Below are 56914 nucleotides of genomic sequence, written 5' to 3' on the forward strand. Positions count from 1 at the left end.
TGTTCAACCGCCTCAAGCAGTTCCGTCGCGTTGCGACACGATACGACAAGACCCGAAAATCCTTCTCAGCATTCCTCGCCCTGGCTGCCGCAAAAATATGGCTACCACACTTTGTCAACAGAACCTAGGAAAAGACGAGGCCCGCAGTGCAGCCTCGCAATCTCGTGCTGCCTCAAGCGAAACACCTCACGGTTCACCAGGAAACAAGATGGTGTACCTGCCCAGATCGATACGCCGGGCAGACTTCCCGATATCGCATAAGGCAGCGTTGTTCCGGCCTTGCCCGTATCGCATCAGATCTGCCCACCCGGAAGGCGCAAAGTCCTGCTGAGGCGCACAAGACAAGGTCTTGACAAGGATTGCCTTGACCTTGCTTTGCTCGAGATAGAGACGGAGACCTTCTGCGTAGCTCCCATGCGATGACATGCTCATGCTCTTTCGCCACGGCGACACCATTCCCGGCTGGTCCATCAACAAGATACGGACGTGCAACGTTTCAACGAGGAAACGCGCTTCGGCAATGTCTACAAGCATGACCGCATCTTCGGATCCGATCGCCGATGCGATAAGATTGCTTACGGCACGCAGCGCAAGCGCATCCTCCGTCGCAAGGTTGTACTGGAGCAGACGCCGCTCTGCGACATTATTGCCGGCTATGCGCGCGGTCACCAACAGCACGACGAGGCAGCAGAAAAGGGCCAGCGGTGCCACATGTGCAACCCGGCTCCCTCGTAGAAATGGCCAGCTTTCGACCGCTTCTCCGATAACGATGAGACTTGCGACGATCATCGAAAAGGAAACGGGTGTGATATAGCGTCCGGACGCAAGACCGGAGGTCGCGATCACCACAGCTGCAGCAAAGATTACAAAGGCAATAGCAACAGCAAGAAAAGCCAGGAAAACCCGGTGGTTACCACGTACAGCCACCAGGCCTGCCATCGTGCAGACCAATGCGATGACGGTGGGGACATCGCGGAATGCCACCCTAACGACATTGGCCAGGTGCTGTGAGAGCGGCATGGAACCGGCAATGGAGATGCCTTCGGCGGTGATGTGCGTGCCACGTCCAAGGAGTGGGTATAGCCAAGTCCCTCCGATCTGGTGATAGAGAAAGAGAGATCCGCCAAACAGAGCCGCCACGGGAAGCGCCACAATCGACAGTCTTGCTGCATCGGCCGGATTGCGTGTCACGACCCATGCACACATACCCGCAGCAAGCAATCCGTTGAACGGGGCTGTCGTTGGACGAAACACGAGGGCGGCCAGAGGCAATATCAAAATCGCGACGAGATCAAGCCACGTTGGTCGAGCCCTCTGCGCCAGTCCTAGCGCTAGCAGGATCAGCAGCAGTGACAGCGAGCCGATGACAAACGTGCTCGCCGTGTTCGCAAGAGCGGCACTACCGAGCAAGGGCATCAGTGAAATGATTATCACCGTGAGCATTGCGACCGAGACCGGGAGAGCACGACGGGTCACAACCGCCAGAATGAAAAGCAGGATGCCGAAAGCCGGTTCGACAACAGACAGGTAACGAACGCCAAGCCAGTGGATTACCGGCGCCTGAAATGCGTAAATGCCTCCGACGGAAAACAGGCGTCGCTCGCTGAGCGGCTGCACGGTTGCCTGAATGTCCTGATAAAAACCCGTGGCAAAGAGCAGATAGGCACCATTGTCATCGCCACCGTTGATAGCGGCGGGAAAAGCGAAAATCCAGAAAATACACGCGAAAACAACGGCCAGACAAAGCCAGACGCTGCGTCTCGCTGCGTAAAACAGGCACAGGAAAACGGCTCCAAGGCCCAACAACATTCCACACGACGTCAACAGAGCCCCGCGTAAAAACCCAGGAATGGGCATGAGGGAAACGAAGGTAAAAGACGACAAGGCGATGAAATATGCCAGAACGAGAAGAGATGGCCCTACCGACGAGATATGTCCGTCAAGCCGGGCGGAATTGTAATCAATTCCGGTGGTCCTACCCAAAAGCATCGGAAACCTCTCTTTCAGAACCGAGTCTTAATCATAAAATAGGCTGGCAGCAAAATGGATTAGACGTCTGTTATCCTTCCTATGGCACATGAAGGAATTTAGGAAAACCGAAACATCCGAATGCAAAACTGTAACAGCGCCAAAATAGGAAGGCGGCACTCCGCGCAACGGAGGCAGGGTAGGAAAACCGAAAGATGCTGTGAAATTCTGCGATCGCGGGTTGACCGATCACGGACTCGCGAATATGTTCCGCGCACTTTCGACGGGCGCCGTAAGCTCCGTTTCTGAGAGCGTAGCTCAGCCGGTAGAGCAACTGACTTTTAATCAGTAGGTCCTGGGTTCGAATCCCAGCGTTCTCACCATTTTATTCGCCGTGGCGTTCTTTCAATTCCCGATAATCATCGGCATGGCCCTGTGGCATATATGGCGTATAGCGCGCCTTCCGAGGTGGACGGGCTTCATTGCAACCACCGCGCCTATACCTTACCGTTATTTCATTTGGATCAACACGTTGAACATGTCATTTCCCATGCGGTAACCGCAGCGCGAATCCGGCAGGCAGGTCGCGTTTCGCAAAGGTTGCCGCGATATGGCGGGGGATGGGACAGCTTGAACGACAAGACCGGCATGCAAACGACACAGGCGGGCAAGGCATCGCCGGATCTGGTGGAGATTCTTTCGGCCTCGCGGGGCAGGAAGCGCCGATCGCGCTGGCTTGTCTGGCCTCTCCTTCTTCTCCTGCTGGGTGGCGCCGGTGCCGGCGGCTATCTCTACCTGAACGATGACGGCCCGGCCTTTGCCTATACCACGCAGCCTCTGAAGCGCGGCGACCTGTCGGTGATCGTCACCGCCACGGGCTCGCTGCAGCCGACCGATCAGGTCGACATTTCCAGCGAGCTTTCCGGCACGGTGCGCAAGGTCAATGTCACCTATAACAGCCCGGTCCGTGCCGGCGACGTGCTGGCGGAACTCGATACCAACAAGCTGCAGGCGGATGCCCAGAGTGCCCGGGCCAAGCTCTCTTCCGCCAGGGCCAATGTGGTGAAGGCCGATGCGGAGCTGAACTCCGCCCGCACCCAGCTCGATCGGCTGCGCGCGCTCGTCAACAAGAGCATTTCCAGCCAGCAGGAGCTCGACACGGCGCAATATGCCCATGATTCGGCGCTTGCCACCAAGGAGATCAATGAAAGCGCCGTTCTCTCCGCCGAAGCGGACCTCAGGCTTGCGGAGGTGAACCTGGCCAAGGCCCGCATCCTGTCCCCGATCGACGGGGTGGTGCTGACGCGCGATGTCGATCCCGGCCAGACGGTCGCCTCCTCGCTGTCGGCGCCGGTTCTCTTCACCATTGCCGGCGATCTCAAGCGGATGGAGCTGCAGGTCTCGGTGGATGAAGCGGATGTCGGGCAGGTGCGCGAAGGGCAGCCGGCGGTGTTCACCGTCGATGCCTATCCGGAGCGCTCCTTTCCGGCGCGCATCGAAACCGTGCGCTTTGCATCGGAAACCGTCTCCAATGTTGTCACATACAAGGCTGTGCTGTCGGTCGACAATGCCGATCTCCTGTTGCGGCCGGGCATGACCGCGACGGCGGATATCACCGTTCAATCGGTCAAGGACGCGCTGCTGGTGCCGAATGCGGCGCTGCGCTTTTCCCCACCCATGGCCGGCCCGCCGCCTGGCGGAAATATCCTCAGCCGCCTGTTCCGCGCGCCAAGGCCGCCGGGCGCGCCCCGTTCGCGCAACGCTGCGCCGGACACCCAGGCCGGCATGCCGACGCGGCCCCTCTGGGTTCTGAGGGACGGACGCCCGCAGCGGGTGATGGTCGAGACCGGCCCGACGGACGGCCAGTTCACGCTGGTCCGCTCTGCCGCACTGGCCGAGGGCGATCTGCTGGTCACCGCCGCCAGCCCCCGATCCAACTGAGAGGGCGGCTTATGACCGTTCGCCCCCTCATCGAGTTTCGCGGGGTCTGCCGCCATTATGGCCGAGGCGAAGCAACCATCCGCGCTCTGGACCGGGTGGACCTGTCCATCGCCGCCGGCCAGTTCGTTTCGATCATGGGCCCCTCCGGCTCGGGAAAATCGACTGCGATGAACATTCTCGGCTGTCTCGATGTGCCGTCGGCCGGCGAGTATCTGTTCCAGGGCGTATCCACGGCCGGGTTCGACCGCCAGCAGCTGACCCTCCTTCGCAGGCACATGCTGGGCTTCGTCTTCCAGGGCTTCAACCTTCTGGCGCGCACCTCGGCGGTGGAAAATGTTGAACTGCCACTCGTCTATCGCGGCATGGAGGGACGGGAACGTCGCCGGCTGGCACTGGCAGCGCTCGAACAGGTCGGGCTGAAGGGACGCGAGAGCCATACCACGCAGGAACTGTCCGGCGGGCAGCAGCAGCGCGTGGCCATTGCGCGTGCCATTGTCACCAGTCCCGCCGTGCTGCTGGCCGACGAGCCGACCGGAAACCTGGATACCCGCACCAGCGGTGAGATCATGGACCTGATCAGCAGCCTCAACCGCGACAAGGGCATTACCGTGATCATGGTCACGCATGAGGAGGATATCGCGGCCTATGCCGAGCGCCAGCTGCGCTTCGTCGACGGGCGCCTTGCCTGGGACAGCGCGACCGCCGGCGCCGCAGCCCCGGAGGCCGGCCATGCTGTTTGAGACGACACGGCTTGCCTGGCGCGCCATCAGCCGCAACCTGCTGCGTTCCTTTCTCACCGTGCTCGGCATTGTCATCGGCGTGGCTGCGGTCATCGCCATGGTTACCGTCGGCAACGGCACGACGGCCCAGGTGCGCCAGGAGCTGTCGCGGCTTGGCACCAACACGCTGTTCGTGCGCCCCGGCCAGTGGGGGCCGGGCCGGGCCGGTAGCGAGGCGAAGCGTTTTGTGGATGCCGATGTCATTGCCATCAAGGAACAGATTGCCGGCCTGCGCGCGGTGGCGCCGATCAATCGCAGCACGGCCACCGTCATTTCCGGCGGACAGAACCGCTCGACCAGCATTCTCGGCACCACCAATGACTATCTGGTGGCGCAGGACTGGGACCTGACGCTCGGCCGCGAATTCCTGCCTTCGGAAGAGCGCGGCACCGCCGCCTGCATCATCGGCCAGACGGTGCGTCGTGAACTTTTCGGCGACGCCGATCCGGTGGGGCTTTCGATCCGCGTCGGGAATGTTGCCTGTTCGGTGATCGGCGTGCTGGCATCGAAGGGGCAATCGGGCATGGGCGATGATCAGGACGACGCGGTGCTGATGCCGCTCAAGCTGCACCAGCGGCGCCTTGGCGGCACCACCACCATCGCCGCGCTCATGCTTTCAGCCGAGGATGGCGTTTCCACCGCCAGGGTTCAGGCGGATGTCGAAAGCCTTTTGCGCGAAAGGCGGCGCATCGCCATCGGCAAGGAGGACGATTTCACCGTCAACGACATGACGCAGATCGCCTCGGCCATGACCGGCACGACGACGCTGCTCACCGGCCTGCTCGGCGCCGTGGCGGCCGTCAGCCTGCTGGTCGGCGGCATCGGCATCATGAACATCATGCTGGTCTCCGTGACGGAGCGCACCCGCGAGATCGGCATCCGCCTGGCGATTGGCGCGCTGGAGCGGCAGGTCCTCACGCAGTTTCTCGTGGAAGCGGTGATGCTCTCGGTGTTCGGCGGCGTTACCGGCATTCTCTCCGGTCTCGGCCTTGCCTATGGCGTTGTCGGGCTGCTGAAGGTGCCCTTCGTCGTCAGCCCGACGATCATTGCCATCGCCTTTGCCTTCTCCGCCCTGATCGGGGTCGTCTTTGGCTATTTCCCGGCGCGGCGCGCGGCACAGCTGAACCCGATAGAAGCCCTGCGTCACGAATAGCAAGGCTGAAACCACCGCACCTCCACCACGACCGGCTGGCGCGATGCGCCAGTGGCGCCACACTCCATCAAGCTGATATATCAGATTACTCGCCAGAGTTGCCTTTGGATCCCAGTCTGATATATCAGCTTCATGGACTCGAATGACGACCCACAGGATCCGGATTCCCTCGCCCGCCAGGCCTACAGGGTTCTCGAACAGAGGATCGTGACGCTTGCGCTGGCGCCGGGCGCGGTCGTCACCGAAAAGCAGTTGATCGACATGGCCGGTCACGGCCGCACGCCGGTGCGTGAGGCCATCCAGAAGCTGGAATGGCAGGGATTGCTGGTCGTCAAGCCGCGCAGTGGCCTGCAGATCAGCCCGATCAGGGCATCGGACCGACGGGAGATCATGGAGGTGCGACGCCGGCTGGAGCCGGCGGTCGCCGCGCTTGCAGCACGCCATGCCGACATCGACCAGCGCAAGGCCTTCATCGACTGCGCCCGGGACATGAGCGCTGCCGCCGCCCTGGCGGATGTTCAGGGTTTTCTTGCCGCTGACCGGCGGTTCGATGACATCATGGAACGTGTCTGTCCCAACCGCTTTCTCACAGCACCGCTTGCGACGCTGCAAACGCATGCGCGCCGGCTATGGTTTGCCACCGCAACGGCCGAATCGATGGATCGTGCCGTCGGCCTGCATGTGGCGATCATTCGTGCCGTTCAGAAGCAGGACGCGGCGGAGGCTGCTGCCGCAACGGAGCGCTTGCTCGACCACATGGCGGAACTGGGCTGAACGGCCTCAGACGGGGCTGGCTTCGCCTGCCCGCTCGCGCGCCAGCGCCGCGAGGTCCGCCGGCTTCAGTTCGACCGATTCGCCGCAGCCGCAGGCGGACGTCTGGTTCGGATTGATGAAGGTGAAGCCCGAGCGCATCTTCGACACCTCGAAATCCATCTGCGTGCCGAGGAGATAGAGCACGGCGGAGGGCTCGATCCAGACCTTGGCACCCGCATGTTCGATCAGGTCGTCCTTGGCATTCGGTTCGCTCACCAGATCGACCGTATATTCCATGCCGGCGCATCCGCCCTTCTTGATGCCGACGCGAATGCCCTTCGCATCGGGGCCGGATTTTTCAACGATCGCCTTCACGCGGTTCGCGGCGGCATCGGTCATGGTCATCACTGCAAAGCCCATGGGCTCATTCTCCTTCACGCCATCCGGGTTCAAGGCCCGGCGGTTTCTCTTGTCAATGTAGGCGCAAGGCGGCTCTCGATCAATAACCCCGCGTCAGCGCCCCCTGGAGGCAATGTGACGCTCAAACTCCACCTCGATGCGACGACACGTTTTCGATCAGTTCGAGACGAAAGGGATGCGCGCGCCATGATGCGGATTCCGCGTGCATGCGGAAAACACGAACGCATCGGCCGGTTCAATACCAGCCGACGGCCACCTGCGCCTCTTCCGACATGCGCTCCGGCGTCCACGGCGGATCGAAGGTCATCTCGACCTCGACGCCGGACACGCCTTCGACGGCACCGACAGCATTTTCCACCCAGCCCGGCATTTCGCCGGCGACCGGGCAGCCGGGGGCCGTCAGCGTCATGACGATCTTCACCATGCGGTCGTCCTCGATGTCGATCTTGTAGACGAGACCGAGTTCGAAAATATCCGCCGGGATTTCCGGATCATAGACGGTCTTCAACGCCGCGACGATGTCATCGGACAGGCGGGCGAGTTCGTCCGCCGGGATCGGCGAGTTGATGATGCCTTCGCGGGCATCCCACTTCGGAATGGTTTCTTCGGTCGACATGATTTCGTCCTCAGGCAAAGAAGTTTCGCGCATAGTCCAGCGCATCGGCCAGCGCGTCTACCTCGGAGCGGGTGTTGTACATCGCAAAGGATGCCCGGCAAGTGGAGGTCACACCGAACCGTTTCAAGAGCGGCATGGCACAATGGGTCCCGGCGCGCACGGCCACGCCCTTGCGGTCGATCACCATCGACACGTCATGGGCATGGATACCGGCGAGTTCGAAGGAGAAGATTGCCCCCTTGCCCGGCGCATTGCCGATGATGCGCAGCGAGTTGATCGCCGTCAGCCGTTCGGTCGCATAGGCCGTCAGATCCGCCTCGTGCGCGGCGATCGCGTCGCGTCCGATCTTCTCCATGTAGTCCAGTGCATAACCCAGGCCGATCGCCTGCACGATCGGTGGCGTGCCGGCCTCGAACCGGTGCGGCGGATCATTATAGGTGACGAACTCCTGGTCGACGTCGATGATCATCTCGCCGCCGCCCTGGAATGGCCGCATCTCGTAGAGCCGCTCCTTCTTGCCGTAAAGCACGCCGATGCCGGAGGGGCCGTAAAGCTTGTGGCCGGTCATCACGTACCAGTCGCAGCCGAGATCCTGCACGTCGACCGGCATGTGCACGGCGCCCTGGCTGCCGTCGACCAGCACCGGGATGCCGCGGTCATGGGCGATGCGGCAGACGTCCTTGATCGGCACGACCGTTCCGAGCGCATTCGACATATGCGTCATGGCGATCAGCCGTGTCTTTTCCGTCAGGCATTTTTCAAAATCTTCGAGATGGAAGGCGCCCTCGTCATCCACCGGCACCCAGACCAGCTTGACGCCTTGTCGTTCGCGCAAAAAGTGCCAGGGCACGATGTTGGAATGGTGCTCCATGATCGTCAGAACGATCTCGTCACCGTCCTTCAGATGCGGCATGGCCCAGCCATAAGCGACCGTGTTGATCGCCTCGGTCGAATTTTTGGTGAAGACGATATCGTCGATAGACGGCGCATTCAGAAAGCGACGCACCTTTTCGCGCGCGCCCTCATAGGCCTCCGTCGCGGCATTCGACAGGTAATGCAGACCCCGATGCACATTGGCATATTCATGCGAATAGGCATGCGAAATCGCGTCGATCACGCTCTGCGGCTTCTGCGCGGAGGCGCCATTGTCCAGGTAGACGAGCGGCTTGCCGTGCACCATCGTGGTGAGGATCGGAAAGTCGCGACGGATCGCTTCGACATCATAGGTCATGGATGGCCATCCCGTAAATTCGGCGGCACGCTCTGCCTGCCGGGAGAATGCCGGCGGCGACGACACGTCCCGCCGGCATCGTATCAGGCATGTCTTTCCAGCCAGCGGCTGACGATCGCTTCGAGTGCCTCGACGAGCGCCTCGTCCTCCAGCTCCTCGACGATCTCCGCCACGAAGGCGTTGACCAGCATGGCACGCGCCTTGTTGCGCGGAATGCCGCGGGCCATCAGGTAATAAAGATGGTTGTCGTCGATATCGGCGACCGTCGCACCGTGACCGCACTGCACGTCGTCGGCAAAGATCTCGAGCTCCGGCTTGGCGGAGAACTCGGCATCGTCCGACATCAGAAGCGTGTTGCAGGCCATACGCGCATCGGTCTTCTGGGCGTCGAGGGCAACCTTGATCATGCCCTGGAACACGCCGCGGGCGCGATCGAACACCACGTTGCGGAAGATTTCCGTCGAAGTGGTGTTCGGCACATTGTGGCCCAGCACCAGCGTCACGTCGGTATGCGTATCGCCGCCGAGCAGATTGACGCCTCGCAACTGCAGGTCGGAGCCCTCGCCCGCCACGTCGATGCGCAGTTCCTGACGCACCAGCTTGCCGCCGGCATTGATGACGAAGAGGCGCAGCTTGGCATCTGCACCGACCCGAATGCGCACCTGGCCGAGATGGGTATCGGAGGCACCCTGCTCCTGCAGCACGATCCAGGTCACCTCGGCGCCGTCCTCCAGCGAGATGTCGCTGACGGAGGAGACGAAAGCCTGGTCCCCGGTCGTTGCCGCATGCCGCTCGATTACGGTTGCCCTGGCACCCTTGCCGAAGCTGACCGGAAAGCGGGTGTGAATCTGGCCGCCACCGTGCAGCGCCTGGATCTCGATCGGCTGCTCGATCTCGACACCTTCCGGAAATTCCAGCACATAGCCGTCCCGCACGAAGCTGCCATTGATCTTGCCGATCGTGTCGTCGCGGTCGATAACGGAAAGGCCCGGCGCGGCGGTCCCTTCGCGCAACATCGTGTCGAAGCTGCCGAGAAGCACTCCGCCGACGGAGGCCTTGGCTTCGGAAAGCCCGTCCTGCGTCACGATCACCGTTGCACTGTCCACCAGCGGCGCGGGGGCCGCCGCCACGCCGGCGGGCCCGGCCGCGGGAAGCCCCCGCAGCAGCGTCTTCAGGTCCGTATAATGCCAGGCTTCCACCCGGCGGGTCGGAAGACCATTGGTCTTCAGATCTTCCAGCAACCGGTCGCGTGCACTGATGACGGCACCATTGCCCGGCAGGTCGCCGACCTGCTGGTTATAGGCCTCGATCAGCGCAGATTCCGCGGCAGTCAGCCGGCTTGTCGTCTGCATGTTCATGCCAATAATCCTTTCGCCACTGCCCTCAGGCCGCTTCGCCGATGATGTCGGCGTAGCCATTGGCTTCCAGTTCGAGCGCAAGAGTCTTGTCGCCCGTGCGGATGATCTGGCCCTTGTAGAGAACGTGAACCGTATCCGGCACGATATAGTCGAGCAGGCGCTGGTAGTGGGTGATGACGATCACGGCGCGATCCGGCGATTTCAGCGCATTCACCCCATCGGCGACGATCTTGAGCGCGTCGATGTCGAGGCCGGAATCGGTTTCATCGAGAACGCACAGCTTGGGCTCGAGCAGTGCCATCTGCAGGATCTCGGCGCGCTTCTTCTCGCCACCGGAGAAGCCGACGTTCAACGGCCGCTTCAGCATGTCCGGGTTGATCTTCAACTCGCCAGCAGCTTCCTTGACGCGGCGCATGAAGTCCGGCGTCGTCAGTTCCGCCTCGCCGCGCGCCTTGCGCTGCTCGTTCATGGCCACCTTCAGGAACTGCATGGTGGCAACGCCCGGAATTTCGACCGGATACTGGAAGGCGAGGAAAATGCCCTTGGCGGCACGCTCGGCCGGATCGAGTTCCAGGATGTTCTCGCCATTGTAAAGGATCTCGCCCTCGGTGACCTCGTAGTCCTCGCGGCCGGAGAGAATGTAGGAGAGCGTCGACTTGCCGGAGCCGTTCGGACCCATGATGGCCGCCACTTCGCCAGCCTTCACGGTCAGGTTCAGACCGCGGATGATCTCGGTGCCGTCTTCGGCGATGCGGGCGTGCAGGTTCTTGATTTCAAGCATCTTGATGTTCCTGTTCATAGGGCGGTTCAAAGCCGCCTGTCTTCGTCTGCGCCATCCCGGCGCCCTATTCGTCATCCTCGGGCTGGTCCCGAGGATCCATAAATTCGCGTTCTCTGCGCAAGCCTCAAGCCGTGGATCCTCGGGCCAAGCCCGAGGATGACAGCACCTGACGGTCAGCCAACCGATCCTTCCAGCGAAATGCCGATCAGTTTCTGCGCTTCGACGGCAAATTCCATCGGCAGTTCCTGAATGACTTCCTTGACGAAGCCGTTGACGATCAGTGCGATCGCCGCCTCTTCCGGAATACCGCGCTGCAGGCAATAGAACAGCTGGTCTTCGGAGATCTTCGAGGTGGTCGCCTCATGCTCGAACTGTGCGGAGGAATTCTTCGCCTCGATATAGGGCACCGTGTGCGCGCCGCAGCGGTCGCCGATGAGGAGCGAATCGCACTGCGTGAAGTTGCGGGCATTGGTGGCCTTGCGATGCGCAGACACCTGGCCGCGATAGGTGTTCTGCGACACACCGGCGGCAATGCCCTTGGAGATGATGCGGCTCGACGTGTTCTTGCCGAGATGGATCATCTTGGTGCCCGAGTCGATCTGCTGGTGACCGTTCGATACGGCGATCGAGTAGAACTCGCCGCGGCTGTCATCGCCGCGCAGGATGCAGCTCGGATATTTCCAGGTGATCGCCGAGCCGGTTTCCACCTGCGTCCAGGAAATCTTCGAACGGGCGCCGCGGCAATCGCCACGCTTGGTGACGAAGTTGTAGATGCCGCCCTTGCCCTGCTTGTCGCCGGGATACCAGTTCTGCACGGTCGAATACTTGATCTCGGCATCGTCCAAGGCGACGAGTTCGACGACGGCCGCATGCAGCTGGTTTTCGTCGCGCTGCGGTGCCGTGCAGCCTTCGAGATAGGACACATAGGCGCCTTCGTCTGCGATGATCAGCGTGCGCTCGAACTGGCCGGTGTTCTTCTCGTTGATGCGGAAATAGGTCGACAGTTCCATCGGGCAACGAACGCCCTTCGGCACATAGACGAAGGAACCGTCGGTGAAGACGGCAGAGTTCAGCGTGGCATAGTAGTTGTCGGTGGTCGGAACGACGGAACCGAGATACTTCCTGACCAGTTCGGGATGCTCGCGCACGGCTTCCGAGATCGACATGAAGATCACGCCGGCCTTGGCCAGTTCCTTCTTGAAGGTCGTGACGACCGAGACACTGTCGAACACGGCATCGACGGCAACGCGCGGCTTGTCGACGCCGGCCAGGATTTCCTGTTCCTTCAGCGGAATACCGAGCTTCTCATAGACCTTCAGCAGCTCCGGATCGACTTCCTCCAGCGACTTCGGGCCGGACGTCGTCTTCGGCGCCGCATAGTAGTAGATGTCGTTGAAGTCGATCTTCGGGTAATCGACGCGGGCCCAGGTCGGCTCTTCCATGGTCAGCCAGCGGCGATAGGCGTCGAGCCGCCATTCCAGCATCCACTCCGGCTCCTGCTTCTTGGCCGAAATGAAGCGGATGATCTCTTCGGACAGGCCCTTCGGGGCCTTTTCGACTTCGATTTCGGTCTCGAAGCCGTATTTGTACTGGTCCACATCGATGAGGCGGACCTGATCGATGGTTTCCTGCACGGCAGCCATGGTCATACTCCAATCTTGCCGGAATCAAGGGTCCGGCAGCTTGTCATTTCTTGGCGGAAGTCCGCCCTCATGTAGGCGCCAGAAGGCGATTTTCCCACCTTTTGGCAAGCAGATTTTTGCGTTTCCGCAAATTAGAACGCACTCATGCGGCGCGTCCGGCATTGGCCCGCCGTCCGGCAATCCTGGCAAAGGCCGCCAGCGCCCGGTCGATCTCCGCCTCGGTCGTGGACGGCCCCAGCGACAGGCGCAGTGCCCCCATCTGCGGATCGCAGCCCATGGCGGCCAGCACGTGGCTCTGTCCCACCTTGCCGGAGGAACAGGCAGACCCCGCCGACAGCGCCACCCCTTCCAGATCGAAGGCGATCTGGCCCGTCTCGGATTTCAGGCCCGGCAGGGTGAAGAAGGTGGTATTGGCGACACGCGGCTGGCCGGCACCGTGAATGACCACGTCGGCGGCTGCAGCGCGCATGCCCTCCTCCAGACGCTCCCGCAGGGCGGCAATCGCCGCATTGCGCGCTTCCAGATCCGCAAGCGCCGCTTCGCAGGCTGCGCCGAATCCGACGATGCCCGGAAAATTCTCCGTGCCGGAACGGTGGCCTTTCTCCTGCCCGCCGCCGCGGACGAGCGGCTGCGGCATCATGACCTCGCCACGCGAAACAAGCGCCCCGACACCCTTCGGGCCGGCAAGCTTGTGCGAGGAGAGAATGAGAAAATCCGCATCGAGCGCGGCGATATCGACCGGAATGCGGCCGACCGCCTGCACGGCATCCACCACCATCAGGCCGCCCTTCGCATGCACCAGCGATGCCGCTTCGTAGACCGGCTGGATGATGCCCGTCTCGTTGTTGACCAGCATGACGGCCACCATCGGCAGGCCGCCTGCGGCATCATGGGCATCGAGCGCGGCTGCGAGCGCGGCAAGATCAAGCACGCCGTCTTTGGTGACGGCCACTTCGCTCAACCGCCCGGCGCCAAAACGGCCACCTTCGCGCAGCGCCGGATGCTCGATGGCCGACACATAGAGATGGCCGAGCGAGAGCGGTGCGCGCCCCATGCGAAAGTCCGGCGTCAGCACGAAATTTGCCGCTTCCGTTGCGCCACTGGTAAAGGTCACGTGCTGCGGATCGGCACCGACAAGCGCCGCCACCTGGCGGCGGGCGCGATCAATGCTGGCGCGGGCCGCACGCCCCTCGCCATGCACGGAAGAGGCGTTGCCCGGCAGATCATAGGCTTCCAGCATGGCACGCCTTGCCGCTTCGCCAAGCGGCGCCGTCGCGTTCCAATCCAGATATGCGCGTGTCTTGGACATTGCAGCCTGCGGTTCCCGGTCCAGATCCGGCACGACGACGCATTTCCCTTGAAATTTTCGCCACGCATGCCGTAAGAGACGACCACCTGGGCGGCACAGCCGACCCAAATTTCGAATGGTTCTAAACTGTTTCTAGAAAAGATGACCGCGCTCGTCAAGTCAAAGCGGTTGTGAAACGGTTGGAAACATCAAAAAAGCTGACCGGAGTAACGATGCCCGAAGTGATTTTCAACGGCCCTGCCGGCCGCCTCGAAGGACGCTACCAGCCCTCGAAGGAGAAAAACGCCCCGATCGCGATCATCCTGCACCCGCACCCGCAGTTCGGCGGCACGATGAACAACCAGATCGTCTACCAGTTGTTCTACATGTTCCAGAAGCGGGGCTTCACGACGCTGCGCTTCAACTTCCGGGGCATCGGCCGCAGCCAGGGCGAATTCGACCATGGCGCGGGCGAACTTTCCGATGCCGCCGCCGCCCTCGACTGGGTGCAGGCCCTGCATCCCGATTCGAAAAGCTGCTGGGTGGCCGGCTATTCGTTCGGCGCCTGGATCGGCATGCAGCTTCTGATGCGCCGGCCGGAGATCGAAGGTTTTCTCTCCATCGCGCCGCAGCCGAACATCTACGACTTCTCGTTCCTGGCACCCTGCCCCTCCTCCGGCCTGATCATCAACGGCGATTCCGACAAGGTCGCACCGGAAAAGGACGTGAATGCGCTGGTGGAGAAGCTGAAGACGCAGAAGGGCATCCTGATCACCCACCGCACCGTCGAAGGCGCCAACCACTTCTTCAACGGACGGGTGGAAGCACTGATGGCCGATTGCGAGGATTACCTTGATCGCCGCCTCAACGGCGAACTGGTGCCGGAACCGGCTGCCAAGCGCATCCGCTGAGCCCCACCCCTTGCCGATCCTTCGAAAAACGGTCCTGCAGGGCCGTTTTTTTATTCGGGATCGCGGCCCCCTTCCTCAGGTGCAGCTGGAACTCGAATTCGGCACCACGGAAAAGGCCGGCGCGGCGCGGTACTGGCGCACGCAGTTGCGGCCGGCGGCCTTGGCATCGTAGAGCGCCTTGTCGGCATGGCGCATCACCATGCTGAGTTCATGGGCATGCTGGAAGGCTGCCAGACCGAAGCTTGCCGTGATGTGAAAACCGGTCGGCAGCCCCTGCACCGTCTGCATTGCCACCGAACCGCGCAGCGCCTGGGCAAACATCACCGCCGCATCGAGCGGTACGCCCGGCAGCAGGATGCAGAACTCCTCGCCGCCGATCCGGCCGACCACCGCATCATCGGGAACGCTCGCCCGCAGCAGGCCGCCGAAATGGCGGATGACCGAATCGCCGCTGAAATGCCCGTAGGTGTCGTTGACCTTCTTGAAGTGATCGAGATCGCAGAGGATCAGCGAATGCGGCCCGCTTGACCGCCGGCGCAGCGCCAGATCGCAATGGGTGTCGAAACCGCGCCGGTTGTAGACGCCGGAAAGCGAATCGACCTCCGAATTGGTCCGCTCGTCCGCCATGATCTCCAGCACGAAGACCGACAGCAGCATCAGCCCGATGATCACCACGAACACGCCCGTCGTGCTCTGCGATACGAGTGCGTAGTAGGAATGCACGTAATCCTTGGCGGTCTGCCCGGCACCCACCAGAACCGCCAGCACGCCCTTGGCCATGAACTGCAGGCCGGCGAGGATCAGGAGGACCAGCATCACCCGGTCGATCAGCATGCGCCGCGAGGAACGCACGATGGCGACGGCGCTGTGCACCATGATCAGCGCGAAGGGCACCTGATAGCTGACCGAATGCATGAAGGTGCCGCGCGGCAGGTCGTAGATCACCAGATCAAGAAAGACCGAGGCCAGGAAGAAGATGCCGAGAAACCAGGGATTGGCCGGCACGCCATAAAGTTTTCCAATGCCGATGCGGATCAGCACCATGCCGCCCAGCACCGTGGAAAAGGCCATCAGCGCAAAGAACATCGGCCAGTCGGTATAGGCGACCAGCAGCTCGGCAACGGTCGACAGCGAGGCTATGGCATAGGCGGAGGCAATCCAGCGTGCCGCGGACGCTGAACGGCTGCGGGTGGACACGATGAGGAACACCACGCAGAACGACAGGCCGATCAGCAGGTTCATCACCAGGAAAAAATTTGCTCCATTCATAGAGCGTCACGAAGCCCCAGGCCCCGCCCTCCGTTCTGCGCTTCGCAGCCATCACGGACAAGAAAAGAGTTAAACATTAATTTCATCTTAAACGACAATACGAAATACGAAATACGACATAAACTAGGGTTGCGGTGGCAGCAAGGACGCCGGGCCGCACTTTTGGAGTGATTCCGTCGGAAAACAGTGTTAGAGGCGCGCTACACATCAAAAGCAACCTCTTGCCAGAGATCGATCATGTCCAGGTTCAAGTCCGATTTCCTCCGCACGCTCGACGAACGCGGCTTCATCCACCAGGTTTCCGATGAAAAGGGGCTGGATGACCTGCTGACCAAGGAAACCGTGACGGCCTATATCGGCTATGACCCGACCGCCTCCAGCCTGCATGTCGGGCATCTGACGCAGATCATGATGCTTCACTGGTTCCAGGCCACCGGTCACCGGCCGATTTCGCTGATGGGCGGCGGCACCGGCATGGTGGGCGATCCCTCCTTCAAGGAAGAGGCCCGCAAGCTGATGACCGTCGAGATGATCGAGGAGAACATCGCCTCGATCAAACGGGTCTTCGCCAACTATCTCGATTACGACCGCGCCGGCAACACCGCGCTGATGATCAACAATGCCGAATGGCTGCGCCCGCTGAACTATCTCGAGTTCCTGCGCGATGTCGGCCGGCATTTCTCGGTCAACCGCATGCTGTCCTTCGACAGCGTCAAGACCCGACTCGACCGTGAGCAGTCGCTCTCCTTCCTGGAATTCAACTACATGATCCTCCAGGCCTACGACTTCGTCGAACTGTCGCGCCGCTATGGCTGCCGGCTGCAGATGGGCGGTTCCGACCAGTGGGGCAACATCGTCAACGGCATCGATCTCGGCCACCGAATGGGCACCGAGCAGCTCTATGCGCTGACCTCGCCGCTACTGACCACCGCGTCGGGCGCCAAGATGGGCAAGTCGGCCTCGGGCGCCGTCTGGCTGAACGCCGAACTGATGCCGGTCTATGATTTCTGGCAGTACTGGCGCAACACCGAGGATGCCGATGTCGAGCGCTTCCTGAAGCTGTTCACCACGCTGCCGATGGACGAGATCGCGCGTCTGGCAGCGCTGGGCGGCTCCGAGATCAACGAGGCGAAGAAGATCCTCGCAACGGAAGTGACGGCGATCCTGCACGGCCGCATGGCTGCGGAGGAGGCCGCCGAGACCGCCCGCAAGACCTTCGAGGAAGGCGCGCTGTCGGAAAACCTGCCCTCCGTCGAGGTTCCGGCGTCGGAACTGTCTGCCGGCATCGGCCTTCTGGCGCTGATGGTGCGGGCAGGCCTTGCCGCCTCCAACGGCGAAGCCCGTCGCCATGTGCAGGGTGGCGCAGTGCGCATCAATGACGAGGCGGTCTCCGACGAGCGCCTGGCGATCGGCAGCGCCAACATCACGGCGGATGGCATTGTCAAGCTGTCGCTCGGCAAGAAGAAGCACATTCTGGTGCGCCCGGTCTGACCGGCATTGCCCCCGGACAACGGATGATGAAACCCGGCCACCGCGCCGGGTTTTTCATTGGAATTCGAAGATCTGCCGGAAGACGCCGGGCGCGATGATCGACAGCGGGTTGACCACCAGTTTCGGCTGGGCGAACGGGCCCGTCAGCTTGAAGGTGATGCCGAGAAGGCCGCGGTCACGGCCATTGCCGAGAATGGCGCCGACGATCGGCAGTTCGGCGAACAGACGGTTGAGGCCATAGGCCGGCATGAAGGTGCCGGTCATGTCCATGCGTCCGCGCGCATCGCGCAGCATGCCCTGGAAGGTGGCGCCGATCTGCTCGCCGCGCACCACGCCGTTTTCCACGGCAAGCGCACCATCCCGATAGATCACCCGGGCAAAGCCGCGCTGGAATTTCTGCGAACTGACATCGATATCGCGCCGGACGGCGGAATTCAGGCTGCGGCCGTCCTCCCCCACCGGCGTCGAGACCATCGACTGAAGGCGGCTTTCGTTGACGAGCGAGAAGCTGCGGATGTCGACGGAGCCGCTCCAGTTGCCATCCGGGCCGTTGTCGACGCGGATGTTCAGAAGTCCGCCCCGCATGTGGTCATAGAGATTGGTGAAACGCGCAATGGCGCCCGCATCGCCGCTGGTCAGCGTGATCGTTTCGCCGCGGTCCCCCTTGGTCGTCTTGCCGACCACGGCCTGGCCGCTGCCGGTCACCGCGGCCAGATCCAGTTCCCGCAGATGGCTGTTGTTGACGAACAGCGACAGATTGGCGTTGCCAAGTTTTTCGTCATTGAAGCCGACCAGCCGGTCGACCTTGCCGCGCACCCGCGCCCCGCCTTCGCTGCTGCTGGTATCCTCGTCGCTTGCATTGCCGTCGGTCCGCAGCTTTGCCAGCACCGGCCGCAGATCGGCGGAAGTACCCGAGATCGACACGTCGTAGATGTGCCCCTTGCCACGCTTCAGCGACAGCACGAAGTCGTCGTCCGGCGACAGCTGCATCTGGCTGAAGTCCGCCGTGGCCAGCCCGGCCTCGTCCATGCGCAGGTCACCGCGAATGCCGAAGCCATCGCCGGCAAGCTGCAGCTTGTGGACATCCGCACCCTTGTCTTTCTCGATCAGTTCGAAACTGGCCGTTGCGGCAATGCCGGCCCCCTTGGTCCAGCCGATCACCGGCAGGGAAAGGTTTGCCCTGGTCAGGTCCAGCTTGATTCCCTGCCGCTCGCCGTCGAGCCGCGTCACTTCGGCAACGACTGGACCATCCACCACGTCCGAAAGGCCCGGCGCGAGCTTTTCACGCTGCTCGTTGGAGAGCGTCGCCTTGACGACCAGTTGCCGGCTTGCCGCATCTGCCTTGTTGAAGGGCTCCACCAGGGTAATATTGGCGGGCACGGTGTCGATCGTTCCATCCGCCTGCAGCCGCGCCGCAACGCCGTCCACATCGAGGCGTCCCTTCAGGTCGGCCACGGTGCGGCCTGCCAGCGGCTTTGCAATGCTGACGCCGTTCAGGTTGATGCTCGCCGAGAATTCCGGCGGCGGCGGCTCGTGCGCCTTGATCAGGCCGAAGCGGGCCTGCACCTGCGCCTCGGCCTCGCCGCGAAAATCGCCGGGCGAGAACTCCGTTTCCTTCAGGGCGTTGATCGGCTTGAAGGAAGCGAGTTCGGCCAGCGCATCGGCAGACCCCGTCACCTTGAGGGAGAGATCGGCCATCAGCGGCTTGGCATAGGTGGAGGCGATGGCAAAGGTGCCGCCGGCCGCACTGACGCTGCGTCCCGAGGGAAAATAGGAAATGCCCTCCTTCACCGCGACATTCAGCTGCTCACCCTTCAGATCGAAGTGACCGGCAAGATTGCGCACCGGCGGCATGTCGCCGGTGAGGCTCAGCCGCGTGTCGGCAATGTCGAAGGCAATGCGCAGTTCATTGGCATCGAGATCCATCGGCACGCCCGGCCCTCGCATGCGCCCTGCCGGAATGAAGACGGCGATGGTGCCGTTCGTCACCTGACCGCCGAACAGGTTGGACACTGCCCAGTCGCGCGCCTTGCGCGCCATCCAGAACGGCCAGAGCTGTTTGACCGCGGCCACGTCCATGCGCGGAAGCTGCGCGCCGAAGCTGATTTCCGGCGAGACCTTGCCCGGAAAATGGATCTTCAGCGAACCGGCCATCTGGCCGGAGGGACTGGAGACCTGCATGGAATCGAATTCGAGCTCGCGTGCCGCCGTCAGATAGCGGCCGCTGGCCTGCAGGTCGAACAGCGTGGGCTGTTCGCCGCCATTGGCCGCCTGTGCGTGCCCGCCGCTGACAAGAAGATCAAGTCCGTAGCCCGGCCGCCGGTCGGCAGGATTGAGCCGGTCGAGATCTATCACCGCCCCGGTGAACGGCACCACCGTCGGCCCGAAGCGGAACTGCGACGGCAGGATCTCGATGGAATTCCTGGTGAAATCATAGGCAACCCGGACTTCAGCCCCCGAAAGCTCCTGGCCCACGCCGTCGAAATAGAAGGTACCCGGCGCGTTGTGGATCGTCGCCGTGAGCGAGGGATCGCCTTCGGTCGTGTCGCGCGTCGCCGAAAGGTCGATGTCGATCGCCCCCTGCAGCCCCTCGCGCGGCTCGCCGTTCTCCTCGCGCTGCAACAGGAAGGGAGTAAGGTCCAGGCCGGAAAAATGTGCGTTCAGCGCCCGCGTCACCCCATGCACGGCGGTCGACTGCACGTTCAGGTTCGCGCGGCGACCGTCGAGTTCCATCGCCCCGGTCAGCGCCACCTGCCCCTGCTCCGTGCGCGTCAGGCGCAGGTCGTCAATGATAAGCCGCGACACATGGCCGGTCGGATCGGGAGGGAACTGGATGTCGATGCCGGACAGGCGCACCTCGCCGGTGCCGGTCCGCTCCACCAGGCCGCGCGCCTCGTCCAGTCGCTGGAAGGCCTGCTCCAGTGCTCCGGGCAGGCTGTCCACCCGCGTCTTCGACAGATCCATGGGGTCACTGGCCGGCAGAAGCGCCGTATCGAGCGAAATATCATGAACGGAGATCCGGCGAATGGAGACGCGGCCGCTGGCCAGCGCCAGCGGATCGATTGCCAGGCGCACGGCCCCGGTGCGCGTCAGGTGCGCGCCGGTGGCAACCTCGATCACGTTGACGTCCCGCGCCTCGAGCGCCAGACGGAAATCGCTGGAAAAACGCAGTACCGTGGAGCCGACGGTTGCCCTGTAGCGGGGGCCGATGGCGTCGTTGAGGGCGGATTGAGCCCGCGTGTTCAGCGTGCTGTCGATGGTGCCGCTCTCGATCGCGAAGAAGGCGCTGCCCGCCGCCAGGCCGCAGAACAGCAGGAAGACGAGGCAGATCCGCAGAATGGTCGCCGCGCGCGAGGACGGCGCCGGGCAATGCACGATCAGCGGATCATGCGCCTTGGCCGACGGCAGCTCGTGCAGCGCCACCAGATCCTTCTGGCGGAACGTCACCTTTTCCCCTCTGATTTCCGCCATGGCCTCCAAATCTCGGCAGGACACCCGATTCGGGTGATCTGGACCAATTCCGCGCCAGTATATACGCAATGCGGCGACATTTTCCCAACATGCAGGCGAAAGAAAGGAAAACCATGTCCGAGCTCGAAAGCGGCATGCCCGCCCCCGATTTTACCCTCCCGCGCGATGGCGGCGGCACGATCACCCTCTCCGATCTCAAGGGCAAGCCCGTGGTCGTCTATTTCTATCCCAAGGATGACACCAGCGGCTGCACCACAGAGGCACTGCAGTTCACGGCCCTTGCCGGCGAATTCGAAACGGCCGGCACGACCGTCATCGGCATCTCGCCCGATTCGGCCGCCAAGCACGACAAGTTCATCAAGAAGCACAACCTGTCCGTCGTCCTTGCCGCCGACGAGGAGCAGTTGGCTGCCAACGCCTATGGCGTGTGGAAGGAAAAGAGCATGTACGGCAAGAAGTATATGGGCATCGAGCGTTCCACCTTCCTGATTGCCGCCGACGGCACGATCGCCCGCGTCTGGCCGAAGGTGAAGGTCGACGGCCATGCAGAGGAAGTGCTTGCAGCGGCCAAGGCCCTGTGACAAAGGACGGGGCCATGACCGAGGCCCCCTTCACCGCCCTTCCTTCCATTGCATCGCTGCGTGGCGGTGCGATCCTTGCAATCTCCTCGCCGGATCTTTCCCTCAAAACGGCCCTGGCACAGGAAGCGGCGACCCGCTGGTTCCAGCGCCGCCTGTCGCTGCGCTCTCCGCTTGATCCGCCCCTGCCGGAGCGTCCCGGCCGACCGGACAAGCCCGAACTGGTTCCGCCCAAGCTGGTGGAGAAACGCTCCCTGCACACGGTCAAGGGACGCATCGCGATCCTGCATGCCATCGCCCATATCGAGCTCAATGCCGTGGATCTTGCTCTCGACATCGTGGCGCGCTACGCCACCGAGCCGGTGCCGAATTCCTTCTTCGATGGCTGGATGCAGGTCGCCTTCGAAGAGGCCAAGCATTTTCGCATGGTACGCCAGCGCCTCAACGATCTCGGCGCCGATTACGGCGACATGCCGGCGCATGACGGCCTGTGGCAGGCGGCGCATGCCACCCGCAACGACCTGACGGCCCGCCTCGCCGTCGTGCCGCTGATTCTGGAGGCCCGCGGCCTCGACGTCACCCCCTCGCTGCAGGCGAAGATGCGCGAGACGGGCGATGAGGAGACCGCCGCCGTGCTCGACGTGATCTACAATGACGAAAAGGGCCATGTGGCGATCGGCGCCAAGTGGTTCCGCTTCCTGTGCGCCCGCGAGCGCAAGGATCCGGCCGCCGCCTTCAAGGAACTGGTGCGGGCCAATTTCCGCGGCGCCCTGAAGCCGCCCTTCAACGATCTGGCCCGCGCCGAGGCGGGGCTGACGCCCTCCTTCTATCGCTCGCTGACCGCGACCAGCAATGCCTGACGCGGCACGCGATGCAGTGCCGGCCGACCGGGATCGCTGCGTTAGCGCCGGTACATCAGCAGCGCCTGAATTAACCCGACATTAACCTTAACGGTTTCTACTCCGGCAACGGATGAGGCAGCAGCGGGCCTTTGCGGGAGATGAGAGTGGCCAAGCCGGGGAAAAATCGCATCCTGTCAGCCGGACGGCCGCGCCCCGTGCTGATTCTCGCCTCCGGCGAGCGCATTCGACACATGACCATCCGCCCCTGGATGACTGCCGCCGCCGCCGGTCTCGCCGCCCTTCTCACGTTTGGCTATTGCGGCTCGACCGCCTATCTCCTGTGGCGTGACGACCTGATCGGCGCGGCGAACCAGCGCCAGGAGCGGCTGCAGCAGCAATACGAGGACCGGATCGCCGCGCTTCGTGCGCAGATCGACCGGATCACATCGCGACAGATGATCGAGCAGCGGACGGTGCAGGTGCAGCTTGACCAGTTGCTGGAACAGCAGAATGCCCTGTTTTCCCGCCGTGACCGGATCGAGAGGCTGGTACAGCGGGCGGAAGCCTCCGGCCTCACGGTCCCGTCCGAGGGAGCGGGCATACCCGCAGCCCTGCCCTCCGCCAGCGCAGCCGCCTATGCGCCTTCCCTTGACGGAGGTGCTGCCGCGCACGCCGGTTCGGCAAGCCAGGGCCTCAAGGCCATCGACAGGCTGCTGAAGCCCGCACTGCGGCTTGGAGACCATGCCCCCGCCGCGGCGGTGACCGCGCCCGAGGCGCCCAAGGAAGGCACGGACCTCACCCTGTCGCGCGTATCGCATTCGCTGCAGGCGCTGGAACAGGAACAGAAGGCGCGGGTCACCGGCCTGACGGATGAGGCGGAGCGGACCGCAAGTGCCATTTCCGCCATCCTGCGCCGCACCGGCGTCTCGGTCGGATCCGACCGCTCCGAGGGCAAGGCGCCGAAAAAGGGCCTGGGCGGCCCGTTCGTGCCGCCCGCCACCGGCTACGGCTTCGATGCCTCGCTCGAAGCACTGGATGTGGCACTCACACGGCTTGAAACGGTGCGCCAGGCGGCAAGCACCCTGCCTTATGGCAATCCGGCCCCCGGCCACGAGATCACCAGTGGCTTCGGCAACCGCATCGATCCCTTCCTCGGTCGTCTCGCCCTGCATGCGGGCGTCGATTTCCAGGCCGAAACCGGACAGCGCGTGCGCAGCACCGGTGCCGGCCGTGTCGTTGCGGCAGGCGACAGCGGCGGCTACGGCAACATGGTGGACATCGACCACGGCCACGGCCTGCTCACCCGCTACGGACACCTTTCGCGCATTCTCGTGCGGGAGGGCGATACGGTGGCGGCGGGCGATGTCATCGGGCTGGCCGGTTCCACCGGCCGTTCCACCGCCCCGCACGTGCATTACGAGGTGCGCCAGGACGGCGAAGCCATCGACCCCACCGCCTTCCTCAATGCCGGTTTGAAGCTGAAACGCTACCTGCAGTAACCGGATATTGACCCAGTGCGGCGCTTTACTGCGGCGAATGCGCCAAATTGGCCGGCAAAGGCGCTGTTTTCTTGACTTTGCGGAACGCAGCGCTTATGTCGCGGCCATCGTCGGACGCGTATGCGGTTCCGACTCACAGCGTTCTTTACGAACCGGAACGGAAATAGTTTTCTCATTGACGACGTTTGCTGATCTTGGCCTGAGCCAGAAAGTCCTTTCCGCAGTGACCGACGCGGGCTACACCACGCCCACGCCGATCCAGGCTGGCGCCATTCCGCCCGCCCTCCAGCGCCGCGACATCTGCGGCATTGCCCAGACCGGCACCGGCAAGACCGCTTCCTTCGTGCTGCCGATGCTGACGCTTCTCGAAAAGGGACGCGCCCGGGCGCGCATGCCGCGCACCCTCATTCTGGAGCCAACCCGCGAGCTGGCAGCGCAGGTTGCGGAAAACTTCGAGAAATACGGCAAGAATCACAAGCTGAACGTCGCGCTTCTGATTGGCGGCGTCTCCTTCGACGAACAGGACCGCAAGCTGGAGCGCGGCGCCGACGTGCTGATCTGCACGCCCGGCCGCCTGCTCGACCACTGCGAGCGCGGCAAGCTCTTGATGACCGGTGTCGAGATCCTTGTCATCGACGAAGCCGACCGCATGCTCGACATGGGCTTCATCCCGGACATCGAACGCATCGCCAAGATGATCCCGTTCACCCGCCAGACGCTGTTCTTCTCGGCCACCATGCCGCCGGAAATCCAGAAGCTGGCCGATGCCTTCCTGCAGAACCCGGAACGCATCGAGGTGGCGCCGCCCTCCTCCACCGCCAAGACCGTGACGCAGCGGCTGGTGGCCTGCCACAACAAGGACTACGAGAAGCGCGCCGCGCTTCGCGATCTCATCCGCGCCCAGGACGATCTCAAGAACGCGATCATCTTCTGCAACCGGAAGAAGGACGTCGCAGACCTGTTCCGCTCGCTCGACCGCCACGGCTTTTCCGTCGGCGCGCTGCATGGCGACATGGACCAGCGCTCGCGCACGACGATGCTCGCCAACTTCAAGAGCAACAACATCACGCTGCTCGTTGCGTCCGACGTGGCAGCCCGCGGCCTCGACATTCCCGATGTCAGCCACGTCTTCAATTTCGACGTTCCGATCCATGCGGAAGACTATGTCCACCGCATCGGCCGCACCGGCCGCGCCGGACGTTCGGGTGCCGCCTTCACACTGGTGACACGCAGCGATACCAAATTCCTCGATGCCATCGAAAAGCTGATCACCCAGAAGATCGAGTGGCTGAACGGCGACCTCTCCGCACTGCCGGAACCCATGGAAAGCCACGAGAACGGTCGTGGCCGTGGCGGCAAGGGCCGCGAGCGGGATCGCGACCGGGGCCGTGACAAGCGCGGCCGCAAGCCTGATACCCGCGCGGCCGAGCCGGTTGCGGATGTCGAAGAAAAGATCATCGAAACGAGGACGGAAAGCGTGGCAGCAGAACACCAGAAGGCGGATCATCGCAAGCAGCAGCACGGTGGCCGCAACCATGGTCGCCCCAATCCGGCCAATGACGATCACCGCGAGCGCCGCCGCCGCCGTGACGACGACGACGGCCCGACGCCGGTCGGCTTCGGCGACGATATTCCGGCTTTCATGCTGATCGTTGCCAACGCCAAGGGCTGATTGACGCCCATGTCCGCAAGGCCGGGTATCGATTTTCCGGGTGTCGGCTGCGGTCTCGTCATCGAGCGTGCCGATGGACATATTCTGCTGTACCGGCGCATGAAGGCGCCGGAAGCCGGCTACTGGAACATCGTCGGCGGCAAGGTCGATCATATGGAACACTCTGCCGCGGCCGCGCGCCGCGAGGCGGAGGAGGAAACAGGCCTTTCCATCGGCGCGATCGATTTTCTCTGCGTTTCCGAGCACATGATCGAGGCCGACGGCCAGCACTGGGTCTCTGTTCTCTACCGCACCCGCGACTTTTCAGGCACGCCGAGCCTGACTGAGCCGGACAAGCTTTCCGATTTCGGCTGGTTTTCACCGGATGCTCTGCCAGAGCCGCTCTCTCGCTTCACCCGTGATGCGCTGGCGCATATTGCCAACACCTGACACGCGTCACTTCGTCGACGTGCGCACCCCGGCCTCATAGGCGAGCCTCGCCCATTTGCCCATCAGATCCGGATCATCGAGAGCCTCGTCGGGAACGCTCCAGTAGGGCATCAGCACCGGCTTGCCGCTCCTGCCCTCGTAGGACCATTGCCGGGCGCCGGCCTGCGCAAACAGTGGCGCCGTTTCGCCATCGGCCTTCAGCATAAGTTCGTCCCGGAGTTCGAGCGCGAAGATCACGCCGTGATGGTAGATGCCCTTGCCACCGAACATGCGGCGGATGGTGACCCGCCCCAGCGGCTCGAACAGTTCTTCGATCGCCTCATTGTCCATGTCGTCTATCCCCGCAATACCCCGCCGGCGGCGGCCACCGCATCCGGCGTATCGACGTCGAGCTGCGCGGCCACCCCCAGTTCCACGTCGACGATCGGCAGACCGCAGGTCTCGATCACATGACGGGCGCCCACATCGCCTTCCAGGCGCATCAGCGCATCGAAGGTGGCACGCGGCAGGATGACGGGATTGCCGCGCTTGCCCCCACTCACCGCCCGCACGATGGCGCCTCCCTCTGCGCTGCGAAAGGCCGTGCACAGGCGGGAAAGATCCTCTTGCGTCAGCCCCGGCATGTCCGCCAGCAGCACCATCACGCCCGCGACATCGGCCAGGGCCGGGGCGCAAAGGCCGGCACGGATGGAACTTGCCATGCCGCTGGCATGATCGGGATTATCGGCGAGCACCACCGGCAGGCCGGCGAGCGCCTCGCGGATCTCCGCGCTCCGATGGCCGGTCACCGCCACCACGGGGCCGCCAAGCGCCGAGAGCGCGCGCGACGCCACCCGCCGCACCAGCGGCAATCCGTCGAATTCCGCCAGAAGCTTGTGGCCTGCCTCGCCCATGCGGCTTGCCCGCCCGGCCGCCAGCAGCAGGCCGCCGATGACGAGCGGTGCCCCGGGGCGCACAAGCCGCTCGCGCGGCTGCGGTCGCGTCGGAATTTCCATGAGAAGGCCTCCAACGCCAAGCCCCGAAAGGTCATGGGCCACCGGCTGCTCGCCGGCCAGCAGGCGCTGCAGCACCCAGTCAAAACCGTTTTCCTTCGGCGAACGCGCGCAACCCGGCGCGCCGACGAGCGGCACTGCTCCGTGATAACCGAGCACCAGGAGATTGCCGGGATCGACCGGCAGTCCGACCTGCTCCACCCGGCCGCCGGAGAGCCGCATCGCCTGTGGCAGGACATCGCCGGCATCGACCACCGCAGAGGCTCCGAACAGCACGACGAGCCGCGGCAGGCCGGTGTCCGGTCCGCGCAGTGCAGCGCCAATCGCTCCGGCCACCGCATCCGCCCGGTGCGGCACCCGATGTTCCGCCACGAGCCGACTGCCCGATGCGCCAAGCCGCCGGCGCAGAAGATCCGCCGTCTTGTCCAGCACCGAGGATTTCAGCACCGGCAGTTCGGTCTGGATCAGCGTCACGGCAAACGGACGATAGGCCTTCACCACGATTGCCTCGCCCTCGGCCAGCACGGCGCGCGCCCGCTCCACGGCGGCTCCCGGCACGGCGAGCGGAATGATCTTGACGGTCGCCACCATGGCGCCGGCCGAAACATCGGTGCGATCGTTGAGGCAGGCGAGCGTGATGGCGGGGTCGATGCGGTTGAAGCGGTCGATGAGGTCGCGGTCGGCGCGAAAGAGCCCGTTTTCGGTGGCGTGAAGGTTGACGCGGCCGGTCGCGGCGGGCGACAGGCGCAGCCCCGGCCCGTGCAGCGCCGTTGCCAGAAGTTCGGCCGCCGCATCCTCGGTCAGATCGCCGGCATCGAGAACGGCAGCGGCAACTTCCGTCAGGCCGGCATCCGCCAGCCGCGCCACATCCCCGGCCGACAGGATGGTGCCCTTGGCGATACGCCCGCCCGCCACACTGACGCCATGCGCCAGGATCGCGCCTTCGGCCCTCTCCAGCGGCACCGGCTGGAAGATCATGCGGTGGCTCCGGCAAGGTTGCGATGCCGGAAGGATTCGACGATCTCGGCCAGGATGGCGAGCGCGATTTCCTGCGGACTTGCCGCGCCGATATCGATCCCGATCGGCGCGCGGATGCGGGCAATCTCCTCTGCCGCAAGCCCCATGGCGGCAAGACGCTCCACCCGCTTCGCATGCGTCTTGCGACTGCCAAGCGCACCCACATAAAAACAGCCGCGCCGCAGCGCTTCGGCCAGCGCGAAATCATCGATCTTCGGATCATGTGTCACGGCCGCAAGCGCGGTATAGGCATCAAGCGGCCGGGCCGGGAGCACGTCCTCCGGCCAGTCAGCCACCAGATCGACACCTTCAAAGCGTTCGGCCGTCGCAAAGGCGGTGCGCGGGTCGATCACGGTCAGGTCGAAGCCGACAATGCCGGCAAGCCGCGCCAGCGCCTGGGTGATATGCACCGCGCCGATCGCGACGATACGCGGCGGTGGCAGGTGCACGTTGAGAAACAGCTGGCCTGCCTCCGTCTCCACGAGACCGGACCTGCCGGAGAGAAAGGCCGCCCTCACCGCATCCGCCAGATGCGGCGGCGCGGTGTCGCCCTCCTCCAGCACTTCGCTGCGACCGCCGGCAAGCTCGGTTACCAGAACAGCGGCACGCCGGGCGGCACGGGCGGCATTCAGCCGGCTGAGTGAAGCGAGATCCATCAGCCGAGCCTTTCCACATAGACGCGGATGCGGCCGCCGCAGGAAAGCCCGACACGCCAGGCGGTTTCGTCGGCCACGCCGAACTCCAGCATTCGCGCCGCGCCACTGCCGATCACGTCAAGCGCCTCGGTGATCACAGCGCCCTCGACACAGCCGCCAGAGACCGATCCTTCGAAGTTGCCCTCGCCGTCGATCACCAGATGGCTGCCCACCGGGCGCGGCGCAGATCCCCAGGTTTCCATGACCGTGGCAATCGCCACCTTGCGGCCCTGCCGGGCCCAGTCTTCCGCCGTCAACAGCGGATCGAGACCATCGCTCATGCGGCACTCCTTTGCAGAAATCGGCGCGGATCGGCGGCGCGGCTTGCCTCACCGCCAAGAGCCGCGGCCAGCGCCTCCAGGGAGTGGAGATTGTGCACCGGCCGGAATTCGTCCACATGCGGCAGCATGGCCCGCACGCCGCGCGCCCGCGCGGCAAAGCCATCGAAGCGCAGCAGCGGATTGAGCCAGATCAGCCGGCGGCAGCTGCGATGCAGGCGGTCGATCTCGGTTTCCAGAAGATCCACCCCGTCGCGTTCCAATCCGTCGGTGATCAGCAGAACCACGGCACCGCCGCCCAGTACGCGACGCCCCCACAGCCGGTTGAATTCCTTCAGCGTCTCGCCGATCCGCGTGCCGCCCGACCAGTCGCGAACCGAGGCCGTGCACGCGTCCAGCGCCGCATCCGGATCGCGCTGGCGCAGCGCGCGGGTGACATTGCTCAGCCGTGTGCCGAACAGGAAGACATGCGTGCGGCGGCGCCTCTCCATCAGCGCATGGGCGAAATGCAGAAAAATACGGCTGTACTGGCTCATCGAGCCGGAAATATCGGCGAGCACCACCAGCGGCGGCTCGCGCCGGCTGACGCTGCGAAACTTCGGCAGCATCAGCGCCCCGCCGCTGCGCATCGCCTGGCGCAGCGTGGCGCGCGGATCGATCCGCACCGGCCGCGTCGAAGGCTGGTAGCGGCGGGTCGCGACCTCATCGAGCGGCAGCACCAGCCGCGAGATCGCCCGGCGCGCCTCGGAAAGTTCCGCCGCCGTCATCTGGGCAAAATCCGTCTGCCGCAGCACTTCGGAGCCTGAGGCGGTGAAGCGGGCATCCGTCTCCACCTGCGGCGGCGCCTCGCGCTTCGGTGTCCGCTGGTGGTTGCCGACGAGCGAATCGCTGACGCGCGCAGCAGCCGGCTTCGGCTTTTCCCGTTCGCGGCTGTCGGCCACCCGTGGCGACATCATCTGGATCATCTTTTCCACGAGGTCGCGCTTTCGCCAGAACAGGCGAAAGGCCTCGTCGAACACGGCCATGTCCTCGCGCCGCTTGACGAAGACGGCGGCAAGCGCGGCATGAAATTCCTCCCTGGCACCGATCCCCACCGCCTCCACGGCCGCCACCGCGTCCAGCGTTGCCTGCGGCGAGGTTTTCAGCCCGGCGCGGCGCAGCACCCGCGAGAAGTGGAGAATGTTCTCGGCAAGCTTTCCCTCGCCCGCACCAACGGGCGGGAGGAGAGCGCCATCGGCTTGGTTAGGCCCGGCCATGGCTCAGCCCGCCGCCAGAAGTTCGGCGCGGATCTCGGAAAGAATCGCCTCGCCCTCGCCGCCACGGATGCGGGCAATGTCCTCCTGATATTTCAGGAGCGTGCCAAGCGTATCGGAAATCGTCTCCGGGTCGAGGGCCAGCCGGTCAAGCTCCGTCAGCGCGGTTGCCCAGTCGATGGTTTCTGCGACACCCGGATTCTTGAACAGGTCGATGGTGCGCAGACGCTGCACATAGGCCACCACCTGCCGCGACAGCGCCTCGGAAGCACCCGGCACCTTCCGCCTCAGGATCGCCAGTTCCTGGGCGGCATCGGGATAATCCACCCAGTGGTAAAGGCATCGGCGCTTCAGCGCGTCGTGAATTTCACGCGTGCGATTGGTGGTGATGATGACGATCGGCGGCTCGGCCGCGCGGATCGTGCCCAGTTCGGGGATCGTCACCTGAAAATCCGAGAGAACCTCCAGCAGGAAGGCCTCGAAGGCTTCGTCGGTGCGATCGAGTTCGTCGATCAGGAACACGGGCGCCGCCTCGCCGGCGGCACCCAATGCCTGCAGCACCGGACGGCGGATCAGATGACGTTCACAATAGAGGCTGGTCTCCAACCGGTCGCGATCGGCAAGACCGGAGGCCTCAGCAAGCCTTATGTCCAGCATCTGCGCCGGGAAATTCCATTCGTAGACTGCAGAGGCGACGTCGAGCCCCTCGTAACACTGCAGGCGGATCAGCGGACGGTTGAGCCCGCGCGACAGCGCCTTGGCGATCTCCGTCTTGCCGACACCGGCCTCGCCTTCCAGAAACAGCGGGCGCTTCATGCGCAGCGCCAGAAAGATGACGGTCGCAAGCCCGCGGCCGGCCAGATAATCCTGCTCCTCCAGCAGCGCCTGGGTGTCATCGATGGAGGCCGGCAGTCTGCGCGCGATGTCTGATGACATGATCTCTTCTCCCGTCACCCACAGCCTACAGCGCGTGAAATGCGCGGTCCAGATAGACGAGCGCCTGATCGTCCGGCCCGAAATGCAAGTCCACCACCTGTCCGAACAGGACGATATGGGTGGACATGCGGCGAATGTCGATCAGCCGGCAATCGAAGGCGACAAGGGCATCGGCGAGGATCGGCGCGCCGGTGGCAAGCGTCGTCCACTCGGCCAGTGCGAAACGATCCTCCACCGGCAGGCGGTCGAAGCCGGCCAGCGCACGGGCCAGCGCCTGGTGATGTGCCGCAAGCGTGTTGAGCGCGAAGCGGCCGCTTGTCTCGAAGATCGCATTGGCTTCATTGCTGGCGTTGAGGCAGGCAAGAACGGTGGCCGGATCGTCGGAGACCGAGCAGGCGGCCGTCACCGTCACGCCGCGCCGGATGCCCTCCCACTCCGTCGTCAGCGCCTGCACATGGCCGGCATAGCGCGCCATGCCGTTGCGATAGAGGGCGGGATCGACGAGCCTCGGCTCCGGCTTTTCGGAAATCGTCACGTTCGGCATCCTCCCCACCGCCTGTTCCGGTCAATCCGGCGCTGAAGTCGCCGCTTGCCCTTGCAAAGCATATGGTGAACAAGGGGCGGCTTGTCCACGCCGCATCCGGATTCGACGGTCCCGATCGCCGAGGAAGCGGATTTTCCTTTGACGCCCGCCGCCGCAGGGATAAATGTGAGCCATGCGCCGATTGATGAACCGATTGCCGCCAAATTCCGGTCCGGCCGCCCTGCTGGCAGCCGGTCTTCTGGCGTTTCAGCCCGCGACGGCCGCCACGATCGGCGTCGTCGCTCCGCAGGATGGCCCCTATGCCCTGCTCGGCCAGCAGATTCTGCGGGGCGCGCAGGCGGCCGTGGCGGCAGGCGACAGCATCGTTCCGGTGGCTGAAAGTTGCGATCAGGGCGGCGGAAAGGCCGTGGCGGACAAGCTGCGCCAGGCGGGCGCCACGGTTGCCATCGGCTTTCTCTGCGTCGAAACCCTGTCGGATGCGCTGCCGCTTCTGAAGACTGCAGCCATTGCGGCCATCACGGTGTCTGTGCGCTCGCGCATCCTGATGGAGGATGCCGCACGCTACGGCTGGCCGCTGTTCCGACTGGGGCCGGTCGATGGCGAGGAGGCGGACAAGCTCGCCGAGACCATCCTGACCCGCTACCAGAACCGGCCGATCGCACTGGTGGATGATGGTACCATCTACGGCCGCGAACTGACCAGCGCCGTGCGCCAGAAACTGGAGGCAGGCGGCATAAAGCCCGTCTTCACCGATACATTTCGGCCCGGCCAGGAACAGCAGCTGGCGCTGGTGCGTCGCCTGGTGAAGGCCGGTGCCACGCATGTGCTGGTGGGCGGCGACCGCGGCGATGTGTCGATCATGGCCCGCGATGCCGCGGCCGAAGGCGCAGGCCTCTATTTCATCGGTGGCGACGTGATGCGCGCTGCCGACCGGCCGGTTGCGTTGCGCGAAGGCGTGCTGGCGGTTGCCCTGCCCGATTACGCGACGCTGCCGGAGGCGCAAGCCGCCGCAGCCGGCCTGCGCACCGCTGGTTTCGAGCCGGACGGCTATACCCTGCCCGCCTATGCGGCCCTGCAGGTGGCAAGCGCCGCAGCCCGCGCTGCCGAAGCGAGGAAGGGCACGATCGCCGAGGCGCTTGCCGGCCTTTCCGTCGATACCGTCATCGGTCCCGTGCGGTTTCGCGCCGATCACGAACTCGCCCGCAATCCCTTCCTGCTGCAGCAATGGAGCGGCAGCGGCTTCGAGGTGCTGGGCCCGGCGACGGAATAAGGCCGGAAGCCGGATTGTGCCGGCCACCACACGGTGTTAAGCGGACCGGCCATCATCCATCTGCCTGCCGGAGGAACCCGCCATGCCCTTGCCCATCCGCATTGCCCCGTCCATTCTCGCCGCCGATTTTTCGAAGCTCGGCCAGGAGGTGCGCGATGTCGTGGAGGCCGGCGCGGACTGGGTGCATCTCGACGTGATGGACGGGCATTTCGTACCGAACATCTCCTTCGGCCCCGACGTGATCAAGGCGCTGCGCCCGCACACCACCGCCTTCTTCGACTGCCACCTGATGATCGCCCCGGCCGATCCCTATCTGGAAGCCTTCGCGCGCGCCGGCTGCGACAGCATCACCGTGCATGCCGAGGCCGGGCCGCACCTGCACCGCTCGCTGCAGACCATCCGCGCGCTCGGCAAGAAGGTGGGCGTGACGCTGAACCCGGCCGCGCCGCTATCCGTGCTGGAAAACGTACTCGACGATGTCGACCTCATCCTGATCATGAGCGTCAATCCGGGCTTCGGCGGGCAGAAATTCATTCCCGCCATGATCGAGAAGATCCGCGCTGCGAAGGCCATGATCGGCGAACGGCCGATCGAGCTGCAGGTGGATGGCGGCATCACCGTCGAAACGATCGGTGCGGCCGCGGCTGCCGGCGCCAATGTCTTCGTCGCGGGCTCGGCCATCTACAAGGGCAACGGCCTCGACGACTACAGGACGGCAGTCACCGCCCTGCGCGGCGCCGCCGAGACGGCCCGCGCCTGAGACACGGGAAAGGCCGCGAGCGGCCGATCCCAACGCCCCCGCCGCCCTGTCGCGCCGCCCAAGTTGAGCTTGGCGGCGCTTCTTGCTAAAGCGGGCGCAATTCCTGAAAACCGCCAAGGAAAACGTCGATGATCCCCCGCTACTCCCGTCCGGAAATGGTCGCCATCTGGTCGCCCGAAACGAAGTTCCGCATCTGGTTCGAGATCGAAGCCCATGCCTGCGACGCGCTTGCCGAACTCGGCGTGATCCCGAAGGATGCGGCCAGGACCATCTGGGAAAAGGGCGGCGCGGCCGAGTTCGACGTGGCCCGCATCGACGAGATCGAAGCCGTCACCAAGCATGACGTCATCGCCTTCCTAACTCACCTCGCCGAATTCGTAGGCCCCGATTCCCGCTTCGTGCACCAGGGAATGACCTCGTCCGACGTGCTCGACACCACGCTCAACATCCAGCTGGTGCGCGCCGCAGACATCCTGATTGCCGACATGGACCGCGTGCTGGCGGCGCTGAAGAGCCGCGCCTTCGAGCACAAGGACACGATCCGCATCGGCCGCAGCCACGGCATCCATGCCGAGCCGACCACCATGGGCCTGACCTTTGCCCGTTTCCATGCCGAAATGGCGCGCAACCGCAGCCGTCTGGTCAATGCCCGCGCCGAGATAGCCACCGGCGCGATTTCCGGCGCCGTCGGCACCTTCGCCAACATCGATCCGCGCGTCGAGGAACATGTCTGCGCAAAGCTCGGCCTCGTGCCGGAACCGGTCTCGACCCAGGTCATCCCGCGCGACCGCCACGCAATGTTCTTCGCCACCCTCGGCGTGATCGCCTCCTCGATCGAGAACGTCGCGATCGAGATCCGCCACATGCAGCGCACCGAAGTGCTGGAAGCGGAGGAATTCTTCTCGCCGGGCCAGAAGGGCTCCTCGGCCATGCCGCACAAGCGCAATCCGGTGCTCACCGAAAACCTGACCGGCCTTGCCCGACTGGTGCGCATGGCTGTGGTGCCGGCGCTCGAAAACGTGGCGCTCTGGCACGAGCGCGACATCTCGCACTCCTCCGTCGAGCGCGGCATCGGCCCGGATGCGACGATCACGCTCGACTTCGCGCTGAACCGGCTGGCCGGCGTCATCGAGAAGCTGGTGATCTATCCCGACAACATGATGAAGAATCTCAACAAGTTCCGCGGACTTGTTCACTCGCAGCGCGTGCTTCTGGCGCTCACCCAGGCTGGTGTATCGCGGGAGGATGCCTATCGCCTCGTACAGCGCAACGCCATGAAGGTCTGGGAAGAAGGCAAGGATTTCCTCGAGGAACTGCTGGCCGATGCGGAGGTGCGCGCCGCCCTGTCAGAAGAGGCGCTGCGCGAAAAATTCGACCTTGGCTACCACACCAAGCATGTCGACACGATCTTCAAGCGCGTGTTCGGTTAAGCATCTGATCCTGAATCAAAAAATCAGCCGGGACGTCCAAACGCCCCGGCTGATTTGCATTTCAGCCTTCCATAACGGATCGCGTAAGCTTACCGGCAGGCAAAGCGGCTCTCGTCCTCGGCGGCAGCGCCGGTGAAACGAGCCACCAGCGGATAGGGGCAATAGAGATAACGCTTGCCCTGCAGGCCGGCGGCCTCCTTGTTGCCGGGGGTGATGCCGGCTGCAACGGCACCGGGCTCCTTGCCCTGTTCCACCCAGGCCACCAGCGGGGAGAAGAAATCGAAATCGTCATAGGACGGACCGCCCGCGCCATGCGGCATGCCCGGGATGCGGTAGAGCCTGACGAAATCTGCCGCCTTGCCGCCATTGTTGGCATCGAGCTTGCGGTACCAGTTGACCGTGTCGACCACCGAAAACACCGGATCGGCATTGCCGTGGAAGACGATCATCTTGTGGCCTGCAGCGTGGTATGCCTTGAGATCCGGATTGTCGCTGCCCGGCGGAATCATGAAGTCGGCGGCTGATTCGGTGAAGGTCGCATCCCTGGCGGATACCTTCGGCGCGTCGCGGTCGAAATCGAAGCCGAGCAGGAAGGCCTGCAGCGCATCCGGCGTACCGCCCACGGCCGTTGGCGGAGTGGTGAAGACCTGCGCCAGCGAGCCGGCTCCCATCACGCCGATGATCGGTCTCTTGCCCCAGGCATCGACCGCACTTTCCAGCTTCCAGCCGCGCCAGTTGGAGGAGGCCATGCCGGGATCCCAGTCCCACCTGCTGTAGAGCTGCTCGCCCTTGCTGTTCAGCGGGCCCGCCTGGCTGGTCTTCAGCGCCGCAATCTGCGCGGCGGAGAGGCAGCCGTCGCCGCCCGCGCCGCTGCATTGCAGCGCCTCCGGCCTGAACGCCGTCTGGCAGGCCTCAGCATCGCCGACCACGCCATCGGCCAGTCCGTCGAGGCTGTCGCAGGCCTTCAGGATGCCCCTGGCCAGAACCGCCATGTCGTCGCGGCTGAAAGCCTTCGAAATATCCGGATTGACCTTCGTCCAGGCCTGCACGTCGAGCGCATGCTGGATGGCGGCCTTCGGCAGGTTGAAGCCGGGATAACCGGCGAGAAGCCCGTCGAACTGATCGGCCAGACGGCTGGCCGCCATCAGGGCATGGCGCCCGCCATTCGAACTGCCGATGCCATAGGTGAAGGCGATCGTCCGGCCATAATGGGTCTCGACCAGTTGCCTTGCCAGCGGGTTCAGCGTGGCGACGGCGGCATAGCCATAGTCGCGCCGGGCCTGAGGATCGAAGCCGAAGGCCGCGCCGCCGGCAAGCCCCCGCTCCGGATTGGCCTTGCCATCATGGCCGGCATCGCTTGAGACGACGGCATAGCCGCGCGACAGCGCGGTATCCTTCTTGTTGCCGCCGAGCAGCGGGCCGAGTGCCGGCACCACGGCACCGTCATTGCCGCCATTGAACTGGTGGACGAAACGGCCGTTCCAGTCCTGCGGCAGACGCAGTTCGAAGCGGATCGCATAGGTCTCGCCGTCGATCCCCGTCCGGTCAGGCGTCTTGCCGCGCACCAGGCAATGGGCAACCGGCAGTTCGTCGGTGGCGGGTGTCTCCACCGCCTCGGTCAGTTGCACGCCGGCCGGATGCCGTCCGTCCTTCAGCAGGTCGGCGCAATCGGATGCTGCCATGGCAAACTGCGGAAGCAGCGCGACGGCAAGCGCCGTCCCGCCGAGAAAAAGGGCTTTTCGCATAAATTCCTCCCAGGCTATCGGGCTGCCGCAACTCCCCTTGGGCAACCGACCCTAAGAATAGCAGCGGGATCCGTTGCGAGATAGTATGTGTTGCATATTATTTTTTGCACCGGACCGCGAAACGACGCTCTTGACGCGAGGCGGCCGGCTCAGCAGATAGGGGGCCATGAAGGCATCAGACGCAGATATTCTCATCATTCCCGGCTACACCAATTCCGGCCCGGCCCACTGGCAGACGCGCTGGCAGTCGAAGCTGCAGACGGCGCGCCGGGTGGAGCAGGCCGAATGGTCGAAGCCGGTGCGGGAGGACTGGGTGGCGCGCGTCGCGGAGGAAGTGAATGCCTCCACGCGGCCGGTGGTGCTGGTCGCCCATTCGCTCGGCGTTCCAACGGCCATCCATGCCATTCCGCATTTCCGCAACAAGGTGGCCGGTGCCTTTTTCGTCGCACCGCCGGATGTCGCCAATCCGGCCATCCGGCCGAAGCACCTGATGACCTTCGGCCCCTATCCGCGCGATCCCTTGCCCTTCCCCTCGATGACCATCGCCAGCCGCAACGATCCATTCGGCACCTACGAACATGCCGATGACGTGGCGAGTGCCTGGGGCTCGCATCTGATCGATGCCGGCGAGTCGGGCCATATCAATGCGGAATCGGGCCACGGCCCATGGCCGGAAGGCACCATGGTATTCGCGCGCTTCCTGGCCGGACTTAAGCCTTGACCTGTCCGAGGAAATCATTCCTTCTTCGGTAAATAATTTAACTTCGGTTAAAGGAAGCAGGCTAATGTCGCGCATCAGGTGATGCCAGAGTGGGGGAACGTCGCTGGTGCGGTCGGATTGCCACATCCCTTTTCAGCACATGCATGACGTGGCGGCCCATGCCGCCACTCTGGATGCCCTTCCCTTTGCCACGGCGGTGGTGGAACCGGTCAGCGGCCGCCTCGTCCATTCCAACCGTCGGTTCGAGCATGACTGGCGCCGCCAGGCCCGCCTGCCGCTCTGCGATCATCTGCCCGCCCTCATTCATCCCGATGACCGCCGCCTGCTCGATGATCTTCTGCACTGTGCGGCACACGAGCACAGCCAACCCGTCAGCCTTCGCGTGCCGCTTGCAGCAGGTGGCGAGAAATGGGCCCTGGTCGATCATTCGCACTGGTCTGCGCATCTCACCGGAGGGCTGCCGCTCCTCCTCGTGCAACTTGCCGACATCACGGCGCAGAAGCAGCGCGAAGCCGAGGTTTCCACCCGCGAGATTCGCTGGAACAGCGCGCTGATCAGTTCGGTCTCCGGCGTCTGGGACCATCACTATGCGATCGGCGTCAAGTATTACTCGCCCACCTGGCGCCTGCTGCGAGGCCTGACGGAAGACGATCCGCTGCCGGCCAGCAAGGAGGAATGGCTGAAGCGCCTGCATCCCGACGACGTGGACTACACCCTGCACGCCATGGAGCGGCAGGAGGCGGGCGATCCGGCCTACCAGATGTTCCTCTACCGCGAGCGGCACGCCGACGGCCACTGGGTCTGGATCGAATGCCGCGGCGCCTGCGTCGAGCGCGCGCCGGATGGCCGGCCCCTGCGCGTCATCGGCACGGATACCGATGTCACCGACCGCATCGAGGCCGAGCACGGCCGCGCGCAGATGGCACGGCGGCTGGAAATCGCGCTGACGCTGTCCGGCGTCGGCGTGTTCGAGGCCGACCTCGTCACCGGCAAGGTCTATTGGGACGACCGCGTCTACGAGATGTACGGCCTTTCGCCCGGAGAGGAGATCCGGGTTGGGGAGACCTGGGAAAGTTTCCTGCATCCGGAAGACCGGCCGCGCATCCTTGCCGCCGTCACGGCGGACCGGGACGCCGACCGTCGCTTCTCCGACGAATATCGCATCGTGCTGCGCGATGGCAGCGAGCGCGTCATCCGCAGCTGCACCGTGACCTATACCGATCAGGACGGCCATCAGAAGATGGTCGGCGCCAACTGGGACATCACGCGCGACGTGATGCTGCAGCGCGAGCTGGACCGGGCCCGCCGCATGGCCGAAGCCCGCAATGAGGAGCTTGAGGCCGCCCGCTCCAGCATCGAATACAATGCGATGCACGACTACCTGACCGATCTTCCCAATCGCCGCTATCTGGATGCGATGATGGCGCGGGAGGCGGCACATTGCGCCCGCGAAGGCAGCGCGCTCGGGGTGCTGCATATCGACCTCGACCGCTTCAAGCAGATCAACGATACGCTGGGTCACGGTGCCGGCGATGCGATCCTGAAACATGCCGCCTCGGTTCTGCGCCGCCTCGCCCGCGCGGAGCAGTTCGTGGCGCGCATCGGCGGCGACGAATTCGTGCTGCTCGCCCCCTTCACCGGCTCGCCGCGCAAGCTTTCCGCGCTTGCCGACCGGCTGGTGCGCGCGCTCAGCGAACCGGTGCTGCACGAGGGGCGCGAATGCCGCGTCGGCGCCAGCATCGGCATTGCCTGGATGACGGGCGGCGAAATCGACGCACGCCAGCTGCTGCTGAATGCCGACATGGCTCTCTATCGGGCCAAGAAGGGCGGGCGCAACCGCTACGAATTCTATTCGGCCGCCACGCATGAGGAACTCGTGCTGGCCAAGCGAACCGCCGACGACATCCTGCAAGGCATCGAAACGCGGCAGTTCTTTCCGGTCTACCAGCTGCAGTTCGACGCCGGCAGCCTCGACATCTGCGGCGCCGAGACGCTCGCCCGCTGGCAGCATCCCCGCCAGGGCCTGCTGATGCCGGATGCCTTCCTGTCGATTGCCGAGGACATCGGCGCCCTGTCGATCATCGATGACCTGATTCTCGAAAAGGCACTGGAAGACCATGCCCGCCTGACTGAACTCGGGCTTGTCCTGCCCAAGCTCTCGGCCAATGTGTCCTATCGCCGCCTGCTCGATCCCGGCCTGATCCGCAAGCTGCGCAAGCAGTCCGTTGCACCCGGCCTGCTCTCCTTCGAACTTTTGGAATCCACCTTCCTCGACAATTGCGACGATCAGGTGATGCGCAACCTCACCCAGTTGAAGCGGCTTGGCATCGACATCGAGATCGACGACTTCGGCACCGGTCACGCCTCCATCGTCAGCCTGCTGCAGCTGTCGCCCAACACGCTGAAGATCGACCGTCAGCTCATCCGCCTGCTGCCGCAATCGGCCGAACAGCGGCGCCTCGTCGGCTCTATCATCGAGATCGGCAAATCGCTCAATATCCGGGTCGCGGCGGAAGGCGTGGAAACCATGGAGCATGCCCGCATCCTGCGCGAACTCGGCTGCGACGTTCTGCAGGGCTTTGCGCTGGCCAGACCCCTGCCCTTCAACGAACTCGTCACCTTCATGCGCTCCGGTGGCTGGCGCGAGACCTGCTGCTGAGGCAGAGGGTCGCTCAAGGCGCGTCTGCGCCCGGCGACCCCTTGCGCCGAACGGCCGCTGGCCGCGCCGCTATTCCTGCTGCACCTGCGCTGCGGCCTGTGCCGCAAGCTCCAGCAGCTTGACTCGGATCTCCGCGGCCCCGATGCCAAGCCCGGCCGCCTCGAAATCGGCCACAAGCCTGCGCACCAGATCCTCGTCGCCGGCCTCGGCCAGATCCGCCTCGACCAGTTCGGCCGCATAGGCATCGAGATCCTCTCGCCCGATCAATCCGCCCGCCCAGGCGGCAGCCAGCCGGTTGCGTCGCGCCCAGGCGCGGAACCGCTGTTCTTCATCAAGGGCGAACTTGTTTTCGAAGGCCTTTTCACGCTCGTTGAAGTTCGTCATCTTTCTCTCCATCCCTGACGGCAGAGAAAATGTATGAACGCCTTCCACCGGCTGCAATGCGGCAGATCAATGGACTTAGGGCGCGCGCATGTCCGCCAGCGTCTCCAGCAGCATCTGCTGCATCCGCGTCGCCAGATCCTGCTCGTCGAGCACGAGGGCGGCGGCGGCGAACTCGCCACGAAGGCGCGCCGTCAGTTCGTTGTCTTCGCGATGCTCGACGGCCCAGGCGGCGAATTCTTCCGCATAGGCAATCGGATTGGGCTTGCCGAGCAGTTGCCCCGCCCACAGCCCGATCAGCTTGTTGCGCCGCGCAGCGGCACGAAACTGCGCGGCTTCCTCATGGGCAAACCTGTCCTCGAGCGCGCGCGCCCGGTCTTGCAAAGTGATCATCGTGGTCCCCGCTGCGATAGGCGCCCCCTGGCGCGTCGAACAGACTTCAGGAAACTGACGCAGAAGATTTGCCAAACCGTGTAGGCCAAGGGTGAACGAATCCTTCCCCGCTGTGTCGTCCTCCACCACATGCTCCGCCAACGCGCATTGTGAATTGCACGGATTTCCGTTATGGGACCGCACAAACACCCTTCACGGCGCCGCAACCGGCGCCCAACAACAAGAGACAGAAACTCATGAACCGTCGCCGCCGTATCTACGAAGGCAAGGCCAAGATCCTTTACGAAGGCCCCGAACCCGGCACGCTGATCCAGTTCTTCAAGGACGATGCAACGGCCTTCAACAAGAAGAAGCACGACATCATCGACGGCAAGGGCGTGCTGAACAACCGCATCAGCGAATATATCTTCACGCACCTGAACAAGATCGGCATCCCCACGCACTTCATCCGCCGGCTGAACATGCGCGAGCAGCTGATCAAGGAAGTGGAGATGATCCCGCTCGAGATCGTCGTGCGCAATGTGGCCGCCGGTTCGCTCTCCACGCGGCTTGGCATCGAGGAAGGCGTGGTTCTGCCGCGCTCGATCATCGAATTCTACTATAAGTCCGACCAGCTCGGCGATCCGATGGTCTCCGAGGAGCACATCACCGCCTTCGGCTGGGCCAATCCGGCCGAGCTCGACGACATCATGGCGCTCGCCATTCGCGTCAACGACTTCCTCTCCGGCCTCTTCCTCGGCGTCGGCATCCAGCTCGTCGATTTCAAGATCGAATGCGGCCGCCTGTTCGAGGGCGACATGATGCGCATCATCCTGGCCGACGAGATTTCGCCGGACAGCTGCCGCCTGTGGGACATCGAGACCAAGGAAAAGATGGACAAGGACCGCTTCCGTCGCGACCTCGGCGGCCTGCTGGAAGCCTATTCCGAAGTTGCCCGTCGTCTCGGCATCATCAACGAAAACGAACCGATCCGCGGCACCGGCCCGGTTCTGGTCCAGTAAGCTTCGAGGAGCACCCAGTGATCAAGGCACGCGTCACCGTCACGTTGAAGAACGGCGTTCTGGACCCGCAGGGCAAGGCCATCGAAGGCGCGCTCGGCAGCCTCGGCTTCGAGGGCGTCCACCAGGTTCGCCAGGGCAAGGTCTTCGATCTCGAACTCGACACCGCCGACCGGGCCAAGGCCGAGGAAGAGCTGAAGGCCATGTGCGAAAAGCTGCTGGCCAATACCGTCATCGAGAACTATTCTATCGCTCTCATCTGACGGTTGCCGAGCGTGTCATGGCCGACGAGCGCAGCAGGGAACTCGCCGAATCATTCGATGAACTCGTCCGGTTCATGAAGGTGATGAATCGGGAGCTTGCCGAAGGCCGGGCAAAGACCGACGCCTTGAAGAAGACGTTGTTCGGCGATCGCTTCTCTGCTGAGGAAGCGCGCTTTGGTTGACGTATCGCAGGACCTCACCAATGAACTGTTGCGCCGGCTTCATCACCGCGCCGACAAGACGGATCTCGTTGTGAGGGAATTGCGAAACGAACTCGGCTCGGTGCGTCTGGTTATCCATGCGCACCAAAATGACATCAACAACCTCTATGGGGCGCTTCACCAGATTGATGCGCGCATGGAGCGCATCGAAAATCCTCTCGAACTCCGAGAACTGTCAGAAGCACAAGCAAGGTTTGAGCCCCACCCATGAAGTCCGCCGTTCTCCAGCTTCCCGGCCTCAACCGCGACCGGGACATGATTGCCGCCCTCACGCGCATTTCCGGGCAGGCTCCGGTCACCGTCTGGCAGACGGAGACGGAGATCCCGGATGTCGACCTGATCGTCATCCCCGGCGGTTTCTCCTATGGTGACTATCTGCGCTGCGGCGCCATTGCCGCGCGCATGCCGGTGATGCAGGCCGTGCGCGAGAAGGCCGAGAAGGGCGTGAAGGTCCTCGGCGTCTGCAACGGGTTTCAGATCCTGGTCGAAGCCGGCATGCTGCCGGGCGCTCTGATGCGCAATGCCTCCCTGAAATTCGTCTGCAAGGAAGTGAAGCTCGAGGTCGTCAACGCCGACACCGACTTCACCCGCGCCTATGCCGAGGGTCAGATCATCCGCTGCCCGGTTGCCCATCACGATGGCAACTATTTCGTCGAGGACGAGACGCTGAAGGCGATGCAGGACAAGGGCCAGGTGGTGTTCCGTTATGCGCAAGGCACCAATCCGAACGGCTCGATGCTCGACATCGCGGGTGTGGTCAACGAAGCCGGCAACGTGCTCGGCATGATGCCGCATCCGGAAAACCTGATCGAGGCGGCGCACGGCGGTACCGATGGCCGCGGCATTTTCGCCTCCGCCCTTGATGTGATCGCGGCCTGAGCCACAGGCTCGCCGCAATCCTCCGCCAGCCATTCGACTGACGAGGCTCCGTGGCAACGCGGAGCCCGTTTCCCTCCTGAGCGACGCCCGGATCGGACCCCATGACCTTCAAGATCGCCCTCGCCTGCCTTGCCGTCGCCGTCCTCAGCCTGCAGGGATGCAAGAGCGAGCGCCCGTCTGCGGTCGCACCCGATCGCGCCGCACTTGCGACGATGGAGCGCATCGCGCTCGCCGCCAACAGCTGCTGGTTCAAGTCCGGCGACGCCGCCTTTGCAGCCTACCGGCTGGCGCCGGAACTCAATTCCTTCTCCGGTCGGCCGCGCATCCTCGCCGTGCCGCGCCACAGCCCGGAATCGCGCCCGCTGCTCGTCGTGCAGGCGGAAGGCAATCCCGCACGGCTCGATGCCTTCGGGCCGATGATGGAAGGCAGCCAGGCCGAGCGCATCCGCAAGGATGTCACCCGCTGGGCGTCGGGCGGCCGCGGCTGCTGATCCGGTCCCGGCGGCCTGCTGAAAGGCCGATGATTCGGCACCGGAAGATCGCAGTCCATCGCCTGCCGGGCCGCGAGGCTTGCGCCGGGCTTGACGCTGCCGCGCCCGAGCGGGCTCATCCTGCAACAACAGCATCATCATCGTTCTCTTTCTTGCCACAAAGGCCGGCAGCAGCCTTGCATTGAGGCAAGGGCCCGGCATAACCTCCGCCTCGCTGCTTCGGTCCCGAAGCGCTTCCTGTCCATCGGAGTTGACCTGAACGATGTCCCGAACTGCATTCAATACGCTGGCGGCGTCGCTGTTTGCCGCTGCCGGCTCCCTGTGTGCCATGGCAGGCCCGAGCCTGGCGCAGGATTCCGTTTTCGACGAAGCGCGCTTCGGTTCGGTTTTGGGCGTCGACAAGGACAACCCTGAAAAGGGCGCCTTCGTCACCGGCATGGTCTTCTTCGATCCGTGGGATCATGAACAGGCAACCGGCTGGAGCAAGTTCACCCGTCCCCGCATCCATGTCGGCGCCGATGTCAGCACCTCGGACGCGGCAAACCAGATCTATGCCGGCTTTTCCTGGACGGCCAATCTCAACGAGCGTTTCTTCCTGGAAGCCGGTTTCGGCGGCAGCCTGAACGACGGCAACCTGCACCCCGACGGCACCAGCGGCCCGGCACTCGGCTGCCATGCCCTCTTCCACGAATATCTCGCCGCCGGCGTCAATCTCGACAAGAACTGGCGCCTGATCGGCATGGCCGAACATTCCTCGCATGCCGGGCTCTGCGGCGACGACAATAGCGGCCTGACGCGGGCCGGCCTGCTGGTCGGCTACAAGTTCTGAGCCGGAACGGCTGCACAGGCGAAATTCATCTGGGCGCGACGGGAAATTTCCTGTCGCGCCCTTCTGCCATCTAGGCTAAAGAGACGCCAGTCTGGACCGCCCACTAGAGAAGACGATGACCATTTCCAACACGATCGCGATCACGCCCGACCTCATTGCCGCCCACGGGCTGAAGCCCGATGAATATCAGCGGATTCTCGATCTGATCGGCCGCGAGCCGAGCTTCACGGAACTCGGCATCTTCTCGGCCATGTGGAACGAGCACTGCTCCTACAAGTCGTCGAAGAAGTGGCTGCGCACCCTGCCGACCAAGGGGCCGCGCGTCATCCAGGGACCGGGCGAGAATGCCGGTGTCGTGGACATCGACGATGGAGACTGCGTCGTCTTCAAGATGGAGAGCCACAACCACCCCTCCTATATCGAGCCCTATCAGGGGGCGGCGACCGGCGTCGGCGGCATCCTGCGTGACGTCTTCACCATGGGTGCCCGCCCGGTGGCTGCCATGAACGCACTGCGCTTCGGCGCCCCCGATCATCCGAAGACGAAGCATCTCGTCTCCGGCGTCGTGGCTGGCGTCGGCGGATACGGCAATTCCTTCGGCGTTCCGACGGTCGGCGGCGAAGTGGAATTCGATGCCCGCTACAACGGCAACATCCTCGTCAACGCCTTTGCCGCCGGTCTCGCCAAGACGGACGCCATCTTCTACTCCAAGGCCGAAGGCGTCGGCCTTCCGGTCGTCTATCTCGGCGCCAAGACCGGCCGTGACGGCGTCGGCGGCGCCACCATGGCCTCCGCCGAATTCGACGAATCGATCGAGGAAAAGCGCCCGACCGTTCAGGTCGGCGACCCCTTCACCGAAAAATGCCTGCTGGAAGCCTGCCTTGAGCTGATGGCAACCGGCGCGGTCATCGCGATCCAGGACATGGGCGCTGCCGGCCTCACCTGCTCGGCGGTCGAAATGGGCGCCAAGGGCGACCTCGGCATCGAGCTCGACCTCGACAAGGTGCCGGTGCGCGAAGAGCGCATGACCGCCTATGAGATGATGCTCTCGGAAAGCCAGGAGCGCATGCTCATGGTTCTGCGCCCGGAAAAGGAAGAGGAAGCCAAGGCGATCTTCGTCAAGTGGGGCCTCGACTTTGCCATCGTCGGCAAGACAACGGACGACCTGCGCTTCCGCATCCTGCATCAGGGCGAGGAAGTCGCGAACCTGCCGATCAAGGATCTCGGCGACCAGGCCCCCGAGTATGACCGCCCCTGGCAGGCCTCCAACGGCCGCCCGCCGTTGCCGGCCGAACAGGTCGCTGCTCCTTCCGATTACAACGAGGCGCTCCTGAAGCTCGTGGGGTCAGCCAACCAGTCGAGCCGCCGCTGGGTCTATGAGCAGTATGACACGCTGATCCAGGGCAATTCGCTGCAGCTTCCGGGCGGCGATGCCGGTGTCGTGCGCGTCGAGGGTCATCCGACCAAGGCGCTCGCCTTTTCCTCCGACGTCACGCCGCGTTATGTCGAGGCTGATCCGGTCGAAGGTGGCAAGCAGGCGGTCGCCGAATGCTGGCGCAACATCACCGCGACCGGTGCCGAACCGCTCGCTGCAACCGACAACCTGAATTTCGGCAACCCGGAAAAGCCGGAGATCATGGGCCAGTTCGTCGGCGCCATCCAGGGCATCGGCGAAGCCTGCCGTGCGCTGGATTTTCCCATCGTCTCGGGCAATGTCTCGCTCTACAACGAGACGAACGGCGTGGCGATCCTGCCGACCCCGACGATTGCCGGCGTCGGCCTGCTGCCCGACTGGTCGAAGATGGCGCGTATCGGCTCCGCAAAGGCGGGCGACGTGCTGATCATGATCGGCATCGACGGCAGCCATCTCGGTTCCTCGGTCTATCTGCGTGACATTCTGGGCTCCACGGAAGGCCCGGCGCCGGTCGTGGATCTTGCCGCCGAACGCCGCCATGGCGATTTCGTCCGCGCGATCATCCGCAATGGCCAGGTGACCGCCTGCCACGACATCTCCTCTGGCGGCCTTGCCATTGCGCTGGCCGAAATGTGCATGGGCGCCGGTGAGGGTGCGACACTCTCGCTTGCGGAAGGCCGCGGCCTGCCGCATGCCCAGCTGTTCGGCGAAGACCAGGCCCGTTACGTGGTGGCCGTTCCTGCCGATCTCGCCAACTTCGTGCGCGCCAGCGCCGAATCGGCCGGAGTGCCCTTCCGCACGCTCGGCACGCTCGGCGGCGAACGCCTCGTCATCGACGCGATCATCGACATTGCCGTTGCCGATCTCGCTGCAGCACATGAAGGCTGGTTCCCCAGCTTTATGGCGTGACCATATAAGGAAGCGCTTTGACAATGGCGCGCTTTTTGGCACTCTTGCTGAAAAGCGCGTTGCGACTGACTTGAAAGGAATGACCCATGCCCATGCGCCCCGGTGACATCGAAGACATGATCAAGGCGGGGATCCCAGGTGCCAAGGTCAAGATCCGCGACCTCGCCGGCGATGGCGACCATTACGCGGCGGAAGTGGTCGCGGAAGCCTTCCGCGGCAAGACGCGCGTGCAGCAGCACCAGATGGTCTATGAGGCGCTGAAGGGCAATATGGGCGGCGTGCTGCATGCGCTGGCGCTGCAGACATCCGCACCGGATTGACACACCCCGCCAACAAGCCGCAACGGTTCACGCGATTTGATGGTTTCCAGCACCCGCAATGGCTGGAATTTGTCAAATCCCGTGTTATTTAAGGCTCAACAGCGCCCGGACCTTGACCCCGGGCAGGAAAGGAATGGAGCCATGAGCGGAATTCACGCATTGATTGACAGCGAAGTGAAGGGCAACGACGTCGTTCTCTTCATGAAGGGCACGCCGCAGTTCCCGCAGTGCGGGTTCTCGGGCCAGGTGGTGCAGATCCTCGATTACCTCGGCGTCGACTACAAGGGCATCAACGTGCTCGCCGACCAGGAAATCCGCCAGGGCATCAAGGATTATTCGAACTGGCCGACCATTCCGCAGCTCTACATCAAGGGCGAATTCGTCGGCGGATGTGACATCGTCCGTGAAATGTTCCAGTCCGGCGAACTGCAGTCTCATTTCCAGGAACAGGGCATCGCCGTTCGCGGCGCTGCCTAAGGGGCCTCTTGCCGGCGCACCCGGCAGTCATCGATTTCAGATCGAGGCGCCGCCATCCCGCGGCGCCTTTGCATTTTCAGGATAATTGATCGTGACATCCGTAACCAACGTGGCGCCAGCCCGGCTGAAAGGCATGGGCAAGGCGGAATTCATTGCGATGATGGCCATGCTGATGGCGCTCAATGCGCTGGCCATCGACATCATGCTGCCCGCCTTGCAGCAGATCGGCGAAGCATTGCAGGTGGCGGACGTGAACGAGCGTCAGTTCATCGTCTCCTCCTATCTGTTCGGCTTCGGCTTTGCGCAGCTGCTCTACGGGCCGATCTCCGACCGGTTCGGCCGCCGCATGCCGATGATCTTCGGCCTGGCGCTTTATATCATCTGTGCGCTCGCAATCGTTGCCATTCCCTCCTTTGGCGGCCTGCTGGCGCTGCGCTTCATCCAGGGGGCAGGTGCCGCCTCCACCCGCGTCATTACCGTGTCGATCGTGCGTGACGTCTTCGGTGGTCGCGCCATGGCGGAAGTCATGTCGCTGATCATGATGGTCTTCATGATCGTGCCGATCATCGCGCCGGGAACCGGGCAGCTGATCATGCTCGGCGGCGACTGGCACCTGATCTTCCTGTTCATCGCGGTAATGGGCATGGCCATCCTCGCCTGGATGATGATCCGGCTGCCCGAGACATTGTCACCGGCCGATGTGCGGCCGCTGACATTCTCCTCGATCGCTGGCGGCTTTCGCATCGTCCTCACCAACCGTATCGCGCTGTGCTACACGATCGCCGCGACCTTCATCTTCGGCGCCCTGTTCGGTTTCATCAATTCGGCCCAACAGATCTATGTCGGCATCTATGGCCTCGGCCCCTGGTTCCCGGTCGCCTTCGCAGCGGTCGCCGCCTTCATGTCGCTTGCCTCGTTCATCAACGCGAAGCTCGTAGGTCGCTTCGGCATGCGTCGCCTCTCGCATGCCTCGCTGCTCGCCTTCATCGTCATCAACGCGCTCTGGCTGGTCGTCCAGCTCGTCGGGCCGCAACCGATGCCCTTCCTGCTGTTCATCAGCTTCTTCGGGCTTGCCATGTTCATGTTCGGCTGGATCGGTGCGAACTTCAATTCGCTGGCCATGGAGCCGCTTGGCCACGTGGCCGGCACGGCCTCGTCCGTCCTCGGTTTCATGAGCACGGTCGGCGGTGCGGCGATCGGCGCCGTGATCGGCCAGGCCTTCAACGGCACGGCACTGCCCATGGTGGCGGGTTTCTGTTCCGTCTCCTTCATCGGCCTGCTGTTCGTGCTGATCGCCGAAAAGGGCAAGCTTTTCCAGGCGCATAATCCGCGGGTCTGATCGATCCGCCCTCAGCATCAGAAAGCCCTGGCATCAGACCGATGCCAGGGCTTTTTGCCATTCAGCAATTGGCCGAGAAACGACCCTCAGCCGATGATCTCATCACGCAGAATACGCCAGCTCTCCGGATTGCTCGCCACCAGCAGGCCGCCGTCGAGATCGGTCGGGCGATAGGGGCTGCCGTCGAAGCGTGCCGCGTGGCCACCCGCTTCCTGCGCAATCAGCGTGCCGGCCAGATGATCCCAGGGCATCAGCTTGTTGTACATGACAAAATCGACATGACCGCCGACCAGCGTGCGATATTCATGCGCCGCACAGCGATAGCAGGCGAACATCCTGACCTTTGCGAGGTTGCTGAGAATCTTCTCGCGCTGTTCGCCGAAGAAATAACCGGCGGATGCCATGCCGATCATCGCTTCCAGCGGTTTTGCGTCGGCAACCGACAAACGCATGGCATCGCCATCCGGCCGGCGCAGATAGGCGCCGCTGCCCTTTTCCGCCATCACCCAGTCGTCGCCCATCGGATCATAGATCAGGCCGGCAATCGTCTCGTTGCGGTAAACCACCGAAGCCATCACGCCGAAGGCCGGGATGCCGGAGGCAAAGTTGAAGGTGCCATCCACCGGATCCACGATGATCGCCAGTTCCGCATCCTTCAGCTTCGCCAAAAGCGCCGGATCGGCTGCCACCGATTCCTCGCCGATGAACAGCGCCTGCGGTGCAAGTTGCTGCAGTTCCGCCCGGATCATCCGCTCGGCATTCACATCCGCCTCGGTCACCAGATCGGTCGCCTCGCTCTTGGCGCGCACGTCGCCGTCGGACAGCCGGCGAAAACGCGGCAGGATCTCGGCCTTGGCAGCACGTCTCAAAACGTCCGCCAGTGCCATCACATCAATGCTCATGGAATACCTCAGTCTTTCGGGGAAGCGGAAAGGGATGCGAAATCGAACAGCTTGGGATCGAGCAGATGCGAGGGGTTCACATGCGACAGCGCCCGCAGCATGCGGTCCTTGCGACCCGGCATCTGCGTTTCCATCGTCGAGAGCATCTGCTTCATCGCATTGCGCTGCAGCCCATCCTGCGAGCCGCAGAGGTCGCAGGGGATGATCGGAAACTGCATGGCCGCGGCAAATTTCGCCAGATCCTCTTCCGCGCAATAGGCCAGAGGACGCAGCACGAAGAGGTCTCCCTCGTCGTTCAAGAGCTTCGCCGGCATGCCGGCCAGCCGCCCGCCGTGGAAGAGGTTCATGAAGAAGGTTTCGAGAATGTCATCGCGGTGATGCCCCAGCACCAGTGCGTCGCAGCCCTCCTCGCGCGCCACGCGGTAGAGATTGCCGCGCCTCAGGCGCGAACAGAGCGAGCAATAGGTGGCGCCTTCCGGCACCTTTTCCTTCACCACCGAATAGGTGTCGCGATATTCGATGCGGTGTTTCACGCCGATACCGGCAAGATACTCCGGCAGGATGTGTTTGGGAAAATTCGGCTGGCCCTGATCGAGATTGCAGGCCACCAGTTCCACCGGTAACAGCCCGCGCCACTGGAGATCCATCAACAGCGCCAGCAGGGAATAGCTGTCCTTGCCGCCGGAGAGGCCAATCAGCCAGCGGCGCTGGTCCTTCAGCATGCCGAAATCATCGATCGCCTGGCGCACCTGCCGCAGCAGGCGCTTGCGAAGCTTGTTGAAGGCGGTCGTCTGTGGCGCATGGGCAAACAGTCCGCTGAGAAAGCCATCGCCCTCCACCGGCATGTCGTCCGTCTCGTCGATCGCCACCGCCAGCGTCACGCCAGTCTCCTTCTCCGCTCAGCACCCACCCGGGAAAGGCCAAGCCACGCCCCCGGGTTGACCCGACGTGCACCTGGCCTAAGGGCCGCGCCAACACCCGTCCCCGTTCTGCCGTTCACATCAGCCGGCGATTGCCGCAGCCACCGCCTCAATCGCCTCATCGGCCCTGGCACCATCCGGACCGCCGGCCTGCGCCATGTCGGGACGGCCACCACCGCCCTTGCCGCCAAGCGCCACAGAGGCCACCCGCACCAGATCGACAGCACTGAGGCGCTCGGTCAGATCGGCGGTGACGCCGACAACCGCGCTCGCCTTGCCATCCTCGCTGACGGCGATCAGCAGCACTACGCCGGAGCCGAGACCGGTCTTGGCCTCGTCCACCAGGCCCTTGAGGTCCTTGGCATCCACACCGCTGACGGCCTTGCCGAGATACTTGACGCCGGCCACTTCGCGCACCTCGGCAGCCGCACCGCCCTGGGCACCGCCCATGGCCAGCTTGCGGCGGGCATCCGCCAGTTCCTTTTCAAGCTTCTTGCGCTCGTCCATCAGTGCCTCGACGCGCGGCAGCAGTTCGCCCGGCTGCACCTTCAGCACGGCGGCCAGCGCCTTCACGCGCTCGTCCTGCTCCGCCAGATAGGCACGGGCGCCCTCGCCCGTCACGGCCTCGATGCGGCGCACGCCCGAGCCGACGGCGCTTTCACCGAGCACGCGCACCAGACCGATTTCGCCGGTGGAAGCCACATGCGTGCCACCGCACAGTTCGATCGAGTAGGGCTTGCCCGCCTTGGCGCCTTCGATGCCGGTGCCCATCGCAACGACACGCACTTCTTCACCGTATTTTTCGCCGAACAGCGCCATGGCGCCCTCGGCAATCGCGTCGTCGACGCTCATCAGGCGCGTCGTCACCGGCGCATTCTGCAGGATGATGGCATTCGCCATGTCTTCGACGCGGGCAAGCTCCTCGGCCGACATCGGCTTCGGATGGGAAATGTCGAAGCGCAGGCGCTCCGGCGCCACCAGCGATCCCTTCTGGGCGACATGCGTGCCGAGCACTTCGCGCAATGCCTCGTGCAGCAGGTGGGTGGCGGAGTGATTGGCGCGCAGACGCGAACGGCGCGCGTGGTCGACCGTCAGCACCACCGCATCACCGGTCTTCAGCACGCCTTCTGCAACCACCGCCGCATGCACGAACAGGCCCTCGCCCTTCTTCTGCGTATCGGTCACCGAAAGCTTCGCGCCGTCTGTGGAGATCACGCCGGTATCGCCCATCTGGCCGCCCGATTCACCGTAGAACGGTGTCTGGTTGACGACGATCTGCACCGTCTCGCCAGCCTTGGCCTCGTTCACCACGACGCCATCGCGCACGATTGCCTGCACCACACCCTCGGCCGATTCGGTATCGTAGCCGAGGAATTCGGTCGCGCCGAACTTCTCCTTGAGTTCAAACCAGACGCCTTCGGTCGCCTTCTCGCCGGACCCCGCCCAGCTGGCGCGGGCTTCGGCCTTCTGGCGCTGCATGGCATCGTTGAAGCCGGTCAGGTCCACGCCGATGCCGCGGGCGCGCAGCGCATCCTGCGTGAGATCGAGCGGGAAGCCATAGGTGTCGTAGAGCTTGAAGGCGGTTTCGCCGTCAAGCGAATCACCCTTGCCGAGCGTTTCCGTGGCATCCGAGAGAAGCGAGAGGCCACGCGCCAGCGTCGTTCGGAACTTGCCTTCCTCGAGCTTCAGCGTTTCGGAAATCAGCGATTCCGCGCGCCCAAGCTCCGGATAGGCGCGACCCATTTCGCCGACAAGCGCCGGCAGCAGACGGTACATCAAAGGTTCGCGGGCGCCGAGCAACTGCATGTGGCGCATGGCGCGGCGCATGATGCGGCGCAGAACATAACCGCGGCCTTCGTTCGACGGCAGAACGCCATCGGCAATCAGGAAGGCGGATGAGCGCAGATGGTCGGCAATCACGCGGAAGCTTGCGGCCTGATCGCCTTCGGCCTTGACGCCGACGACATCCTCGGTTGCGGCAATCAGCGCCTTGAACAGATCGGTGTCGAAGACGCTCGAAACGCCCTGCAGGATGCAGGCCATACGCTCCAGGCCCATGCCTGTGTCGATCGAGGGACGCGGCAGCGGCGTACGCTCGCCCGGCGCCGACTGGTCGAACTGCATGAAGACGAGGTTCCAGAATTCGAGGAAGCGGTCGCCATCCTCTTCGGGAGAGCCGGGCGGGCCACCCCAGACATGCTCGCCCTGGTCGATGAAGATTTCCGAGCAGGGACCGCAGGGGCCGGTATCGCCCATCTGCCAGAAATTGTCCGAGGTCGGGATACGGATGATCTTGTCGTCCGAAAGCCCGGCGATCTTCTTCCAGAGGCTCGCCGCTTCGTCATCCTCGGCATAGACCGTGACGAGCAGGCGTTCCTTCGGCAGGTCGAAGCCCTTGGTGACGAGGTTCCAGGCAAGCTCGATGGCGCGGTCCTTGAAATAGTCGCCGAAGGAGAAGTTGCCGAGCATTTCGAAGAAGGTCAGGTGTCGCGCGGTATAGCCGACATTGTCCAGGTCGTTGTGCTTGCCGCCGGCGCGCACGACCTTCTGCGAGGTGGTCGCCGTGGAATAGGGCCGGGTTTCAAGACCGGTGAAGACGTTCTTGAACTGCACCATGCCGGCATTGGTGAACATCAGCGTCGGGTCGTTGCGCGGCACGAGCGGACTGGAAGAAACGATCTCGTGACCGTTCTTGCGGAAATAGTCGAGGAAGGTCGACCGGATCTCATTCACGCCACTCATGCAACAGCCCTTATACCCCCGCCCCTGGCGGTCCCTACATCCAAAAACCACTGGCTTTTAACGTTCCAGCCGGACCCTGTCCAGCAGGACGAAAAACCGGCCGCACAACATCTCTGGTCGCGCGGCCGGCTCAAAAAATGTCCGGAAGAAAAGGACGCCGATCACGCGTCCGGATCAGCCTCGCCGTCATTGGCCTCCGGCCCGCCATTCTGCAGGAAGCGGTCGGCGATCAGGCCGGCATTCTGGCGCAGCGCCATCTCGATCTCGCGCGCCACTTCCGGATTGTCGCGCAGGAAGATCTTCGCGTTTTCACGTCCCTGCCCCAGCCGCTGACTGTTGTAGGAGAACCAGGCGCCCGACTTTTCGACAATGCCGGCCTTGACGCCGAGATCGACCAGCTCGCCGGTCTTGGACACGCCCTCGCCATACATGATGTCGAATTCGACCTGCTTGAAGGGCGGCGCCATCTTGTTCTTGACCACCTTGACGCGGGTCTGGTTGCCGACAACCTCCTCGCGCTCCTTGACGGCGCCGATGCGGCGGATATCGAGGCGCACGGAGGCGTAGAACTTCAGCGCGTTGCCGCCCGTGGTGGTTTCCGGCGAGCCGAACATCACGCCGATCTTCATGCGGATCTGGTTGATGAAGATCACCATGCAGTTCGAGCGGGAGATGGAAGCCGTCAGCTTGCGCAGCGCCTGGCTCATCAGGCGTGCCTGCAGGCCCGGCAGGTTGTCGCCCATCTCGCCTTCGATTTCGGCGCGCGGCGTCAGTGCCGCGACCGAATCGACGACCAGCACGTCGACAGCACCGGAGCGCACCAGCGTATCGGTGATTTCCAGCGCCTGCTCGCCAGTGTCCGGCTGCGAGATCAGAAGGTTCTGCAGATCGACCCCCAGCTTGCGGGCATAGACCGGATCCAGCGCATGCTCGGCATCCACGAAGGCGCAGATGCCGCCCTTCTTCTGGGCTTCCGCAATGGTCTGCAGCGCCAGCGTCGTCTTGCCCGAGCTTTCCGGTCCGTAGATCTCGACGATGCGCCCCTTGGGCAGGCCGCCGATGCCGAGTGCGATGTCCAGGCTGAGCGATCCGGTCGACACGGTCTCGATCTCGACCACGCTCTCGTTCGCCCCGAGCTTCATGATCGAACCCTTGCCGAAGGAGCGTTCGATCTGGGAGAGTGCCGCCTCCAGCGCCTTGCTTTTGTCCACTGTCTTTTCCTCTACGAGCCGCAATGAATTCTGTGCCATCCTATCCACCTTTAGGTTATTGCAGCCGCGCGGGCAACAAGCATCCGATGGGCAAGATGTACTCTTTTTGTTCTCTTTTTGCAAGGGGCAACCAAACCCCTGAATCGCAAAATTAAATCGACCTGCGTTCTCTGGACGTTCCGCCACCGGCCGCCGCTGCGGATGCGCCCTGCGGTCCCCTGCCGGCGCCCCGCCTTGCCATCAGTCCTTGCGGTCGAGCATTTCGCGCACCGCAACTGCCAGCTGCTTCAGCGAGAAGGGCTTCGGCAGGAAACCGAACTTCGCATCGGCCGGCAGGTTGCGGGCGAAGGCATCCTCGGCATAGCCGGAGACGAAAATGAACTTCAGGTCCGGATAGGTCTTGCGCAGTTCGCGCAGCAGCGAAGGTCCGTCCATTTCCGGCATCACCACGTCGGAAACGACGATGTCCACCTTGCCGTCCAGTTCCTGCATGATGTCGAGCGCCTCGGTGCCGGAGCCCGCTTCGTGCACGGTATAGCCGCGCGTTTCCAGCATGCGCTTGCCGCCGCGGCGCACCGCCTCCTCGTCCTCGACCAGCAGCACCACGGCGGAATTGCCGGTCAGGTCGATGTCCTGCTGCGGCGCGGCCGTATCGGCCGCCGCCGCCTGCGGCAGGCTGTGGCTTGCCGCCTGCTGGTCTGCCGGCGCCTGTTCGGCCACCGGCTTCACGTCCGGCACATGGCGCGGCAGGAAGACGCGGAACGTTGTACCCCTGCCGACCTCCGATTCGGGATAGATGTAGCCGCCGGACTGTTTCACGATGCCATAGACCATCGACAGCCCGAGACCGGTGCCCTTGCCCACCTCCTTGGTGGTGAAGAAGGGCTCGAAGATCTTGTCCATGATGTCGGGGGCAATGCCGGTGCCGGTATCGGCCACCTCGACCATCACGAAATCCTCCGCCGGCAGCCGGGCGCTCGGGAAGGTCACGGCCTCGTCGGCCGTCACGTTGCGGGTGCGGATGCGGATCTCGCCACCGCCCGGCATGGCATCGCGCGCATTGACGCACAGGTTGATCAGCACCTGCTCGAACTGCGAAAGGTCGGTGCGCACCGGCCACAGGTCGCGGCCATAGTCCACCTCCAGCTTCACATTGGTGCCGGAAATCAGCCGGTCGACCAGCATGCGCAGATCGCCCACCACGTCGGTCAGGTTCAGCACCACCGGGCGCATGGTCTGCTTGCGCGAGAAGGCAAGCAGCTGACGCACCAGAACCGCAGCGCGGTTGGCATTGCGCTTGATCTCCATCAGGTCGGCAAAGCTCGCATCGGAGGGACGCGCCTGCAGCAGCAGATGATCGGAGGACAGCAGGATGGCGGTCAGCACATTATTGAAATCATGCGCGATGCCGCCCGCCAGCGTGCCCACCGCGTTCATCTTCTGCGTCTGGGCCATCTGGGTTTCCAGCGCCTTCTGCTCGGTGGTCTCGACCGCATAGACGATCGCCACCTCTTCCGGCGCCTCGTCGCTCTCGTCGATCACGGCATTGACGTAGAAGCGCACATGCCGGCTGTCATCGCCGGGATGCCGGCAATCGATGGGCGCGATATCACCCTGGCGGTCCTTGGCGGCCATCAGCGCCCGTTCCAGATCTGCACGCGCGCTCTCGTGCACGATCACATCGAGCGAAACGCCGGAATCGACGTCGTCACGCGACACGACGCCGGAAAACAGCCGCAGGAACGGCGCGTTGATGCGCAGGATCTTGCCATCGCCACCAATCGAGGCAATCGCCATCGGCGTGTTGTTGAAGAAGCGGGTGAAGCGCATGG

Annotated in this window: 52 protein-coding genes, 1 tRNA gene and 1 pseudogene (1 of these 54 cut by a window edge); 29 read left to right on the forward strand and 25 right to left on the reverse strand. The window is 63.8% G+C overall.

Features of this window, described 5'->3' with window-relative positions; all coding sequences use genetic code 11:
• Positions 1 to 128: pseudogene (locus KLP42_RS20760) on the forward strand (IS5 family transposase); the annotation flags it as partial.
• A 58-nt stretch (positions 129 to 186) separates the two neighbouring features.
• Here the strand turns inward: KLP42_RS20760 and KLP42_RS20765 are convergent.
• Entirely contained in the window at positions 187 to 1989 is a 1803-nt protein-coding gene (locus tag KLP42_RS20765; protein ID WP_215568943.1) for a hypothetical protein, read from the reverse strand.
• Between the two features lie 286 nt (positions 1990 to 2275).
• Between KLP42_RS20765 and KLP42_RS20770 the strand changes: the two genes are divergently transcribed.
• From KLP42_RS20770 to KLP42_RS20790, 5 genes are all read left to right on the forward strand, one after another.
• Positions 2276 to 2351, forward strand: a tRNA-Lys gene (locus KLP42_RS20770).
• Between the two features lie 265 nt (positions 2352 to 2616).
• Positions 2617 to 3909 (forward strand): efflux RND transporter periplasmic adaptor subunit, encoded by a 1293-nt coding sequence (locus KLP42_RS20775; RefSeq protein ID WP_252193146.1) that lies wholly within the window; start codon positions 2617 to 2619, stop codon positions 3907 to 3909.
• A gap of 11 nt (positions 3910 to 3920) precedes the next feature.
• Positions 3921 to 4649 (forward strand): ABC transporter ATP-binding protein, encoded by a 729-nt coding sequence (locus KLP42_RS20780; RefSeq protein WP_215568947.1) that lies wholly within the window; start codon positions 3921 to 3923, stop codon positions 4647 to 4649.
• Positions 4639 to 5841, forward strand: coding sequence for an ABC transporter permease (locus KLP42_RS20785; protein WP_215568949.1), 1203 nt, complete (start codon positions 4639 to 4641; stop codon positions 5839 to 5841). Before KLP42_RS20780 ends, KLP42_RS20785 begins: the two co-directional genes overlap by 11 nt.
• A 132-nt stretch (positions 5842 to 5973) precedes the next feature.
• Entirely contained in the window at positions 5974 to 6615 is a 642-nt protein-coding gene (locus KLP42_RS20790; protein WP_215568951.1) for a GntR family transcriptional regulator, read from the forward strand.
• 6 nt (positions 6616 to 6621) lie between these two features.
• On the opposite strand, the gene sufA is transcribed toward KLP42_RS20790, so the two are convergent.
• From sufA to KLP42_RS20825, 7 genes are all read right to left on the reverse strand, one after another.
• Positions 6622 to 7014, reverse strand: a complete 393-nt coding sequence (sufA, locus tag KLP42_RS20795; protein ID WP_215568953.1) for a Fe-S cluster assembly scaffold SufA — start codon at positions 7012 to 7014, stop codon at positions 6622 to 6624.
• Between the two features lie 235 nt (positions 7015 to 7249).
• On the reverse strand, positions 7250 to 7630 hold the full coding sequence (locus KLP42_RS20800; RefSeq protein ID WP_215568955.1) for an SUF system Fe-S cluster assembly protein: 381 nt from the start codon (positions 7628 to 7630) through the stop codon (positions 7250 to 7252).
• A 10-nt stretch (positions 7631 to 7640) separates the two neighbouring features.
• Entirely contained in the window at positions 7641 to 8861 is a 1221-nt protein-coding gene (locus tag KLP42_RS20805) for a cysteine desulfurase (protein ID WP_215568957.1), read from the reverse strand.
• 83 nt (positions 8862 to 8944) lie between these two features.
• Positions 8945 to 10219: a Fe-S cluster assembly protein SufD gene (sufD, locus tag KLP42_RS20810; protein ID WP_215568959.1), complete on the reverse strand. Its 1275-nt coding sequence runs from the start codon at positions 10217 to 10219 to the stop codon at positions 8945 to 8947.
• Between the two features lie 25 nt (positions 10220 to 10244).
• A complete protein-coding gene (gene sufC / locus KLP42_RS20815; RefSeq protein WP_215568961.1) occupies positions 10245 to 11000 on the reverse strand; it encodes a Fe-S cluster assembly ATPase SufC in 756 nt (251 codons plus the stop codon).
• Positions 11001 to 11173: 173 nt separating this feature from the next.
• Positions 11174 to 12643, reverse strand: coding sequence for a Fe-S cluster assembly protein SufB (gene sufB, locus KLP42_RS20820; RefSeq protein ID WP_215568963.1), 1470 nt, complete (start codon positions 12641 to 12643; stop codon positions 11174 to 11176).
• 142 nt (positions 12644 to 12785) lie between these two features.
• Positions 12786 to 13952 (reverse strand): cysteine desulfurase family protein, encoded by a 1167-nt coding sequence (locus tag KLP42_RS20825; RefSeq protein WP_215568965.1) that lies wholly within the window; start codon positions 13950 to 13952, stop codon positions 12786 to 12788.
• 212 nt (positions 13953 to 14164) lie between these two features.
• Between KLP42_RS20825 and KLP42_RS20830 the strand changes: the two genes are divergently transcribed.
• Entirely contained in the window at positions 14165 to 14842 is a 678-nt protein-coding gene (locus KLP42_RS20830) for an alpha/beta hydrolase (RefSeq protein WP_142880853.1), read from the forward strand.
• Positions 14843 to 14917: 75 nt separating this feature from the next.
• Here KLP42_RS20830 and KLP42_RS20835 read toward each other — a convergent pair whose 3' ends face one another.
• On the reverse strand, positions 14918 to 16111 hold the full coding sequence (locus KLP42_RS20835) for a GGDEF domain-containing protein (RefSeq protein WP_215568967.1): 1194 nt from the start codon (positions 16109 to 16111) through the stop codon (positions 14918 to 14920).
• Between the two features lie 237 nt (positions 16112 to 16348).
• On the opposite strand from KLP42_RS20835, the gene tyrS reads away from it, so the two are divergent.
• Complete coding sequence (gene tyrS, locus KLP42_RS20840) at positions 16349 to 17602, forward strand: tyrosine--tRNA ligase (RefSeq protein WP_215568969.1); 1254 nt, start codon at positions 16349 to 16351, stop codon at positions 17600 to 17602.
• A gap of 54 nt (positions 17603 to 17656) precedes the next feature.
• Here tyrS and KLP42_RS20845 read toward each other — a convergent pair whose 3' ends face one another.
• A complete protein-coding gene (locus KLP42_RS20845) occupies positions 17657 to 21073 on the reverse strand; it encodes a YhdP family protein (protein WP_215568971.1) in 3417 nt (1138 codons plus the stop codon).
• Between the two features lie 113 nt (positions 21074 to 21186).
• Here KLP42_RS20845 and bcp point away from each other — a divergent pair, with 113 nt between their 5' ends.
• The 5 genes from bcp to KLP42_RS20870 all read left to right on the forward strand — a co-directional run bounded on the left by bcp (position 21187) and on the right by KLP42_RS20870 (position 26093).
• Positions 21187 to 21654, forward strand: coding sequence for a thioredoxin-dependent thiol peroxidase (gene bcp / locus KLP42_RS20850; RefSeq protein ID WP_215568973.1), 468 nt, complete (start codon positions 21187 to 21189; stop codon positions 21652 to 21654).
• A 14-nt stretch (positions 21655 to 21668) separates the two neighbouring features.
• The gene (locus KLP42_RS20855) at positions 21669 to 22511 is read left to right on the forward strand and encodes a ferritin-like domain-containing protein (protein ID WP_215568975.1); all 843 of its coding nucleotides are present in this window, start codon (positions 21669 to 21671) and stop codon (positions 22509 to 22511) included.
• A gap of 140 nt (positions 22512 to 22651) precedes the next feature.
• The gene (locus tag KLP42_RS20860; RefSeq protein WP_215569179.1) at positions 22652 to 23992 is read left to right on the forward strand and encodes a M23 family metallopeptidase; all 1341 of its coding nucleotides are present in this window, start codon (positions 22652 to 22654) and stop codon (positions 23990 to 23992) included.
• Positions 23993 to 24167: 175 nt separating this feature from the next.
• Positions 24168 to 25664: a DEAD/DEAH box helicase gene (locus tag KLP42_RS20865; RefSeq protein WP_215568982.1), complete on the forward strand. Its 1497-nt coding sequence runs from the start codon at positions 24168 to 24170 to the stop codon at positions 25662 to 25664.
• 9 nt (positions 25665 to 25673) lie between these two features.
• A complete protein-coding gene (locus KLP42_RS20870; protein ID WP_215568984.1) occupies positions 25674 to 26093 on the forward strand; it encodes an NUDIX domain-containing protein in 420 nt (139 codons plus the stop codon).
• Between the two features lie 6 nt (positions 26094 to 26099).
• Here KLP42_RS20870 and KLP42_RS20875 read toward each other — a convergent pair whose 3' ends face one another.
• The 7 genes from KLP42_RS20875 to KLP42_RS20905 are packed head-to-tail and all read right to left on the reverse strand — an operon-like array spanning position 26100 to position 31739.
• Positions 26100 to 26423: a TfoX/Sxy family protein gene (locus KLP42_RS20875; RefSeq protein ID WP_215568985.1), complete on the reverse strand. Its 324-nt coding sequence runs from the start codon at positions 26421 to 26423 to the stop codon at positions 26100 to 26102.
• 5 nt (positions 26424 to 26428) lie between these two features.
• Entirely contained in the window at positions 26429 to 28063 is a 1635-nt protein-coding gene (locus KLP42_RS20880; protein WP_215568987.1) for an NTP transferase domain-containing protein, read from the reverse strand.
• On the reverse strand, positions 28060 to 28758 hold the full coding sequence (locus tag KLP42_RS20885; RefSeq protein WP_215568989.1) for an XdhC family protein: 699 nt from the start codon (positions 28756 to 28758) through the stop codon (positions 28060 to 28062). Before KLP42_RS20885 ends, KLP42_RS20880 begins: the two co-directional genes overlap by 4 nt.
• Positions 28758 to 29078: an XdhC family protein gene (locus KLP42_RS20890; protein ID WP_215569012.1), complete on the reverse strand. Its 321-nt coding sequence runs from the start codon at positions 29076 to 29078 to the stop codon at positions 28758 to 28760. Before KLP42_RS20890 ends, KLP42_RS20885 begins: the two co-directional genes overlap by 1 nt.
• Complete coding sequence (locus KLP42_RS20895) at positions 29075 to 30331, reverse strand: vWA domain-containing protein (RefSeq protein ID WP_215569013.1); 1257 nt, start codon at positions 30329 to 30331, stop codon at positions 29075 to 29077. Before KLP42_RS20895 ends, KLP42_RS20890 begins: the two co-directional genes overlap by 4 nt.
• Before the next feature lie 3 nt (positions 30332 to 30334).
• Positions 30335 to 31264 carry an AAA family ATPase gene (locus KLP42_RS20900; protein WP_215569015.1) on the reverse strand — a complete coding sequence of 310 codons (930 nt, stop codon included), beginning with the start codon at positions 31262 to 31264 and terminating at the stop codon, positions 30335 to 30337.
• Between the two features lie 25 nt (positions 31265 to 31289).
• Positions 31290 to 31739: a flavin reductase gene (locus KLP42_RS20905; RefSeq protein WP_252193148.1), complete on the reverse strand. Its 450-nt coding sequence runs from the start codon at positions 31737 to 31739 to the stop codon at positions 31290 to 31292.
• A 241-nt stretch (positions 31740 to 31980) separates the two neighbouring features.
• Here KLP42_RS20905 and KLP42_RS20910 point away from each other — a divergent pair, with 241 nt between their 5' ends.
• From KLP42_RS20910 to purB, 3 genes are all read left to right on the forward strand, one after another.
• Positions 31981 to 33078 carry a branched-chain amino acid ABC transporter substrate-binding protein gene (locus KLP42_RS20910; protein WP_252193138.1) on the forward strand — a complete coding sequence of 366 codons (1098 nt, stop codon included), beginning with the start codon at positions 31981 to 31983 and terminating at the stop codon, positions 33076 to 33078.
• An 82-nt stretch (positions 33079 to 33160) separates the two neighbouring features.
• Positions 33161 to 33838 (forward strand): ribulose-phosphate 3-epimerase, encoded by a 678-nt coding sequence (gene rpe, locus KLP42_RS20915; protein WP_215569019.1) that lies wholly within the window; start codon positions 33161 to 33163, stop codon positions 33836 to 33838.
• 128 nt (positions 33839 to 33966) lie between these two features.
• Positions 33967 to 35268: an adenylosuccinate lyase gene (gene purB, locus KLP42_RS20920; protein ID WP_215569021.1), complete on the forward strand. Its 1302-nt coding sequence runs from the start codon at positions 33967 to 33969 to the stop codon at positions 35266 to 35268.
• 89 nt (positions 35269 to 35357) lie between these two features.
• Here purB and KLP42_RS20925 read toward each other — a convergent pair whose 3' ends face one another.
• On the reverse strand, positions 35358 to 37013 hold the full coding sequence (locus KLP42_RS20925) for a tannase/feruloyl esterase family alpha/beta hydrolase (RefSeq protein WP_215569030.1): 1656 nt from the start codon (positions 37011 to 37013) through the stop codon (positions 35358 to 35360).
• Between the two features lie 166 nt (positions 37014 to 37179).
• Here KLP42_RS20925 and KLP42_RS20930 point away from each other — a divergent pair, with 166 nt between their 5' ends.
• Together KLP42_RS20930 and KLP42_RS20935 are read left to right on the forward strand one after the other, a co-directional pair.
• On the forward strand, positions 37180 to 37734 hold the full coding sequence (locus KLP42_RS20930; protein ID WP_215569032.1) for an RBBP9/YdeN family alpha/beta hydrolase: 555 nt from the start codon (positions 37180 to 37182) through the stop codon (positions 37732 to 37734).
• A gap of 139 nt (positions 37735 to 37873) precedes the next feature.
• Positions 37874 to 40393 carry a putative bifunctional diguanylate cyclase/phosphodiesterase gene (locus KLP42_RS20935; protein ID WP_252193139.1) on the forward strand — a complete coding sequence of 840 codons (2520 nt, stop codon included), beginning with the start codon at positions 37874 to 37876 and terminating at the stop codon, positions 40391 to 40393.
• A gap of 69 nt (positions 40394 to 40462) precedes the next feature.
• On the opposite strand, the gene KLP42_RS20940 is transcribed toward KLP42_RS20935, so the two are convergent.
• Together KLP42_RS20940 and KLP42_RS20945 are read right to left on the reverse strand one after the other, a co-directional pair.
• The gene (locus tag KLP42_RS20940; RefSeq protein WP_215569044.1) at positions 40463 to 40777 is read right to left on the reverse strand and encodes a DUF1476 domain-containing protein; all 315 of its coding nucleotides are present in this window, start codon (positions 40775 to 40777) and stop codon (positions 40463 to 40465) included.
• Between the two features lie 75 nt (positions 40778 to 40852).
• The gene (locus KLP42_RS20945) at positions 40853 to 41167 is read right to left on the reverse strand and encodes an ATPase inhibitor subunit zeta (protein WP_215569046.1); all 315 of its coding nucleotides are present in this window, start codon (positions 41165 to 41167) and stop codon (positions 40853 to 40855) included.
• A gap of 236 nt (positions 41168 to 41403) precedes the next feature.
• Here KLP42_RS20945 and purC point away from each other — a divergent pair, with 236 nt between their 5' ends.
• From purC to KLP42_RS21000, 11 genes are all read left to right on the forward strand, one after another.
• Positions 41404 to 42168, forward strand: coding sequence for a phosphoribosylaminoimidazolesuccinocarboxamide synthase (purC, locus tag KLP42_RS20950; RefSeq protein WP_215569049.1), 765 nt, complete (start codon positions 41404 to 41406; stop codon positions 42166 to 42168).
• Positions 42169 to 42185: 17 nt separating this feature from the next.
• A complete protein-coding gene (gene purS, locus KLP42_RS20955; RefSeq protein WP_215569057.1) occupies positions 42186 to 42428 on the forward strand; it encodes a phosphoribosylformylglycinamidine synthase subunit PurS in 243 nt (80 codons plus the stop codon).
• 17 nt (positions 42429 to 42445) lie between these two features.
• Positions 42446 to 42610, forward strand: a complete 165-nt coding sequence (locus tag KLP42_RS20960) for a hypothetical protein (protein ID WP_215569059.1) — start codon at positions 42446 to 42448, stop codon at positions 42608 to 42610.
• A complete protein-coding gene (locus tag KLP42_RS20965; protein WP_215569061.1) occupies positions 42603 to 42860 on the forward strand; it encodes a hypothetical protein in 258 nt (85 codons plus the stop codon). Before KLP42_RS20960 ends, KLP42_RS20965 begins: the two co-directional genes overlap by 8 nt.
• Positions 42857 to 43528, forward strand: a complete 672-nt coding sequence (purQ, locus tag KLP42_RS20970; protein ID WP_215569064.1) for a phosphoribosylformylglycinamidine synthase subunit PurQ — start codon at positions 42857 to 42859, stop codon at positions 43526 to 43528. Before KLP42_RS20965 ends, purQ begins: the two co-directional genes overlap by 4 nt.
• 101 nt (positions 43529 to 43629) lie before the next feature.
• Positions 43630 to 44019: a hypothetical protein gene (locus KLP42_RS20975; RefSeq protein ID WP_215569066.1), complete on the forward strand. Its 390-nt coding sequence runs from the start codon at positions 43630 to 43632 to the stop codon at positions 44017 to 44019.
• 262 nt (positions 44020 to 44281) lie between these two features.
• Complete coding sequence (locus tag KLP42_RS20980) at positions 44282 to 44848, forward strand: acyloxyacyl hydrolase (RefSeq protein WP_215569068.1); 567 nt, start codon at positions 44282 to 44284, stop codon at positions 44846 to 44848.
• Positions 44849 to 44963: 115 nt separating this feature from the next.
• A complete protein-coding gene (gene purL, locus KLP42_RS20985; protein WP_215569070.1) occupies positions 44964 to 47171 on the forward strand; it encodes a phosphoribosylformylglycinamidine synthase subunit PurL in 2208 nt (735 codons plus the stop codon).
• Between the two features lie 86 nt (positions 47172 to 47257).
• Positions 47258 to 47491, forward strand: a complete 234-nt coding sequence (locus KLP42_RS20990; RefSeq protein WP_215569072.1) for a BolA/IbaG family iron-sulfur metabolism protein — start codon at positions 47258 to 47260, stop codon at positions 47489 to 47491.
• A gap of 141 nt (positions 47492 to 47632) precedes the next feature.
• Positions 47633 to 47968, forward strand: coding sequence for a Grx4 family monothiol glutaredoxin (grxD, locus tag KLP42_RS20995; protein WP_215569074.1), 336 nt, complete (start codon positions 47633 to 47635; stop codon positions 47966 to 47968).
• Positions 47969 to 48101: 133 nt separating this feature from the next.
• Positions 48102 to 49307, forward strand: coding sequence for a multidrug effflux MFS transporter (locus tag KLP42_RS21000; protein WP_215569183.1), 1206 nt, complete (start codon positions 48102 to 48104; stop codon positions 49305 to 49307).
• A gap of 86 nt (positions 49308 to 49393) precedes the next feature.
• Here KLP42_RS21000 and KLP42_RS21005 read toward each other — a convergent pair whose 3' ends face one another.
• From KLP42_RS21005 to cckA, 5 genes are all read right to left on the reverse strand, one after another.
• Complete coding sequence (locus KLP42_RS21005) at positions 49394 to 50209, reverse strand: inositol monophosphatase family protein (RefSeq protein WP_215569077.1); 816 nt, start codon at positions 50207 to 50209, stop codon at positions 49394 to 49396.
• A gap of 8 nt (positions 50210 to 50217) precedes the next feature.
• A complete protein-coding gene (ttcA, locus tag KLP42_RS21010; protein ID WP_252193150.1) occupies positions 50218 to 51054 on the reverse strand; it encodes a tRNA 2-thiocytidine(32) synthetase TtcA in 837 nt (278 codons plus the stop codon).
• 156 nt (positions 51055 to 51210) lie between these two features.
• Positions 51211 to 53871 carry an alanine--tRNA ligase gene (gene alaS / locus KLP42_RS21015; protein ID WP_215569082.1) on the reverse strand — a complete coding sequence of 887 codons (2661 nt, stop codon included), beginning with the start codon at positions 53869 to 53871 and terminating at the stop codon, positions 51211 to 51213.
• 161 nt (positions 53872 to 54032) lie between these two features.
• Entirely contained in the window at positions 54033 to 55121 is a 1089-nt protein-coding gene (gene recA, locus KLP42_RS21020) for a recombinase RecA (RefSeq protein ID WP_215569084.1), read from the reverse strand.
• A gap of 201 nt (positions 55122 to 55322) precedes the next feature.
• Positions 55323 to 56914: the 3' portion of a cell cycle histidine kinase CckA gene (cckA, locus tag KLP42_RS21025; RefSeq protein ID WP_215569086.1), read on the reverse strand. 1027 nt of this gene lie beyond the right edge of the window; 1592 of the gene's 2619 nt are visible here — the last part of the coding sequence; the start codon falls outside the window, past its right edge — the gene reads right to left on this strand; the stop codon is at positions 55323 to 55325.

It is taken from the genome of Rhizobium sp. CSW-27 (genome assembly GCF_018760785.1).
GTDB lineage: Bacteria > Pseudomonadota > Alphaproteobacteria > Rhizobiales > Rhizobiaceae > Neorhizobium.

Coding starts and splice junctions, on each gene's coding strand:
- purQ (WP_215569064.1), top strand. CDS start 42,857: ATGAAGTCCGCCGTTCTCCAGCTTCCCGGCCTCAACCGCGACCGGGAC.
- sufA (WP_215568953.1), bottom strand. CDS start 7,014: ATGGGCTTTGCAGTGATGACCATGACCGATGCCGCCGCGAACCGCGTG.
- KLP42_RS20775 (WP_252193146.1), top strand. CDS start 2,617: ATGCAAACGACACAGGCGGGCAAGGCATCGCCGGATCTGGTGGAGATT.
- purL (WP_215569070.1), top strand. CDS start 44,964: ATGACCATTTCCAACACGATCGCGATCACGCCCGACCTCATTGCCGCC.
- KLP42_RS20875 (WP_215568985.1), bottom strand. CDS start 26,423: ATGGACAATGAGGCGATCGAAGAACTGTTCGAGCCGCTGGGGCGGGTC.
- sufB (WP_215568963.1), bottom strand. CDS start 12,643: ATGGCTGCCGTGCAGGAAACCATCGATCAGGTCCGCCTCATCGATGTG.
- KLP42_RS20900 (WP_215569015.1), bottom strand. CDS start 31,264: ATGTCATCAGACATCGCGCGCAGACTGCCGGCCTCCATCGATGACACC.
- KLP42_RS20895 (WP_215569013.1), bottom strand. CDS start 30,331: ATGGCCGGGCCTAACCAAGCCGATGGCGCTCTCCTCCCGCCCGTTGGT.
- purC (WP_215569049.1), top strand. CDS start 41,404: ATGAACCGTCGCCGCCGTATCTACGAAGGCAAGGCCAAGATCCTTTAC.
- KLP42_RS20830 (WP_142880853.1), top strand. CDS start 14,165: ATGCCCGAAGTGATTTTCAACGGCCCTGCCGGCCGCCTCGAAGGACGC.
- KLP42_RS20845 (WP_215568971.1), bottom strand. CDS start 21,073: ATGGCGGAAATCAGAGGGGAAAAGGTGACGTTCCGCCAGAAGGATCTG.
- KLP42_RS20905 (WP_252193148.1), bottom strand. CDS start 31,739: ATGGCGCGCTATGCCGGCCATGTGCAGGCGCTGACGACGGAGTGGGAG.
- KLP42_RS20825 (WP_215568965.1), bottom strand. CDS start 13,952: ATGTCCAAGACACGCGCATATCTGGATTGGAACGCGACGGCGCCGCTT.
- tyrS (WP_215568969.1), top strand. CDS start 16,349: ATGTCCAGGTTCAAGTCCGATTTCCTCCGCACGCTCGACGAACGCGGC.
- purB (WP_215569021.1), top strand. CDS start 33,967: ATGATCCCCCGCTACTCCCGTCCGGAAATGGTCGCCATCTGGTCGCCC.
- KLP42_RS20805 (WP_215568957.1), bottom strand. CDS start 8,861: ATGACCTATGATGTCGAAGCGATCCGTCGCGACTTTCCGATCCTCACC.
- sufD (WP_215568959.1), bottom strand. CDS start 10,219: ATGAACATGCAGACGACAAGCCGGCTGACTGCCGCGGAATCTGCGCTG.
- KLP42_RS21005 (WP_215569077.1), bottom strand. CDS start 50,209: ATGAGCATTGATGTGATGGCACTGGCGGACGTTTTGAGACGTGCTGCC.
- KLP42_RS20925 (WP_215569030.1), bottom strand. CDS start 37,013: ATGCGAAAAGCCCTTTTTCTCGGCGGGACGGCGCTTGCCGTCGCGCTG.
- KLP42_RS20885 (WP_215568989.1), bottom strand. CDS start 28,758: ATGGATCTCGCTTCACTCAGCCGGCTGAATGCCGCCCGTGCCGCCCGG.
- KLP42_RS20765 (WP_215568943.1), bottom strand. CDS start 1,989: ATGCTTTTGGGTAGGACCACCGGAATTGATTACAATTCCGCCCGGCTT.
- KLP42_RS20880 (WP_215568987.1), bottom strand. CDS start 28,063: ATGATCTTCCAGCCGGTGCCGCTGGAGAGGGCCGAAGGCGCGATCCTG.
- KLP42_RS20800 (WP_215568955.1), bottom strand. CDS start 7,630: ATGTCGACCGAAGAAACCATTCCGAAGTGGGATGCCCGCGAAGGCATC.
- KLP42_RS21000 (WP_215569183.1), top strand. CDS start 48,102: ATGGGCAAGGCGGAATTCATTGCGATGATGGCCATGCTGATGGCGCTC.
- KLP42_RS20945 (WP_215569046.1), bottom strand. CDS start 41,167: ATGATCACTTTGCAAGACCGGGCGCGCGCGCTCGAGGACAGGTTTGCC.
- alaS (WP_215569082.1), bottom strand. CDS start 53,871: ATGAGTGGCGTGAATGAGATCCGGTCGACCTTCCTCGACTATTTCCGC.
- KLP42_RS20910 (WP_252193138.1), top strand. CDS start 31,981: ATGCGCCGATTGATGAACCGATTGCCGCCAAATTCCGGTCCGGCCGCC.
- KLP42_RS20890 (WP_215569012.1), bottom strand. CDS start 29,078: ATGAGCGATGGTCTCGATCCGCTGTTGACGGCGGAAGACTGGGCCCGG.
- KLP42_RS20790 (WP_215568951.1), top strand. CDS start 5,974: ATGGACTCGAATGACGACCCACAGGATCCGGATTCCCTCGCCCGCCAG.
- KLP42_RS20860 (WP_215569179.1), top strand. CDS start 22,652: ATGAGAGTGGCCAAGCCGGGGAAAAATCGCATCCTGTCAGCCGGACGG.
- KLP42_RS20990 (WP_215569072.1), top strand. CDS start 47,258: ATGCCCATGCGCCCCGGTGACATCGAAGACATGATCAAGGCGGGGATC.
- KLP42_RS20785 (WP_215568949.1), top strand. CDS start 4,639: ATGCTGTTTGAGACGACACGGCTTGCCTGGCGCGCCATCAGCCGCAAC.
- KLP42_RS20960 (WP_215569059.1), top strand. CDS start 42,446: ATGGCCGACGAGCGCAGCAGGGAACTCGCCGAATCATTCGATGAACTC.
- KLP42_RS20935 (WP_252193139.1), top strand. CDS start 37,874: ATGCATGACGTGGCGGCCCATGCCGCCACTCTGGATGCCCTTCCCTTT.
- grxD (WP_215569074.1), top strand. CDS start 47,633: ATGAGCGGAATTCACGCATTGATTGACAGCGAAGTGAAGGGCAACGAC.
- bcp (WP_215568973.1), top strand. CDS start 21,187: ATGTCCGAGCTCGAAAGCGGCATGCCCGCCCCCGATTTTACCCTCCCG.
- KLP42_RS20855 (WP_215568975.1), top strand. CDS start 21,669: ATGACCGAGGCCCCCTTCACCGCCCTTCCTTCCATTGCATCGCTGCGT.
- ttcA (WP_252193150.1), bottom strand. CDS start 51,054: ATGCCGGTGGAGGGCGATGGCTTTCTCAGCGGACTGTTTGCCCATGCG.
- KLP42_RS20870 (WP_215568984.1), top strand. CDS start 25,674: ATGTCCGCAAGGCCGGGTATCGATTTTCCGGGTGTCGGCTGCGGTCTC.
- KLP42_RS20835 (WP_215568967.1), bottom strand. CDS start 16,111: ATGAATGGAGCAAATTTTTTCCTGGTGATGAACCTGCTGATCGGCCTG.
- KLP42_RS20780 (WP_215568947.1), top strand. CDS start 3,921: ATGACCGTTCGCCCCCTCATCGAGTTTCGCGGGGTCTGCCGCCATTAT.
- KLP42_RS20940 (WP_215569044.1), bottom strand. CDS start 40,777: ATGACGAACTTCAACGAGCGTGAAAAGGCCTTCGAAAACAAGTTCGCC.
- KLP42_RS20975 (WP_215569066.1), top strand. CDS start 43,630: ATGACCTTCAAGATCGCCCTCGCCTGCCTTGCCGTCGCCGTCCTCAGC.
- recA (WP_215569084.1), bottom strand. CDS start 55,121: ATGGCACAGAATTCATTGCGGCTCGTAGAGGAAAAGACAGTGGACAAA.
- KLP42_RS20980 (WP_215569068.1), top strand. CDS start 44,282: ATGTCCCGAACTGCATTCAATACGCTGGCGGCGTCGCTGTTTGCCGCT.
- KLP42_RS20930 (WP_215569032.1), top strand. CDS start 37,180: ATGAAGGCATCAGACGCAGATATTCTCATCATTCCCGGCTACACCAAT.
- rpe (WP_215569019.1), top strand. CDS start 33,161: ATGCCCTTGCCCATCCGCATTGCCCCGTCCATTCTCGCCGCCGATTTT.
- sufC (WP_215568961.1), bottom strand. CDS start 11,000: ATGCTTGAAATCAAGAACCTGCACGCCCGCATCGCCGAAGACGGCACC.